Here is a 56871-nt window from a genome sequence, read left to right as displayed (position 1 = left end):
TTTTCCAGCAGGTTGTAGCAAGCGTTGGTCAGGATGTGAACGGATTCAAACATGGCCTGGCCAATGACCGGCTCCATAACGTTCAGCTGGAGCTGACCTGCTTCTGCTGCCATGGTAACAGTGATGTCGTTACCGATGACTTTGAAGCATACCTGGTTAACCACTTCCGGAACAACCGGGTTTACTTTAGCTGGCATGATGGAAGAGCCCGCCTGCAGTTCCGGCAGGTTGATCTCGTTCAGGCCGGCACGTGGGCCAGAAGAGAGCAAGCGCAGGTCGTTACAGATTTTGGACATCTTCACAGCCAGACGTTTCAGCGCGCCGTGAACCATAACGTAAGCGCCGCAGTCAGAGGTCGCTTCGATCAGGTCTTCAGCCGGAACGCATGGGAAGCCAGTGACTTCAGCCAGTTTTTTCACTGCCAGCGGAGAGTACTCTTTCGGCGTGTTCAGGCCAGTACCGATTGCCGTTGCGCCGAGGTTAACTTCCAGCAGCAGTTCAGCGGTACGTTGGATGTTTTTCACTTCTTCTTTCAGCAGGATGCTGAAAGCGCGGAATTCCTGACCAAGGGTCATTGGTACTGCGTCCTGCAGCTGGGTACGACCCATTTTCAGGATGTCCTGGAATTCGACAGCTTTACGTTCAAAGCCTTCACGCAGTTGGTTAATTGCATCTACCAGTTTAATCAGGGAAGAGTAAACCGCGATACGGAAACCGGTCGGGTAGGCGTCGTTAGTGGACTGACATTTGTTAACATGGTCGTTCGGGTTCAGGTACTGATATTCACCTTTCTGGTGACCCATCAGTTCCAGACCGATATTGGCCAGCACTTCGTTGGTGTTCATGTTTACGGAAGTACCTGCGCCGCCCTGGTAGACGTCTACCGGGAACTGATCCATGCATTTTCCGTTATTCAGGACTTCATCACATGCGGCAATGATTGCATTCGCTACACTTTTAGGAATGGTTTGCAGCTCTTTGTTTGCCATAGCTGCGGCTTTTTTAACCATTACCATACCGCGAACAAATTCAGGAATATCGCTGATTTTGCTGTTGCTGATATAGAAGTTTTCAATCGCTCTCAGAGTGTGAACACCATAGTAGGCATCAGCTGGAACTTCCCTGGTACCCAACAGATCTTCTTCGATACGAATGTTGTTTGACATGTGAACCTTCTTTTTCAAGCTGCCAATGATTTGCTTTAAACACACAGAATATATGTGGTTTCGAATGTTTTTCGACCGACGATTATCCCCTGCATCGGCCGAATACCCGGGATCATATGCTGCTTGAGGATTTCTACCGTAATCTGGATCACTTTAAGTGTCGGTTTTTACCCCTTAATTATTAATTTGTGAAATAGATCACCGCTTTGGGATTACTACCAAAAATAGTTGCGCAAACATCTTGAAATTTTGCTAATGACCACAATATAAGCTGAACGCGATTCGCAACCCATTCAGGCGTCCGGATTTAACCGGTTGCTATTACAGGAGAAACCTTTGCGCTGGTTACCTTTTATTGCCATTTTCCTTTATGTCTATATTGAGATTTCAATTTTTATTCAGGTTGCCCATGTTCTGGGGGTATTGCTGACCCTCGTACTGGTTATATTCACATCGGTTATCGGTATGTCACTGGTACGTAACCAGGGCTTTAAGAATTTCGTGCTGATGCAGCAAAAAATGGCGGCGGGTGAAAACCCAGCGGCGGAGATGATTAAAAGTGTTTCGTTGATCATTGCCGGTTTGCTGCTTTTATTGCCGGGCTTTTTCACCGATTTCCTGGGACTTCTGCTTTTATTACCGCCGGTGCAAAAGCATCTGACAGTGAAGCTGATGCCGCATTTGCGTTTCTCCCGGATGCCGGGCGGCGGTTTTAGCGCCGGGACCGGTGGTGGTAATACTTTTGATGGTGAGTATCAGCGAAAGGATAATGACCACGATCGTCTTGACCATAAAGACGATCGCCAGGATTAATGTCAAAACGCCGGATTATGTGGTTATGCCATTTTCCGGCGTTTTTCGTTTTGGCAAAAACAGCCATAACCCCGCCAGCATGATTAGCGCATAGAGACTTTTCCAGCCGACCATTGCCAGTAACAGAACGCATAACAGCCCGCCAATCACCGCCAGTACGCGATAACGTCCTTGCAATAATTTACAGCCTGCCAACATGCACAACAGGTAAATCATAATAAAGATGCCGTTGGCATAAATAATGAGTGCGTCCAGATTGATCCCTAAAGCATGAATCACCAACGTGCTTACTACGCAACAGCCGAGCACCGCATTGAGGGCATTATTCGGGATATGGCGAGAAGAGAGGCGTGCCAGGTAGTGCTCAGGATTATGTTGCGCCTGTGACCAGACCAGGCGGGCGAAGCTCTGTATATAAATGTTGAGACTGGCAAAGCAGGCCAGATAGCCAATCACGCAGGCAATCCATAACGCCCCTACACCGAATAGCTGCACCACAATTTTGGGAAGCGATGCAGCCGCCGCCATTTTTTCACCATAGGCGTCGAAGTGTAAGACGACTACCGTACAGCCCCAGTAGACTAATCCTGCCAGCAGTAGACCAATCATCAAAGCGCGCGGAAAATCACGCTCTGGATTTTTAAATTCCGAAGCGAGATGGGCAAATGCCTCCAGACCGACAAAGCACCAGAACATCACCGATAACGCAGCAAATAACCCGGAAAGTTCGATATCACCTGGCGCAGGGAAGGGGATGTTCGCAGGTTTGATATCGCCCGCCCACCAGATGGCAACAATCAGTGCGACGATAAGCCCGGCAATGACCGTTTGTAGATTAGCACTGGAACTGGCACCGCGAGTACCGATATACCACACCAGCGCCAGTGTACCGAGTTCTGCCAACAATAGTTGCCAGCTATGCCAGCCAAACATCGCCTGACCGAACCCGGCAGCAATTTGTAGCGCGGCGGGCAAACCCACGGGAATAACCGATAAAAACAGCCAGCCGGTGACTCGCTCAAGTCGCGAGCCGAACGCCATACCGACGAAGTGCGCGACGCCGCCCGCGTTGGGGTAGTGGCGACCCAGAATCGCAAACACAATTGCAATCGGGAACACTAAGATAATCAAAACTGGCCACGCCCACAGGCTATTATTGCCTGCCACCAGAGCAGCTAACGCCGGAACGGCAAACACGCCAGTGCCTAATAATGACGTCGATAGCAGGCCGATACCCTGGGCCAGCCCCAATTCTTGTTTGAGTCCACTCATGGGTTGAAGTCCGATTGCGCCCAAATTTTGGGCAACTGCGTAGATTTTCGATGGTAGCACAATCAGATTTACTTATGACGGCGATGTCGAAATTGCGATGAAACGTGAGGTGAATCAGGGTTTTCACCCGATTTTGTGCTGATCAGAATTTTTTTTCATTTTCCCCCTTGAAGGGGAGATGCCTCATCCCCATTTCTCTGGTCACCAGCCGGGAAACCACGTAAGCTCCGGCGTCACCCATAACAGATACGGACTTTCTCAAAGGAGAGTTATCAATGAATATTCGTCCATTGCATGATCGCGTGATCGTCAAGCGTAAAGAAGTTGAAACTAAATCTGCTGGCGGCATCGTTCTGACCGGCTCTGCAGCGGCTAAATCTACCCGTGGCGAAGTGCTGGCTGTCGGCAATGGCCGTATCCTTGAAAATGGCGAAGTGAAGCCGCTGGACGTGAAAGTTGGCGACATCGTTATTTTCAACGATGGCTACGGTGTGAAATCTGAGAAGATCGACAATGAAGAAGTGTTGATCATGTCCGAAAGCGACATTCTGGCAATTGTTGAAGCGTAATCCGCGCACGACACTGAACATACGAATTTAAGGAATAAAGATAATGGCAGCTAAAGACGTAAAATTCGGTAACGACGCTCGTGTGAAAATGCTGCGCGGCGTAAACGTACTGGCAGATGCAGTGAAAGTTACCCTCGGTCCGAAAGGCCGTAACGTAGTTCTGGATAAATCTTTCGGTGCACCGACCATCACCAAAGATGGTGTTTCCGTAGCTCGTGAAATCGAACTGGAAGACAAGTTCGAAAACATGGGTGCGCAGATGGTGAAAGAAGTTGCCTCTAAAGCGAACGACGCTGCAGGCGACGGTACTACCACTGCAACCGTACTGGCTCAGGCTATCATCACTGAAGGTCTGAAAGCTGTTGCTGCGGGCATGAACCCGATGGATCTGAAACGTGGTATCGACAAAGCCGTTACCGCTGCAGTTGAAGAACTGAAAACGCTGTCCGTACCGTGCTCTGACTCTAAAGCTATTGCTCAGGTTGGTACTATCTCCGCTAACTCCGACGAAACCGTAGGTAAACTGATCGCTGAAGCGATGGACAAAGTCGGTAAAGAAGGCGTTATCACCGTTGAAGACGGTACTGGTCTGCAGGACGAACTGGACGTGGTTGAAGGTATGCAGTTCGACCGTGGCTACCTGTCTCCTTACTTCATCAACAAGCCGGAAACTGGCGCAGTAGAACTGGAAAGCCCGTTCATCCTGCTGGCTGACAAGAAAATCTCCAACATCCGCGAAATGCTGCCAGTTCTGGAAGCTGTTGCAAAAGCAGGCAAACCGCTGCTGATCATCGCTGAAGATGTTGAAGGCGAAGCACTGGCAACTCTGGTTGTTAACACCATGCGCGGCATCGTGAAAGTCGCTGCGGTTAAAGCACCGGGCTTCGGCGATCGTCGTAAAGCAATGCTGCAGGATATCGCAACCCTGACTGGCGGTACTGTAATCTCTGAAGAGATCGGTATGGAGCTGGAAAAAGCGACTCTGGAAGACCTGGGTCAGGCTAAACGTGTTGTGATCAACAAAGATACCACCACCATCATCGATGGCGTGGGTGAAGAAGCTGCAATCCAGGGCCGTGTTGCTCAGATCCGTCAGCAGATTGAAGAAGCAACTTCTGACTACGACCGTGAAAAACTGCAGGAGCGCGTAGCGAAACTGGCAGGCGGCGTTGCAGTTATCAAAGTAGGTGCTGCTACCGAAGTTGAAATGAAAGAGAAAAAAGCACGCGTTGAAGACGCCCTGCACGCGACCCGTGCTGCGGTAGAAGAAGGCGTGGTTGCTGGTGGTGGTGTTGCGCTGATCCGCGTAGCGTCTAAACTGGCTGACCTGCGTGGTCAGAACGAAGACCAGAACGTGGGTATCAAAGTTGCACTGCGTGCAATGGAAGCTCCGTTGCGTCAGATCGTCCTGAACTGCGGTGAAGAACCGTCTGTTGTTGCTAACACCGTTAAAGGCGGCGACGGCAACTACGGTTACAACGCAGCAACCGAAGAATACGGCAACATGATCGACATGGGTATCCTGGATCCAACCAAAGTAACTCGTTCTGCTCTGCAGTACGCAGCTTCTGTGGCTGGTCTGATGATCACCACCGAGTGCATGGTTACCGACCTGCCGAAAAACGATGCAGCTGACTTAGGCGCTGCTGGCGGTATGGGCGGCATGGGTGGCATGGGCGGCATGATGTAATTGCCCTGCACCTCGCAGAAATAAAGAAACCCCCGGGCAGAAATGTCTGGGGGTTTTTCTTTTGGTCATCTTTCTAGTATAAGATTCAGACACGGACGACGCGAGTTGCGTCCAGCTCATTGATTATGGGGAATAACATGCACGTAAAATACTTAGCAGGGATTGTCGGTGCCGCGCTACTGATGGCGGGTTGTAGCTCCAGCAACGAATTGAGTGCTGCCGGTCAGAGTGTACGCATTGTTGACGAGCAGCCTGGTGCCGAGTGCCAACTGATTGGTACTGCGACAGGTAAGCAAAGTAACTGGCTTTCCGGGCAACACGGTGAAGAAGGCGGTTCTATGCGCGGTGCAGCAAACGATCTGCGCAACCAGGCGGCAGCAATGGGCGGTAATGTGATTTATGGTATCAGCAGCCCGTCGCAGGGGATGTTGTCCAGTTTTGTTCCGACTGATAGCCAGATTATCGGCCAGGTTTATAAGTGCCCGAACTGATATGATTCAGAGGCTGGATGACAAACGTGTAATTGCCTGATGCGCTTCGCTTATCAGGCCTACATCGAGCATTGCAACTGATTGAATATTCGAGAATTTGTAGGCCGGATAAGACGTTTTCGCCGCATCCGGCATGATCAACGATCACGTTATCAGTAATTCCAGGCTGGATGGCTCCAGCCTCGCATTCAAAAAGATGAGATTATTTCGCCTGTGGCGCGGCCTTGCTGATGGACTGAACTCGTAAGTGATGTATTGCGCGTAAGCATTGATCCTGAGTCAGCGGTTGGGCGTTATTTGCTGCTACTGTACGAACGTAAACCTGAGATGGCACACCCGCGAGTTTTTTCAGCCGTGGACTGAAATCAAGCATCCGGCGTGTGATAGCCTCAATTTCTTTACCCGCTGTCGCTTCACGCGTTTTCACCACCGCGCCGCTAAATTGTTCTTTGCCACTTTCATCTTTAAAGCGATAAAGCACCGCCAGATAATGGCTAAACAGATTATGTTTCCATTCCGGCTGAGAATAGGTGTCATATTCCAGATTGCCATTGTCCTGGCAGTCGACGTCATATAACGGCAGGAAATCTAATAGCGATGTAATACGCAATGCCAGTTCACGCATTTCAGCATTATTAATTGCATGAATGATTGCTCGCGCCAGCATTTCAATCTGCAACTCATTAACGACTAACTCACATTTGCTACCGTCATGTAGCGTTAATTCGAAGGTAAGATTTTCGCCCTGATTTTCGGTAAGTTCCAGCGTGTTAACCCGGCGATTAATATCGGCATTTTTAAGCTCATCAACCAGAATTTCTGGGATATTCTCTGCCATTTTCTTCATGACTTTATCGCGAGCCTGCTCATACTGAATACGTGTATCAGCATCCAGTTTATGCTTTTGATGCAGACGACTTTCTAGCGCAATCAGTAGGTCGCGTAGTTCCATAACAGACATAAAGAATAACGATTCTTTATTGCGAGGCTCTTTAATTTTCAGCGCCAGTGCAATGAAATTATTACTCTTGCGAATAACACCGGTATTAACACCCTTGATGCTTATGGTCATGTAGGTTCTCCCTAACCATTTTTCAATAAAATAATTAATTTTAATGTATAAGCCAGATAAATGGGCTTGGTAGTAATAGTTTTTAAAATAACATAAATAGCAGTGCTCACTCTATATATAAACAGAAAAGAAAGGTTAATTATTGGTGTTGGCTATATAAAGAGTAAAAATAGCAACGTAAATGAATAATTAAAGGTTATGCAACGGGCAAAGATTAAACTTCTCTGTTGAGTGACCGGTCTCTGTTCTCGTGTTCGTTGCTCTTGCCGGATGCGGCGTAAATGCCTTATCCCGCCTACAGCTCATTGAGTTTCAATGCGCGATGTAGGCCTGATAAGCGAAGCGCATCAGGCAATTTTCTGTTTAACTTCCCTGTTAATCAGTTACTGCTGGCGTAGCTGGAGATCCAGAGGCGTTTTGCTGGGTTCACCGCCAATCTCGCGCGCCAGTTTCGGCACCAGATATCCTGACACCAGTGTCAGCAACTCACGCATAATCTGCCGTGCTTCATCATCACTCACCATAAAATGCGCTGCGCCCTGCACTTTATCGAGCACATGCAGGTAATAGGGCATCACGCCGGCATCGAACAACGCATTACTCAGGTTTGCCAGCGTTTGTGCGTTATCATTCACGCCACGTAACAGAACGCTCTGGTTCAGCAAAGTCACGCCCACGCGGCGCAACTTAGCCATTGCCTGACGGAATGTTTCATCTACCTCATTGGCATGGTTGATGTGATTCACCAGCAAGATTTGCAGCGTAGAACGGGCAAAGCGTTCAACCAGCGCCTCTGTGATGCGCGCCGGGATCACAATCGGCAGACGGCTGTGAATCCGCAGACGTTTTATATGCGGGATGGCTTCCAGTTGTGTGAGCAACCAGTCCAGCTCGTGATCTTTCGCCATCAGCGGATCGCCGCCGGAGAAAATCATCTCGTCCAGTTCCGGATGCGCAGCAACATACTCAAGTGCAGTTTGCCAGTTACGCTTGTTGCCCTGATTTTCGGCATACGGGAAGTGGCGACGGAAGCAATAACGGCAATTAACCGCGCAGCCGCCTTTGACCAGCAAAAGCGCCCGGTTGTGGTATTTATGCAACAAACCAGGCACTACGCTGTGCTGTTCTTCCAGTGGGTCGGTGGAGAATCCGGGCGCGACGACAAACTCATCTTGCGAGGTAACTACCTGACGCAAAAGAGGATCGTCCGGATTGCCTTTCTCCATGCGATCGATAAATGAGCGGGGCACACGCAGGGCAAACAGCTTTTTGGCGCTGCGTCCGGCCAACAGTTTTTCGTCCGCGTCTATATTCAAAAGACGCAGAAGTTCATCAGGATCGGTCACAACATCGGCAAGTTGCGTTAACCAATCTTCTCTGGATGGGGTATTTAGGGTTACAATATGCGCCATTTTGTGGCTTAGCTACCAATTAACAAATTTCAGAGGGCCTTATGGCAACGTACTATAGCAACGATTTTCGTGCTGGTCTTAAAATCATGTTAGACGGCGAACCTTACGCGGTTGAAGCGAGTGAATTCGTAAAACCGGGTAAAGGCCAGGCATTTGCTCGCGTTAAACTGCGTCGTCTGCTGACCGGTACTCGCGTAGAAAAAACCTTCAAATCTACTGATTCCGCTGAAGGCGCTGATGTTGTCGATATGAACCTGACTTACCTGTACAACGACGGTGAGTTCTGGCACTTCATGAACAACGAAACTTTCGAGCAGCTGTCTGCTGATGCAAAAGCAATTGGCGACAACGCTAAATGGCTGCTGGATCAGGCAGAGTGTATCGTAACTCTGTGGAATGGTCAGCCGATCTCCGTTACTCCGCCGAACTTCGTTGAACTGGAAATCGTTGATACCGATCCGGGCCTGAAAGGTGATACCGCAGGTACTGGCGGCAAACCGGCTACCCTGTCTACTGGCGCTGTGGTTAAAGTTCCGCTGTTCGTACAAATCGGCGAAGTCATCAAAGTGGATACCCGCTCTGGTGAATACGTCTCTCGCGTGAAGTAATGCGGTTGTGGTGCGGCCTGCAGGCTGCACCATCACTTATTCAGGTCAGAGATGATGAAAAGCCTTATCGTTCTTGTTTTGCTTGCCAGCACGCTGCTCACGGGCTGTAACACCGCTCGCGGTTTCGGCGAAGACATCAAACATCTCGGCAACTCCATCTCTCGCGCTGCCAGCTAATTTTTCTTCTCTTCCGAAAAATCATCAGATTCCCATCATTTTTGGCGATGTTGTCTATTATTAATTTGCTATAGGCAAACATAAATAACATTACCTAAAAGGAAGACGTTATGGTGAAGAAGACAATTGCAGCGATCTTTTCTGTTCTGGTGCTTTCAACAGTATTAACTGCCTGCAACACCACGCGTGGCGTTGGTGAAGACATTTCTGATGGCGGTAACGCGATTTCTGGCGCAGCAACGAAAGCGCAGCAATAAGCAATAACGGTACGACAGCTGTGTCGTGCCGTTTGTTTTTTCTGCGATAGTCATAACGGTAATAGTTGAAATTCCCCTGCCACCTGGCAAAATATCCGTTCAACCATCAGCTTTGCAGGACGACCTGCAAACGCCTCTTTTCACCGGGGACGGCCCCAATTCTCCGGAGCCTGATATGTCCTGGATTATCTTAGTTATTGCTGGTCTGCTGGAAGTGGTATGGGCCGTTGGCCTGAAATATACCCACGGCTTTAGTCGTTTGACGCCGAGTGTTATTACTGTGACGGCGATGATTGTCAGTATGGCGCTACTTGCCTGGGCGATGAAATCGTTACCAGTAGGGACGGCTTATGCCGTGTGGACGGGTATTGGCGCAGTCGGCGCGGCCATCACCGGCATTGTACTGCTCGGTGAGTCCGCTAACCCGATGCGCCTGGCGAGTCTGGCGTTAATCGTATTGGGGATTATTGGTCTGAAACTCAGCACTCACTAACTACCGGGCTGCTGTACCCAAATAAATTTACTGACATCAAACCCTTCCCGGGTCGCGACTGCCAGCATCTCCTGTTTCACTTCGTCAGAAATGGTTGGCGTGCGGGAGAGTATCCACAGGTAGTCGCGGTCCGGGCCGCAAACCAGCGCATGGCGGTATTCCCGATCAAGTGCAATGACGTTATAACCGCCATAGAAAGGACCAAAGAATGACACTTTCAGCGCAGCGCGAGTTGGTGCGCCGGTAAAGTACGCTTTCCCTTCACTCTGCTGCCACATTTCTCTGTCAGGGTTATAGCCTTTATTAATGACATTCAGGCCGCCGTCATCCCGCAGGCTATACGTCGCGGTCACTTTCTCCAGTCCACGTTCAAAACGGTGATCAAAACGGGCAATCTCATACCACGTACCCAGATAGCGTTTGGTATCAAAATTATTTACCACAGTAACGCCACGCGGCGGTGTAGGTGAACTACAGGCAACGACCAGAAATGCCGCTGTCGCTGCGGCAACGAGAGGGAGCAGGCGCATAGATGTTTCCTTACTGGTTTTTTTCTAAGTGTAGATGACAGCAAGGAAAAGCGGATAAAAGGTCCGAAAATTCGGACCATCTGCGTTGTTATTGCAAAGCGTTGAGAATTTGCCAGGCGGCAGCGACTCTCGCTGGATTCGGATAGTTTTTGTTAGCCAGCATCACAATCCCCAGCTCTTTCTCTGGAATAAATGCGATGTAGCTACCAAACCCGCCGGTCGCGCCTGTTTTATGTACCCATGATGCACGTACCGCAGGGGCAGGGGGCGTAATCGCTTTTACTGGTCGTGCTGCCAGCGCAATTTTACTGTCGCTGCCATTAATGATGCTGTCTGGATCCACCGGCCAGTCCAGCATTTCCCAGCCCAGACCTTGATACATGTCGCCAGTTTGCCAGTAGCGCGACTGCGCCAGCTGGATACCTTGCTGAAGTGTTTTGTCGTTGATATCACGGGGATTCATATTGCTCTGCGCCCAGTGAGCCATATCTTCAATGGTTGATTTCACACCGTACGCTTCAGCATCTAACGCCCCTGGCGAAACATGCACGGCCTTACCTTCACGATATCCCCAGGCGTAATTCTTTTCTTCTGCGGGTGGCACATTAATCCACGTATGGGTGAGTTTGAGTGGCTGGAAGACACGAGCTTGCATCGCCTGTTCAAAGCTCAAACCAGACGGCTTCACAGCCAGCGCGCCGAACAAACCGATACTGGAGTTGGCATACAGACGCTGTGTTCCTGGTGCCCAGGTGGGCAGCCAGTTTTGATAGAAACGTAGCAAGTCGCCTGAGGACTTCACTTCATCGGGCACCTGTAACGGCAGGCCGCCAGCGGTGTAGGTTGCAAGATGTAATAGCGTGATCCCGTTCCACTGTTTAGCAGTAAGTTCAGGCCAGTATTTTGTCGCGGGATCGCTTAGGTTGATTTCCCCTCGTGCAATAGCGTCGCCACCGAGCACACCCGTAAATGTTTTGCTGACAGAACCTAACTCAAACAACGTTTGCTGTGTGACGGGCTGCTTTTTTGCTACGTCCGCATAGCCCCAGGTAAAGTAATAGGGCTTGCCCTGATAAATCACCGCAACCGCCATACCAGGGATTTTTTGTTGCTCTATAAGCGGATTAATTGCGCGATGCACAATATCGTTGAGCTGTTGGGGGGCGGAAAGTGCGGAGCAAGAGGCGGTAATTAATAAGGCGCAGAGCGTCGTTTTGAACATGGGTCTGGTTTCCATACAAAACGGCCCGCCATAGGCGGGCCGGATTTACATTGGCGATACGTTAGATTGTAACGATACCAATCAGCGTGACAACTGTCAGGATAGCAGCCAGGCCGTAGAAAACCCATTTGCCCGCAGGCACGTGGATTTTCAGATCGTGCATCGCGTGGTGCATACGGTGTAAACCACACCACAGCGGCAGGACGATCATCAGGAACAGGAATACGCGACCAATGAAGCTCTGTGCGAACGCCAGAACGCGCTCATAGCTCAGTGCATCACCCGGAAACAGCCCCAGTGGTAGCAGAATGCCAACCAGCAGGATCATCACCGGCGCAATGATTGCGCCCCACATACCACCGGCCCCGAAGAGGCCCCAGAATACCGGTTCGTCAGAACGCTTTGGATTTGGATTAATCATCTCAGGCTCCTTACCAGTACAGGGCAACAAACAGGATTACGATGGTGGCAACCACGGTTACCGCCCAGAGACTTTTGATAATTGGCTCTGGTCCCATTTTTTCGTCTTTTACAATGATATTGGCCGCTTTCGGTGCCAGCTCAAACCAGGTTTTGGTGTGCAGCAGGGCTGCCGCCAGAGTGATCAGGTTAATAATCACGATAACCGGGTTTTGTAAAAAGTCGACGAATCCCGCCCAGGATTCCGGGCCATCTTTCAGGGCAAACAGCCCGAAAATCAGTTCAATGCTGAACCACACAGCCGGAACCGCCGTGCCTTCGCGCAGCATGTAAAAGCGATAAAACGGCAATTTTTTCCACCAGGTGGACGTCATTGGCCGTACATACGGTTTACGTTTAGTCGTCATGTTGCACTCCTTAGCGTGGTTTCAGGGTCGCGATAAGAAAGTCTTTCGAACTTTCTACTTTGCCCTGCTGAATGGCCGCAGCCGGATCGACGTGTTTCGGGCAGACTTCGGAGCAGTAGCCCACGAAAGTACAGCTCCATACGCCGTTCTGACTGTTTAACTGCGCCATACGCTCCTTTTTACCGTGGTCGCGGCTATCTTCGTTATAACGATGCGCCAGCGTAATGGCAGCCGGACCGATGAACTCTGGGTTCAGGCCAAACTGCGGGCACGCGGCGTAGCACAGACCACAGTTGATGCAACCGGAGAACTGGTGATACTTCGCCATCTGCGCCGGGGTCTGAATGTTAGTACCCTGATCCGCAGTGCGGGAGTTGCCGATGATGTACGGTTTGATCGCTTCCAGACTTTCGATGAAGTGGGTCATATCGACGACCAGATCGCGTTCGATCGGGAAGTTAGCTAACGCTTCAACCTTCATACCGTCGGTGTAGTCGCGCAGGAAGGTTTTACATGCCAGTTTCGGTACGTTGTTAACCATCATGCCGCAGGAACCACAAATCGCCATACGGCAGGACCAGCGGTAGCTCAGGTCTGGTGCCAGGTTGTCTTTGATATAGCCCAGCGCATCCAGTAATGAGGTGGTTGCGTCATAAGGCACTTCATAGAATGCGCTATGCGGTGCGGTATCGACTTCCGGGTTATAGCGCACCACCTCGATTTTCAGGTTCTTCATCTCAGCCATTCGCCTTCTCCTTCTTATTGGCTGCTTCCGCCTTATCGGCTGCATCCGCTTCGCCACCGTAAACGCGTTTAGCTGGCGGCAGCGTAGTAATCTTCACGTCGCTGTACTCCAGGCGAGTAGTGCCATCAGCATCGCGGAAGGCGAGGGTGTGTTTGAGGAAGTTGACGTCGTCACGCTCGGTGCAACCTTCGTCCAGACGCTGGTGCGCGCCGCGAGATTCTTTACGTGCCATCGCGGAGTGTGCCATACATTCAGCAACGTTCAGCCCATGACCCAGCTCAATGGTGTAGAGCAGGTCGGTGTTGAACACGCTGGAAGTGTCGGTGATACGCACGCGCTTGAAGCGTTCTTGCAGTTCCGCCAGTTTGTCGATGGTTTTCTGCATCAGTTCCGGTGTACGGTAGATACCGCAACCTTCTTCCATGGACTGGCCCATTTCGTCGCGGATCTTCGCCCAGTTTTCGCCGCCATCCTGGTTAACCAGATCTTTCAGGCGCTGCTCAACGCCAGCAACCTGGGCATTGATTGCCGCATCGTTGCCATTACCAGCAGTAGATGCGCGTTCCATTGCTTGCTCACCCGCCAGACGACCGAAGACCACCAGTTCCGCCAGCGAGTTGGAACCCAGACGGTTTGCACCGTGCAGACCAACAGAGGAACATTCGCCAACGGCAAACAGACCTTTAATACGGGTTTCGCAGTTTTGATCGGTTTCGATACCGCCCATGGTGTAGTGCGCGGTCGGACGTACCGGAATCGGTTCTTTAACCGGATCGACGCCAACGTACGCTTTCGCCAGTTCGCAGATGAACGGCAGACGTTCATGCAGTTTTTTCTCGCCGAGGTGACGCAGGTCGAGATAAACCACATCACCACGCGGTGTGGAGATGGTGTTGCCTTTACGCCATTCGTGCCAGAAGGCCTGAGAAACTTTGTCGCGTGGACCCAGTTCCATATATTTGTTTTTCGGCTCGCCCAGCGGAGTTTCCGGGCCCATGCCGTAATCTTGCAGATAACGGTAGCCATTTTTGTTGACCAGAATACCGCCTTCACCACGGCAGCCTTCGGTCATCAGGATACCGGAACCTGGCAGACCGGTTGGGTGATACTGAACGAATTCCATGTCACGCAGCGGAACGCCGTGGCTTAGCGCCATACCCATACCGTCACCGGTAACGATGCCGCCATTGGTATTGTAACGATAAACGCGACCCGCACCGCCGGTAGCCATAACGACCGCGTTAGCACGGATCTGCACCAGCGTGCCTTCCATCATGTTCATTGCTACCAGGCCGCGAACATGACCATCATCAACCAGAATATCCAGCACGAAATGTTCGTCAAAACGCTGGATCTGCGGGAATTGCAGAGAGGTCTGGAACAGCGTGTGCAGCATATGGAAGCCGGTCTTATCGGCGGCGAACCAGGTACGCTCGATTTTCATGCCGCCGAAGCGACGTACGTTGACGCTACCATCCGGGCGACGGCTCCATGGGCATCCCCACAGTTCCAGTTGGGTCATTTCGGTTGGGCAGTGGTGGACGAAATAATCCACAACATCCTGCTCACATAACCAGTCGCCACCCGCTACTGTATCGTGAAAGTGATATTCGAAGCTGTCATGATCCTGCGCGACAGCGGCTGAGCCCCCTTCAGCGGCAACGGTATGGCTGCGCATCGGGTATACTTTTGAGATTAGTGCGATTTTTGCATTTGGATTTGCCTGCGCGGCAGCAATTGCAGCACGTAATCCCGCGCCACCGGCACCTACAATGGCAAGATCGGCTTGAAAGGTTTGCACGACATTCCTCCAGATTGTTTTTATCCCGCAGCACCGTACTTCAGGGTAAGTATCTGAAAGTTACGGTCTGCGAACGCTATTCCACTGCTCCTTTATAGGTACAACAGTATAGTCTGATGGATAAGTCTGAAATTTGACGAGATCGATTTTTTTAGCGTGCCAGGGGGCTAAATTATCACTGAAGATGATTAATTTAATTACTAAAGCATCATGTTGTGGTTTTTTTAGTCACTGCCCACCGTTGATTGATTCCTGCGTAAAATTTGTCTCGCCGTCGCGTTGCGAGTAGACTTCGTGCCCTTGTTAAAAACTGGAGATTTTACTATGAGCGAAACGGCATCCTGGCAGCCGAGCGCATCCATTCCTAACTTATTAAAGCGCGCGGCGATTATGGCGGAGATCCGTCGTTTCTTTGCCGATCGTGGAGTACTGGAGGTGGAGACGCCTTGTATGAGCCAGGCGACGGTAACCGATATTCATCTGGTCCCGTTTGAGACACGTTTCGTTGGCCCCGGGCATTCGCAGGGGATGAATCTCTGGTTAATGACCAGCCCGGAATACCACATGAAACGCCTGTTGGTTGCCGGTTGTGGTCCGGTATTCCAGCTGTGCCGCAGCTTTCGTAATGAAGAGATGGGTCGTTATCACAACCCTGAGTTCACGATGCTGGAGTGGTATCGACCGCACTATGATATGTACCGGTTGATGAACGAGGTGGACGATCTTCTGCAACAGGTGCTGGACTGCCCGGCAGCAGAAAGCCTTTCTTATCAGCAAGCCTTCTTGCGTTATCTGGAAATTGATCCGCTCTCTGCTGATAAAACGCAGTTGCGGGAAGTGGCGGCAAAGCTGGATCTCAGCAACGTTGCAGATACCGAAGAAGACCGCGACACGCTGCTGCAACTGTTGTTTACCTTTGGTGTGGAACCGAACATTGGTAAAGAGAAACCAACTTTTGTGTACCATTTTCCAGCCACTCAGGCATCACTGGCACAAATCAGTACCGAGGATCATCGGGTCGCAGAACGCTTCGAGGTCTACTACAAAGGTATTGAGCTGGCGAATGGTTTCCATGAATTGACGGATGCCCGTGAACAGCAACAACGTTTTGAACAGGATAACCGTAAACGTGCGGCACGTGGTTTACCGCAGCATCCTATCGACCATAACCTGATCGAAGCTCTTGAAGTTGGTATGCCCGACTGTTCCGGTGTGGCGTTAGGTGTTGACCGCCTGGTGATGTTAGCACTGGGCGCGGAGACACTGGCAGAAGTGATCGCCTTTAGTGTCGACCGGGCATAATTCTGAAAAATTGGCCATAAATCAACATAGAATGGCGTAGTCAGCGCCATTCTGTAGCATATGTTTTCATTTTTCCGCTAAAGCGCACAATTTAAGACTGGATGTTTGCTATCATCCGGGTATCAATTCTGTTTTAGTTTTATTGTTGCCCACTAATCGGTGGGTAGTGCAGTTAGTTGGCGCGTTTAATATGCGCGCTGAAATGAAGGATGATTTCATGCCTCACACGATAAAAAAGATGAGTCTAATTGGACTCATACTGATGATCTTTACTTCAGTATTCGGTTTTGCGAATAGCCCTTCGGCTTATTATTTAATGGGATATAGTGCGATTCCGTGGTATATATTTTCTGCATTATTATTCTTTATTCCATTCGCCTTAATGATGGCTGAAATGGGGGCTGCCTATCGCAAAGAAGAAGGCGGTATCTATTCCTGGATGAATAATAGCGTTGGACCACGTTTTGCTTTCATCGGCACATTTATGTGGTTTTCCTCTTATATCATTTGGATGGTGAGTACCTCCGCTAAAGTCTGGGTGCCGTTTTCTACTTTCCTCTATGGTAGCGATATGACCCAGCACTGGCGCATTGCTGGGCTTGAGCCTACGCAGGTGGTTGGGCTGCTGGCTGTAGCATGGATGATTCTGGTTACCGTCGTTGCCTCGAAAGGGATTAATAAAATTGCCCGTATTACTGCGGTGGGCGGTATTGCAGTAATGTGTCTTAATTTAGTATTGCTGTTAGTAAGCATTACTATTTTGTTATTAAATGGTGGGCATTTCGCGCAAGATATTAATTTCCTGGCATCACCGAATCCGGGATATCAGTCCGGACTGGCGATGTTATCTTTTGTCGTATTTGCCATTTTTGCTTATGGCGGAATTGAGGCTGTAGGTGGACTGGTAGATAAAACGGAAAACCCAGAAAAGAACTTTGCTAAAGGTATTGTTTTTGCCGCTATTGTTATTTCAATCGGTTATTCGTTGGCAATATTCTTATGGGGCGTCAGCACTAACTGGCAGCAGGTATTAAGTAATGGTTCTGTTAACCTCGGCAATATTACCTATGTGCTGATGAAGAGCCTGGGGATGTCGCTGGGTAACGCGCTGCATTTATCACCTGAAGCGTCATTGTCGCTGGGCGTATGGTTTGCGCGTATTACCGGACTTTCCATGTTCCTCGCTTACACCGGTGCGTTCTTTACGCTCTGCTATTCACCACTGAAAGCAATCATTCAGGGAACGCCGAAAGCCTTGTGGCCGGAGCCGATGACGCGCCTGAACGCCATGGGGATGCCGTCCATTGCCATGTGGATGCAGTGTGGGTTGGTGACTGTCTTCATCCTGCTGGTTTCCTTTGGCGGCGGCACCGCATCGGCGTTCTTTAACAAGCTGACGCTGATGGCGAACGTTTCCATGACCATTCCGTATCTGTTCCTCGCGCTGGCTTTCCCGTTCTTTAAAGCGCGTCAGGATCTCGACAGACCGTTTGTGATTTTCAAAACGCATATGTCGGCAATGATCGCGACGGTGGTTGTCGTACTGGTGGTGACTTTTGCGAACGTCTTCACCATCATCCAGCCAGTGGTTGAGGCCGGAGACTGGGACAGCACATTGTGGATGATTGGCGGCCCTATCTTCTTCTCTCTGTTAGCGATGGCGATTTACCAGAACTATTGCAGCCGCATGGCGAGTCAGCCTGAGTTAACTTTAGATTGATTGTCTGCAATAACAACTCATCGCCAGTCCGGCGATGAGTTGTCAGGAAGAAATGCGTTATGGATGATACTCTCCGGAGCCGGAGATAACTGAAGATGATGCTAAGCTGCTAAATTAGCCACGTTGGCGTCATTTGGCAGCTTCACACATTACAAACTTCCCGCCTGGCGACGTCTACCCGCAGAAGTTAATGTTCTTCCCGTTTGTTTACCGTTCAGGCTTTCCAGACGCATCTGGAAGGGCGGGAATGGCATATCAATACCGTGGGCGTGGAAGCCTGCCAGAATCAACTGGTGGATCTCATGGCGCAGCGGCATCCGGTGTCCCATTTCAGCGGCGTAAATACGCAATTCGAAAATCTGAACCCCCTGTTGCAGATCCACCAGGAAGGCTTCCGGCGCCGGATTGTCGATTACCAGCGAACAGCGGCGTGCTGCGGTTAGCAGGATCTCCGTCACTTCTTCACTGTTGGCATCGGCAGGAGCCGGAATCGTCAACACCACGCGTGTGACTGAGTCAGAGAGCGACCAGTTGATAAACTGCTCAGTAATAAACGCCTTGTTTGGCACAATAATCTCTTTACGGTCCCAGTCGCTGATGGTGGTGGCACGGGTGTTAATTTTCGTCACGCTACCGGTGAGATCGCGAATTGTCACCGTATCGCCAATGCGAATCGGTTTTTCGAACAGGATAATCAGGCCAGAGATAAAGTTGGCGAAAATCTCCTGCAAACCAAAGCCGAGACCAACACCGAGCGCAGCGACCAGCCACTGCAATTTCGACCACTCAATACCAATCATCGAGAAGCCGACCAGCCCGCCAATCAGCATCAGCAGATATTTGGTGATGGTGGTGATGGCGTAGCCCGTACCCGGCGTTAAATCGAGGTGCTGCAAAATCGCCAGCTCCAGCAGCGCGGGCAGGTTGCGCACCAGCTGCGTGGTGATAATAAACACCAGAATGGCAATCAGCACCGCACCGAGGGTAATCGGTTCCAGACTTTCCACGCCCTGCACTGTGGATGTGACATCCCATAGCGAAATATTTTCGAGGAAGCCAAAAGCGGAATGGATTTCCGACCACAGCACAATGACCGAAAGCAGGGCGATCAGCATCAGGATTGAACGCACCAGCCGTAAGGATTGCGCGCTGATAGCATCGAGATCGACTTCGCTTTCATCGACTTCAATTGCCCCTTCCGGGCTACTGTGATGATGCGCTTCTTCTTCGCCACGCGCACGTTGCGCTAACATCTCTGCCCGGCGATGCTTCGCCCGGTCAAACGCCAGCCTGCGTCGCTGGATCAGCATCCAGCGGCGGATAACATGATAAACCACCAGCAACAGGAACCAGATGGCGACCGATGTTTCCAGCCTTGCCAGCAGAGCTTGCGCCGTTGCCAGATAACCCACCGCTGCGGCGAGAATAGCGACCAGCGGTGCGCCAATCATCATGTTCCACAACATATGGTTAGCAATGTTGTCACCGCTACCTTCTTTGTTGAGATACAGCGGGATACCGGCTTTTTTCAGGCTGAGTGTGACTACCGCCAGTGCACCGCAAATGAGGATAAAGCAAAGACGTCCCAGCGAACCGGAAAACTCGCGGTCGTCGAGATTATCGAACATCATCAGCGCCATAATCAGCGGCACAATAAGCCCGATGCTCATCAGATAGTAGCGCATCCCACGGGAAACCCGTTCGCGCGGCCAGCCAAAATGAGCGATAAACAAGCCGTTCGGGCGGGCAAAGGTGGCACAAATCATCACTACCCACAGCAGCGGCACGGTGGCCGTTACGCCATCGCCAATCGCTACCGCCAGCGGATAAGGCCACGCCTCGCGCAAGCCGTAACCCAGCGTCATCCACAGCACTGGCAGCGGTGATGCGACGAGAATCGACCAGAAAAGGGTGCGCAACGTCAGCCAGAAGTGATCCTGGGTGACTTTGCCGACTTTCGCTGCCGAACGTTCAAGAAAACGGGTGAAATAGCGGCGCGAGTAAATACTGCAACCGACCAGAATCAACGCGCCAAACAGCGGCAAAATCGTCTCTTTGCTGGTCAGCATCATCATGGTGGCTTTACCTAACTGGCTGAAGGTGTCCAGCGAGATCAGACGGCGCAGATCCTGAGCGATCTCCAGCGGCCAGGCGATGGTCATCGGGCGCACGTCAGAGGTCCAGAACAGATAGCGGTGCGTCGCTTCATTGACCTCTTTCAGCGCATCTTCCAGTTGTCCGTTGGAGACTTTCAGCTTGGTCAGTTCAAGCAGTAGCGTGTCGCCACCCTGGAGTAAGGAGTTCAGTAACTCACGCTGAGTACGCAATTGTGCTTCAAGAATACGGTTTTGTTCGGCGGTAAGTGGTTGACCGTCGGCCTGATGGATTTGCCGTAGCAGCGGCTGTTTATTGAGGAGATCCTCATAACGTAACCGTTGCACGCGCAACTGCGCCATTTCAGTATCCAGTTGCTGCGGTTTGGGCATTTCTGGCAGCCGTGCCACCTGCGCCCGCAGTGCTTCGCCGAGCAGGTTTGACGAACCCAGCCATTGTGATTGTTCACGTAGCGTATTCAACGCCTGCCGAACCTGTAACGTCTGGCTGGTAGCCTGACGTTGCTGTGAAGCGACGAGATCCATCCGCTGCGCCTGCTGATTCAACGCCGCCGACAGTTCGCGGTTAATTTTGAATTGAGCGACGATATCTTTCGGCAAATCGGCACTGCTTTCTGCCAGTAATTCAGTGCTTTCGAGTGCCCGTTCAGCCTCAAGCTGGCGTTGGCTATTCAACTGGTTACGCAATGCCTGCAAATACGCATCCAGTTGTTGACTCTCTTTTTCTGCCAGTGCCGAACGCAGACGCGTCAGTTCCTGACGGTTATTGGCAGAAAGTTGTGCCAGTTCGAGCTCATCGACCAATGACTTCAAACGTGCGGAGTCGGCCTGCAACGCGAAATTTTGCGCCTGATTAAGTGGACTATTTCCCGTAAGTGTCCCGAGACGACGCTCGATTTCATTCAACTGACGGCGTGCGTCGGTTTGCTGTTGCGGCAGTTGATTCAGCGAATCCGCAATCTCGCGGGCGCGCTCCTGTTCTTGCTGAGCCTGACGGCTTTTATCCAGCAACTGGCTGCTGACCTGGAGAATTTCCTGATTCAGCGCGTCGGTAGACATCCCCGGCGACACGCTGCGCGGCTCATCACGCATGTTGTTCAACTGCGCGCGCAGAGTAGCGGAGAGTTTGGGGTAATTATCGATAACTTGCTGATATTGCTTGATGCGCTCAAGGGAGCCTTTTTGCTCCTCAAGCGCATTTAAGGCAGACTGGAGCGCCTCTACGACTTCTGGCTGCGCGGGTTTCGCCGCTTTTGCCTGCTCCAGTTCCTGGGTGATTTGTTTGCTATCGGGGGCCGTCGCGGCGTACGCCCCCCAACTGAGGCACCAGGCCATCAGAAAAGTGATAATCAGGCGCACGTCAGCGTTTCCTTTGATGGATTAGACCGGGTCTTTGTTGTCGTCAACCAATGGGCTGGCGTCGTGTTCTGCCTGGATCTCTTCAGCAGGAAGCGGGGCAGGTTCAGCTTCTGGGGTAACAAAGGGTTCGGTAGATACTGCCAGTGGCTGACCAATCTTAGTGACAGAAAGGCTTGCCAGTTGCTCAACCAGATTCACTTTACCCGGTGCAAACAGGTTGATAACGGTAGAGCCGAGTTTAAAGCGACCCATTTCCTGGCCTTTCAGCAGTGCCACGGAGCCGTCGTTTTCCCCTGCAGGCCAGGTCCAGCGTTTGATGATGCCTTCGCGCGGTGGCGTAATGGTGCCCGCCCAGACCGTCTCAATGCTGCCAACAATCGTCGCACCGACCAGAATCTGCGCCATCGGGCCAAATTCGGTATCGAACAGGCAGATTACGCGTTCGTTACGGGCAAACAGATTCGGCACGTTCTGAGCGGTGAGATGGTTCACAGAGAAGAGATCGCCCGGCACGTAGATCATCTCCCGCAGAATGCCGTTGCACGGCATATGCACGCGGTGGTAGTCACGCGGGGAGAGGTAAGTGGTCACAAACGTACCATTGCGGAAAAGATCCGCCATCAGGTAGTTACCCGCCAGCAGGGCTTCGAGGCTGTAGTTGTGGCCTTTGGCTTGCAGGATTTTATCTTCTTCGATTTTACCTAACTGGCTAATAACGCCATCGGCAGGCATGACCAGGACATTTGGATCGGTATCGATTGGGCGTACTTCGTCACGCAACGGACGGACAAAAAATTCGTTAAAGGTGCGGTAACTGGCGGTGTCCGGCTTTTGTGCCTCTTGCATGTCGACCTTGTAGTATTTAACGAACAGATCGATAACCAGTTTTGTCAGCCATCCTGCCCGCTTGCTTGCGCCCCAACCCGCCAGGCGAGTAAGCCATAGTTTTGGCAGAATGTACTGTAGCGAAAGTTTAAATGAATTTAACAAGGTAGCCTCCAGGCCATTGTTTTGTCGTTCCTGATCCGGCGTTCATGCCGGATCCTGAAAAAAAGGGGACGATTCTAACGACGGTTAGCTTAATTGTCAGTCATCCGTATCAGAAAAGTTTTTACGCGTTTTTACCTGCGCCATGCTTTCCAGAATACGGTGATAGTTTTCGAAACGAGTTTCCGCGATTTTCCCCTCATCAACCGCTTCACGGATTGCGCAGCCCGGATCGGTATCGTGTTTGCAATCGCGATATTTACACAGGCCTAAGTAATCATGAAATTCGACAAAGCCTTGAGTGATTTGTTCCGGTGCCAGATGCCAGAGACCAAATTCACGTACGCCAGGGGAATCAATGACATCGCCGCCGTGCGGAAAGTGATACAGCCGGGCAGCAGTGGTGGTGTGCTGACCGAGACCGGAGTTGTCCGAGACATCGTTGGTCAGGATCTCTTTTTGCAGCCCCAGCAGCGCGTTAAGCAGACTGGATTTGCCGACGCCGGACTGTCCGGCAAAAATGCTGATGCGCCCGGTCAACGCCTCTTCCAGCGGTTTCAGCCCATCCTGAGTATGGCTGGAAACCATCAATACGCGATAACCGATGTTGCGATAAATATCCATCTGCTCGTTGACGAATGCCATGCCTTCGTCGTCCAGCAGGTCTATCTTGTTGAGCACGATAATCGGTTCAATCTGCAAGGTTTCGCAGGCCACCAGGTAACGGTCGATAATATTGAGCGACAGCTCCGGCAAAATAGCGGAGACAATGACAATCTGGTCGATGTTGGCGGCAATAGGTTTCACGCCGTCGTAGAAATCCGGGCGCGTCAACACCGAGGTGCGCTCATGCACCGCTTCCACGATCCCTTTGACATTTACGCCTTCTGCCGCTGGTTTACCCGGACGCCAGACCACGCGATCGCCGGTTACCAGCGAACGGATGGTACGGCGAATATTGCAGCGGTGAACTTCGCCGTCTGCGGATTCCACATCAGCGTGCATACCAAAACGGCTGATGACGATACCTTCATCAGGCTCGCCAAACAGATTGTCGTCGTAGTCGGGCTTCTCCTTAGACGTTTTAAGACGACGCTGGTGATTGGCGTTCACACGGCGCTGTTGGCCTTTGGAGAGTTTATTTTTACTCAATCGTACTGACTCCTGGTCGCCCCTGATGGGCAAAACATCTATGATACACGCAATTGTGGATCAATATAGTCACTGTGAATGGGTGGAAAATAGCATGAGTGCCAATGAAAACAACCTGATTTGGATCGATCTTGAGATGACCGGTCTGGATCCCGAGTGTGATCGCATTATTGAGATTGCCACGCTGGTGACCGATGCCAACCTGAATATTCTGGCAGAAGGGCCGACCATTGCAGTACATCAGTCCGATGAACAGCTGGCGCTGATGGATGACTGGAACGTGCGCACCCATACCGCCAGCGGGCTGGTGGAGCGCGTGAAAGCGAGCACGATGGGCGATCGGGAAGCTGAGCTGGCAACGCTCGAATTTTTAAAACAGTGGGTGCCTGCGGGAAAATCGCCGATTTGCGGTAACAGCATCGGTCAGGACCGTCGCTTCCTGTTTAAATACATGCCGGAGCTGGAAGCCTACTTCCACTACCGTTATCTTGATGTCAGCACCCTGAAAGAGCTGGCGCGCCGCTGGAAGCCGGAAATTCTTGATGGTTTTACCAAGCAGGGGACGCATCAGGCGATGGATGATATCCGTGAATCGGTGGCGGAGCTGGCTTACTACCGCGAACATTTTATCAAGCTGTAAAATTTTTCCTGGTCACGTAACCGCCGGATTCCACTTGCGGCGGCGTGGGTTTGGCGCTAAATTGAACGTCTTGCTGATAATTTCAGCACTTGAGATAAAAACTCAAAAAAAAATTTTTAGGGGGGTTGCAGAGGGAAAGATTTCTCGTATAATGCGCCTCCCGTAACGACGCAGAAATGCGAAATTACGAAAGCAAAAATTAAGTAGTACGCGGGAATAGCTCAGTTGGTAGAGCACGACCTTGCCAAGGTCGGGGTCGCGAGTTCGAGTCTCGTTTCCCGCTCCAAATTCTCCTCTCAATAAACTATCCACAGCGACGCGATGCGTTATTGCTGGTTTTTGTTGTCTCTGACAAACTCTTGTAAACAGAGTTATCCACAGGTTCAGGCTGTAATCTTAATTTCAGAAAAACTTCGCACGGTGAATAGTAAATTCTTAACGTGTTGATATTTAAATTGAAAATTAAGGTTTCGATTTGTCGTATTGATCGCTTGACGATTTTTTCCGGCTTGAATTGCAATACGTTTTTATTTTTATTCACAAGCTGTGGATGAATCAGGCGTCGCGTGGTAAGCCCTTTTCAATCACCCGAACAAGACGCTGTTTTTTCGGTAGTTGAACCTCAACCACGCATGCATTTCGTCGCTCGATTTGCTGCGCAATCGCCCACGCTATGTGTTCATCAAGAAGTGGATGCTCACCTTTACGACTTTCCAGCGCCGCCAGAATCGCTTCATCCCAGGGGGCATTGCCTAATGCTACGGCGATATTACGCAGCCAGCGCAGGTGGCCTATACGGCGAATCGCTGAACCTTCTGTTATTTTTAAAAACTTCTCTTCGCTCCAGGCGAATAACTCAATGAGTTCCGGTGCGTGTAATGGTTTGCGTGGGCTGAAATCGTCTTCAGTTGTCAGTTGCGAATAGCGATTCCACGGGCAGATAAGCTGGCAATCATCGCAACCGTAAATACGGTTTCCCATTAACGGGCGTAACTCTTCCGGGATTGCCCCTTCCAGTTCTATCGTCAGATAAGAAATGCAGCGGCGAGCATCTACGGTATATGGCTCGACAATGGCTCCGGTCGGGCAAATCGTCATACAGGCCACGCATTTACCGCATCCTTCCTCGACCGTTTGATCCACAGGTAACGGAATATCAACCAGCAGTTCGCCTAAAAAGAAGAACGAACCAGCTTCGCGATTGAGGATAAGTGAGTGCTTACCTGTCCAGCCAAGTCCCGCTTTTTCAGCCAACGGGCGCTCAAGAACAGGCGCAGAATCGACAAACGGTCTAAAATTCAGCGAAACACAATGTTGCTGAATCATCTCGCCCAGCTTTTTGAGTCGGTTGCGCAGAAGTTTGTGATAATCACGGCCCAGCGCATAACGGCTAACATAGCCGAGTTTAGGATTTTTCAGCGTGCTGGCAAATGCGGCGTTGGCAGGCAGGTAATTCATCCGCACGCTGATCACACGCAGCGTACCGGGCAATAACTCGTGGGGGCGGGCGCGCAGCATACCGTGACGTGCCATCCAGTCCATTTCGCCGTGGTATTGTTTGTCCAGCCATGCTTGCAGTTTTGGCTCGGACTCGCTGAGATCGGTGTCGGTAATACCCACCTGCTGAAAGCCCAGTTCCAGTCCCCACTGTTTAATTTTTTGCGCTAACTGATTGAGATCGAGGGGCTCTGACATGACGGACCATACAATGAAGAAAAACCCCGTAAGTATACCACACACCGTCTGGCACGCCGACGATATCCGACGTGGTGAACGCGAAGCGGCAGATGCGCTGGGGCTAACGCTCTATGAGCTGATGCTTCGCGCGGGTGAAGCCGCGTTTCAGGTGTGTCGTTCGGCTTATCCTGACGCCCGCCACTGGCTGGTGCTGTGCGGTCATGGCAATAACGGCGGCGATGGCTACGTGGTCGCGCGGCTGGCAAAAGCGGTCGGTATTGAGGTTACGTTGCTGGCTCTGGAGAGCGACAAACCGTTACCGGAAGAGGCTGCGCTGGCACGCGAAGCATGGTTAAACGCGGGAGGCGAGATCCATGCCTCGAATATTGTCTGGCCCGAGTCGGTGGAGTTGATTGTTGATGCGCTGCTCGGCACAGGCTTGCAGCAAGCGCCCCGCGAATCTATTAGCCAATTAATCGACCATGCTAATTCCTGTCCTGCGCCGATTGTGGCGATTGATATCCCTTCCGGCCTGCTGGTACAAACCGGAGCCGCGCCAGGCGCGGTGATCAACGCCGATCAAACCATCACTTTTATTGCGCTGAAACCAGGTTTGTTAACCGGCAAAGCGCGGGATGTTACCGGGCAACTGCATTTTGACTCGCTGGGACTGGACTGTTGGCTGGCAAGTCAGGAGACGAAAATTCAGCGGTTTTCTGCAGAACAACTTTCTCACTGGCTGAAACCGCGTCGCCCGTCTTCGCATAAAGGCGATCATGGGCGGCTGGTGATTATCGGTGGCGATCACGGCACGGCAGGGGCTATTCGTATGGCGGGAGAAGCGGCGCTGCGTGCTGGAGCCGGTTTAGTCAGAGTGCTGACCCGCAGCGAAAACATTGCGCCGCTGCTGACCGCACGTCCGGAATTGATGGTGTTCGAGTTGACGGATAAATCTTTAACTGAAAGCCTGGAATGGGCCGATGTGGTGGTGATTGGTCCCGGTCTGGGCCAGCAAGAGTGGGGGAAAAAAGCCCTGCAAAAAGTGGAGAATTTTCGCAAACCGATGTTGTGGGATGCCGATGCATTGAACCTGCTGGCAATCAATCCCGATAAGCGTCACAATCGCGTGATCACGCCGCATCCTGGCGAGGCCGCACGGTTGTTGGGCTGTTCCGTCGCTGAAATTGAAAGTGACCGCTTACATTGCGCCCAACGTCTGGTACAACGTTATGGCGGCGTAGCGGTGCTGAAAGGTGCCGGAACCGTGGTCGCAGCAAACCCTGATGACTTAGGCATTATTGATGCCGGGAATGCAGGCATGGCCACTGGCGGCATGGGCGATGTGCTCTCTGGTATTATTGGCGCATTGCTTGGGCAAAAACTGTCGCCATATGATGCCGCCTGTGCTGGATGTATCGCACACGGCGCGGCGGCTGACGTGCTGGCGGCGCGTTTTGGTACGCGCGGGATGCTGGCAACCGATCTCTTTTCCACGCTACAGCGTATTGTTAACCCGGAAGTGACTGATAAAAACCATGATGAATCGAGTAATTCCGCTCCCTGATGAGCAGGCAACATTAGACCTGGGCGAGCGGGTAGCGAAAGCCTGCGATGGCGCAACCGTAATCTATCTGTATGGCGATTTAGGCGCAGGTAAAACCACCTTTAGCCGGGGCTTTTTACAGGCTCTGGGTCATCAGGGTAATGTCAAAAGCCCCACTTATACGCTGGTCGAACCCTATACGCTCGACAACTTAATGGTTTATCACTTTGATTTGTACCGCCTTGCCGATCCCGAGGAGCTGGAGTTTATGGGGATCCGCGATTATTTTGCCAACGATGCCATCTGCCTGGTGGAGTGGCCACAACAAGGTACAGGTGTTCTTCCTGACCCGGATGTCGAAATACACATTGATTATCAGGCACAAGGCCGTGAGGCGCGCGTGAGTGCGGTCTCCTCTGCGGGTGAATTGTTGCTGGCGCGTTTAGCCGGTTAACCTTTGAAGGTGGCGGGATGATGTATCGCATCAGAAATTGGTTGGTAGCGACGTTGGTGCTGCTGTGCGCGCAGGCTGGCGCCGCTACGCTCTCTGATATTCAGGTTTCTAATGGCAATCAACAGGCGCGGATAACGTTAAGTTTTATTGGCGATCCTGACTATGCATTTAGCCATCAAAGCAAACGCACCGTGGCGCTCGATATCAAACAAACGGGTGTGATTCAGGGGCTGCCGTTGTTGTTCAGCGGTAATAATCTGGTGAAGGCGATTCGCTCTGGAACGCCAAAAGATGCGCAAACGCTGCGTTTGGTGGTGGATCTCACCGAAAACGGTAAAACCGAAGCGGTGAAGCGGCAGAATGGTAGCAATTACACCGTTGTCTTTACGATTAACGCCGATGCGCCGCCACCGCCTCCTCCTCCGCCAGTGGTTGCTAAACGTGTTGAAACGCCAGCCGTTGTTGCACCGCGCGTCAGCGAACCGGCGCGCAATCCGTTTAAAACCGAGAGCAACCGGGCTACGGGTGTCATCAGTAGCAATACGGTGACGCGTCCGGCAGCGCGCGCGACGGCTAACACTGGCGATAAAATTGTCATCGCTATTGATGCCGGACACGGCGGCCAGGATCCTGGCGCTATCGGCCCTGGCGGTACGCGGGAGAAAAACGTCACCATCGCCATCGCACGTAAATTGCGTACTTTGCTCAATGATGATCCGATGTTTAAGGGTGTTTTAACCCGTGACGGGGATTACTTTATCTCGGTGATGGGGCGCAGCGATGTGGCACGTAAGCAAAACGCCAATTTCCTTGTGTCGATTCACGCTGATGCCGCTCCGAATCGCAGTGCTACCGGCGCTTCCGTATGGGTGCTCTCTAACCGTCGTGCAAATAGTGAAATGGCAAGCTGGCTGGAACAGCACGAGAAACAGTCGGAGCTGCTGGGCGGGGCAGGCGATGTGCTGGCGAACAGTCAGTCTGACCCGTATTTAAGCCAGGCGGTGCTGGATTTACAGTTCGGTCATTCCCAGCGGGTAGGGTATGATGTGGCGACCAGTATGATCAGCCAGTTGCAACGCATTGGCGAAATTCATAAACGTCGACCGGAACACGCCAGCCTTGGTGTTCTGCGTTCGCCGGATATCCCGTCAGTACTGGTCGAAACCGGTTTTATCAGCAACAACAGCGAAGAACGTTTGCTGGCGAGCGACGATTACCAACAACAGCTGGCAGAAGCCATTTACAAAGGCCTGCGCAATTACTTCCTTGCGCATCCGATGCAGTCTGCGCCGCAGGGTGCAACGGCACAAACTGCCAGTACGGTGACGACGCCAGATCGCACGCTGCCAAACTAAGGATTATTGATGCCAATTCAGGTCTTACCGCCACAACTGGCGAATCAGATTGCCGCAGGTGAGGTGGTCGAGCGACCTGCGTCGGTAGTTAAAGAACTGGTGGAAAACAGCCTCGATGCGGGTGCGACGCGTATCGATATTGATATCGAACGCGGTGGGGCGAAACTTATCCGCATTCGTGATAACGGCTGCGGTATCAAAAAAGATGAGCTGGCGCTGGCGCTGGCACGTCATGCCACCAGTAAAATCGCCTCTCTGGACGATCTCGAAGCCATTATCAGCCTGGGCTTTCGCGGTGAGGCGCTGGCGAGTATCAGTTCGGTTTCCCGCCTGACGCTCACTTCGCGCACTGCGGAACAGCAGGAAGCCTGGCAGGCTTATGCCGAAGGGCGTGATATGGACGTGACGGTTAAACCGGCGGCGCATCCGGTGGGAACGACGCTGGAAGTGCTGGATCTGTTCTACAACACTCCGGCGCGGCGTAAATTCCTGCGCACCGAGAAAACCGAATTTAACCATATTGATGAAATCATCCGCCGCATTGCGCTGGCACGTTTTGACGTCACTATCAACTTGTCGCATAACGGTAAAATTGTGCGCCAGTACCGCGCAGTGCCGGAAGGCGGGCAAAAAGAACGCCGTTTAGGGGCGATTTGTGGCACCGCTTTTCTCGAACATGCGCTGGCGATTGAATGGCAGCACGGCGATCTCACGCTGCGCGGCTGGGTGGCAGATCCGAATCACACCACGCCCGCACTGGCGGAAATTCAGTATTGCTACGTGAATGGGCGCATGATGCGCGATCGCCTGATCAATCATGCGATCCGCCAGGCCTGCGAAGATAAACTGGGCGCCGATCAGCAACCGGCGTTTGTGCTGTATCTGGAGATCGACCCGCATCAGGTGGATGTCAACGTGCACCCCGCCAAACACGAAGTGCGTTTCCATCAGTCGCGTCTGGTGCATGACTTTATCTATCAGGGTGTGCTGAGCGTGCTACAACAGCAACTGGAAACGCCGCTGGATGATGAACCACAACCTGCATCGCGCGCCATCCCGGAAAACCGCGTAGCCGCAGGGCGTAATCATTTTGCAGAACCGGCAGTTCGTGAGCCGGTAGCTCCACGCTACACTCCTACTCCTACTCCTACTCCTACTCCTACTCCTACTCTTGCGCCAGCATCAGGTAGTCGCCAGTCTGCTCCCTGGCCGAACGCGCAACCGGGCTACCAGAAACAGCAAGGTGAAGTGTATCGCCAGCTTTTGCAAACGCCTGCGCCGACGCTCAAACCAAAAGCGCCAGAACCTCAGGAACTTACGCTGGCATCGAATGGTCAAAGCTTTGGTCGGGTGCTGACTATTGTCCATTCCGACTGTGCGCTGCTGGAGCGCGACGGCAACATTTCACTTTTAGCCCTGGCGGTAGCGGAACGCTGGCTGCGTCAGGTGCAACTGACGCCGGGGGAATCGCCAGTTTGCGCTCAGCCGTTGCTTATTCCGTTGCGGTTAAAAGTCTCTGGTGAAGAAAAATCGGCATTAGAAAAAGCGCAGTCTGCTCTGGCGGAGTTAGGCATTGAATTTCAGTCTGATGCGCAGCATGTGACCATCAGAGCCGTGCCTTTACCCTTACGCCAACAAAATTTACAAATCTTGATTCCTGAACTGATAGGCTACCTGGCGAAGCAGTCCGTATTCGAACCTGGCAATATTGCGCAGTGGATTGCACGAAATCTGATGAGCGAACACACACAGTGGTCAATGGCTCAGGCTATTACCCTGCTGGCGGATGTAGAACGGTTATGTCCGCAGCTTGTAAAAACGCCGCCGGGTGGTCTGTTACAATCTGTTGATTTACATCCGGCGATAAAAGCCCTGAAAGATGAGTGATATCAGTAAGGCGAGCCTGCCTAAGGCAATTTTTTTGATGGGGCCGACGGCCTCCGGTAAAACGGCGCTGGCTATTGAGCTGCGTAAAATTTTACCAGTAGAGTTGATAAGCGTTGATTCTGCCCTTATTTACAAAGGGATGGATATCGGGACGGCGAAGCCGAACGCTGAAGAGTTACTCGCCGCGCCGCACCGATTGCTGGATATTCGCGATCCGTCGCAGGCTTATTCGGCTGCTGATTTTCGTCGCGATGCGTTGGCGGAAATGGCCGATATCACGACGGCGGGGCGGATCCCGCTGTTAGTGGGCGGTACTATGTTGTATTTCAAGGCGTTACTGGAGGGGTTGTCGCCGCTACCGTCGGCGGACCCGGAAGTACGAGCCAGAATTGAGCAACAAGCGGCAGAGCAAGGTTGGGAGTCATTGCATCGTCAACTGCAGGAGATAGATCCTGTTGCGGCAGCAAGGATTCATCCAAATGATCCACAAAGGCTTTCCCGGGCACTGGAAGTTTTTTTCATTTCGGGTAAAACTTTAACGGAACTGACGCAAACGTCAGGAGACGCTCTACCGTATCAGGTGCATCAGTTCGCCATCGCCCCGGCGAGCCGTGAACTGCTCCATCAACGAATTGAGCAGCGTTTTCATCAGATGTTGGCTTCAGGTTTTGAAGCAGAAGTCCGGGCGCTTTTTGCCCGAGGAGATTTGCATACGGATTTGCCTTCCATTCGTTGCGTGGGTTATCGCCAGATGTGGTCTTACCTTGAAGGCGAAATCTCATACGATGAAATGGTTTATCGAGGTGTTTGCGCCACGAGACAGTTGGCGAAGCGGCAGATAACCTGGCTGCGTGGTTGGGAAGGGGTTCACTGGCTTGACAGTGAAAAACCAGAACAGGCGCGTGACGAAGTATTACAGGTTGTTGGTGCTATCGCAGGCTGAATGTGTACAATTGAGGCGTATCGTGCGCAATTTTTTCAGAATCGAAAGGTTCAAAGTACAAATAAGCATATAAGGAAAAGAGAGAATGGCTAAGGGGCAATCTTTACAAGATCCGTTCCTGAACGCACTGCGTCGGGAACGTGTTCCAGTTTCTATTTATTTGGTGAATGGTATTAAGCTGCAAGGACAAATCGAGTCTTTTGATCAGTTCGTGATCCTGTTGAAAAACACGGTCAGCCAGATGGTTTATAAGCACGCGATTTCTACTGTTGTCCCGTCTCGTCCGGTTTCTCATCACAGTAACAACGCCGGTGGTGGTACGAGCAGTAACTACCATCATGGTAGTAGCGCGCAGAATACTTCCGCGCAACAGGACAGCGAAGAAACCGAATAAGGTTTCGGGCTGTTTTTTTACACGGGGAGCCAGCGATCCTGCGTTCCCCGCTGATCTATTTAGAGGGTTTTACGCTTGTTTGACCGTTATGATGCTGGTGAGCAGGCGGTGCTGGTACACATCTATTTTACGCAAGACAAAGATATGGAAGACCTCCAGGAGTTTGAATCTCTGGTTTCTTCCGCCGGTGTCGAAGCATTGCAGGTGATTACCGGTAGCCGTAAAGCGCCACACCCAAAGTATTTTGTAGGTGAAGGTAAAGCAGTTGAAATTGCGGAAGCTGTCAAAGCGACGGGTGCTTCGGTCGTTCTTTTTGACCATGCCCTGAGCCCAGCGCAAGAGCGTAACCTGGAGCGTTTGTGCGAGTGTCGTGTCATCGACCGCACCGGCCTTATTTTAGATATTTTCGCCCAACGTGCGCGTACCCATGAGGGTAAGTTGCAGGTTGAGCTGGCGCAGCTGCGCCATCTGGCTACGCGCCTGGTGCGTGGCTGGACCCACCTTGAAAGACAGAAAGGCGGGATCGGTTTGCGTGGTCCGGGTGAAACCCAGCTCGAAACCGACCGTCGTTTGTTGCGTAATCGCATCGTGCAGATACAGTCGCGCCTGGAAAGAGTTGAAAAGCAGCGTGAGCAGGGGCGGCAATCGCGTATCAAAGCCGACGTTCCTACTGTTTCGCTGGTGGGATATACCAACGCCGGTAAATCTACCCTTTTCAATCGCATTACCGAAGCACGGGTCTATGCGGCAGACCAGTTGTTTGCCACCCTCGATCCGACATTGCGGCGTATTGACGTCGCGGATGTCGGTGAAACCGTGCTGGCAGATACCGTAGGGTTTATTCGCCACTTACCGCACGATCTGGTGGCGGCGTTTAAAGCCACGTTACAAGAGACGCGGCAAGCCACATTGCTGCTGCACGTCATTGATGCGGCAGATGTGCGTGTACAAGAAAACATCGAAGCGGTGAATACGGTTCTTGAAGAGATCGATGCTCACGAGATCCCAACCCTGCTGGTGATGAATAAGATCGATATGCTGGAAGATTTCGAACCGCGTATTGATCGGGACGAAGAGAACAAACCGATCCGTGTCTGGCTTTCTGCGCAGACCGGAGCGGGGATACCACAGCTTTTTCAGGCTTTGACGGAGCGGCTTTCCGGTGAGGTGGCGCAGCATACATTGCGTCTGCCGCCGCAGGAAGGGCGTCTGAGAAGTCGTTTTTATCAGCTTCAGGCAATAGAAAAAGAGTGGATGGAGGAGGACGGCAGTGTAAGTCTGCAAGTTCGTATGCCGATCGTTGACTGGCGTCGCCTCTGTAAACAAGAACCGGCGTTGATCGATTACCTGATCTAACCGGCAAAGCGTCTGAAGCGTGGAGTCATATCCTCTGGCGTCGAAAGACAACAGGGATCACCGCATAACAAATATGGAGCACAAACATGGCGTGGAATCAGCCCGGTAATAACGGACAAGACCGCGACCCGTGGGGAAGCAGCAAACCTGGCGGCAACTCTGAGGGAAATGGAAACAAAGGCGGTCGCGATCAAGGGCCACCTGATTTAGATGATATCTTCCGCAAACTGAGCAAAAAGCTCGGTGGTCTGGGCGGCGGTAAAGGCACTGGATCTGGCGGTGGCAGTTCATCGCAAGGCCCGCGCCCGCAGCTTGGCGGTCGTGTCGTTACCATCGCAGCGGCAGCGATTGTCATTATTTGGGCGGCCAGTGGTTTCTACACCATTAAAGAAGCCGAACGCGGCGTGGTAACACGCTTTGGTAAATTCAGCCATCTGGTTGAGCCTGGTCTGAACTGGAAACCGACGTTTATCGACGAAGTTAAACCGGTGAACGTGGAAGCCGTGCGTGAACTGGCTGCTTCTGGTGTGATGCTGACGTCGGACGAAAACGTGGTACGCGTTGAGATGAACGTGCAGTACCGCGTCACCAATCCGGAAAAATACCTGTATAGCGTAACCAGCCCGGATGACAGCCTGCGTCAGGCTACCGACAGCGCCCTGCGTGGGGTTATCGGTAAATACACCATGGACCGCATTCTGACGGAAGGTCGTACCGTGATTCGTAGCGATACTCAGCGCGAACTGGAAGAGACGATTCGTCCGTATGACATGGGTATCACTCTGCTGGACGTCAACTTCCAGGCTGCTCGTCCGCCGGAAGAAGTAAAAGCAGCGTTTGACGATGCGATTGCTGCACGTGAAAACGAACAGCAATACATCCGTGAAGCAGAAGCGTATACCAACGAAGTTCAGCCGCGAGCGAACGGTCAGGCGCAACGTATCCTCGAAGAGGCGCGTGCGTACAAGGCTCAGACTATCCTGGAAGCCCAGGGTGAAGTGGCGCGCTTTGCTAAACTTCTGCCGGAATATAAAGCCGCGCCGGAAATTACTCGCGAGCGTCTGTATATCGAGACGATGGAAAAAGTGTTGGGCAATACCCGCAAAGTGCTGGTTAACGACAAAGGTGGCAACCTGATGGTTCTGCCGTTAGACCAGATGCTGAAAGGGGGTAACGCGCCTGCGGCGAAGAGCGACAACGGTGCCAGCAATCTGCTGCGTCTGCCGCCAGCCTCTTCCTCCACGACCAGTGGGGCAAGCAACACATCGTCCACCAGTCAGGGCGATATTATGGACCAACGCCGCGCCAACGCGCAGCGTAACGACTACCAGCGTCAGGGGGAATAACGATGCGTAAGTCAGTTATCGCGATTATCATCATCGTGCTGGTAGTGCTTTACATGTCTGTCTTTGTCGTCAAAGAAGGTGAGCGCGGTATTACGCTGCGTTTTGGTAAGGTACTGCGTGATGATGACAACAAACCTCTGGTTTATGAGCCTGGTCTGCATTTCAAGATACCGTTCATTGAAACGGTGAAAATGCTCGACGCGCGTATTCAAACCATGGACAACCAGGCCGACCGCTTTGTGACCAAAGAGAAGAAAGACCTGATCGTCGATTCTTACATCAAATGGCGCATCAGCGATTTCAGCCGTTACTACCTGGCAACGGGCGGTGGCGACATTTCGCAAGCGGAAGTGCTGTTGAAACGTAAGTTCTCTGACCGTCTGCGTTCTGAAATTGGTCGCCTGGACGTGAAAGACATCGTCACCGATTCCCGTGGTCGTCTGACCCTGGAAGTGCGTGACGCGCTGAACTCTGGTTCTGCGGGTACAGAAGATGAAGTTACTACCCCAGCAGCAGATAACGCCATTGCCGAAGCGGCAGAGCGCGTAACGGCTGAGACGAAGGGCAAAGTTCCGGTCATCAACCCGAACAGTATGGCGGCGCTGGGTATTGAAGTTGTCGATGTGCGTATTAAGCAGATCAACCTGCCGACCGAAGTGTCTGAAGCGATCTACAACCGTATGCGCGCCGAGCGTGAAGCGGTAGCGCGTCGTCACCGTTCACAAGGTCAGGAAGAAGCGGAGAAACTGCGCGCGACTGCCGACTATGAAGTGACCAGAACGCTGGCAGAAGCAGAGCGTCAGGGTCGTATCATGCGCGGTGAAGGCGACGCTGAAGCTGCCAAACTGTTTGCTGATGCATTCAGCAAAGATCCGGACTTCTACGCATTCATCCGTAGCCTGCGTGCCTACGAGAATAGCTTCTCCGGTAATCAGGACGTGATGGTCATGAGCCCGGACAGCGATTTCTTCCGCTACATGAAGACGCCGAGCTCCGCGACGCGTTAAGATAACGACTGCGGTACAGGTCAATAAAGCCACCGCATCCTCAGGGATGTCGGTGGTTTTCTTTTTCTATAAGGATAATGAATGAATTCGACAATCTGGCTGGCGCTTGCCCTGGTTTTGGTGCTGGAAGGTTTAGGGCCGATGCTTTACCCGCAGGCATGGAAGAAGATGATCTCTGCGATGACCAATTTGCCCGATAATATTTTACGTCGTTTTGGTGGGGGACTTGTGGTTGCGGGCGTTGTGGTCTACTACATGTTGAGGAAAACGATTGGCTGAACAAAAAACAGACTGATTAAGGTCATTTTTGGATGCAAAAAGTGCTGTAACTCTGAAAAAGCGATGGTAGAATCCATTTTTAAGCAAACGGTGATTTTGAAAAATGGGTAACAACGTCGTCGTACTGGGCACCCAATGGGGTGACGAAGGTAAAGGTAAGATCGTCGATCTTCTGACTGAACGGGCTAAATATGTTGTACGCTACCAGGGCGGTCACAACGCAGGCCATACTCTCGTAATCAACGGTGAAAAAACCGTTCTCCATCTTATTCCATCAGGTATTCTCCGCGAGAATGTAACCAGCATCATCGGTAACGGTGTTGTGCTGTCTCCGGCTGCGCTGATGAAAGAGATGAAAGAACTGGAAGACCGTGGCATCCCCGTTCGTGAGCGTCTGCTGCTGTCTGAGGCATGTCCGCTGATCCTTGATTATCACGTTGCGCTGGATAACGCACGTGAGAAAGCGCGTGGCGCGAAAGCGATCGGCACCACGGGTCGTGGTATCGGGCCTGCTTATGAAGATAAAGTTGCACGTCGCGGTCTGCGTGTTGGCGACCTTTTCGACAAAGAAACCTTCGCTGAAAAACTGAAAGAAGTGATGGAATATCACAACTTCCAGTTGGTTAACTACTACAAAGCTGAAGCGGTTGATTACCAGAAAGTTCTGGATGATACGATGGCTGTTGCCGACATCCTGACTTCTATGGTTGTTGACGTTTCTGATCTGCTCGACCAGGCGCGTCAGCGTGGCGATTTCGTCATGTTTGAAGGTGCGCAGGGTACGCTGCTGGATATCGACCACGGTACTTATCCGTACGTAACTTCTTCCAACACCACTGCTGGTGGCGTGGCGACCGGTTCCGGCTTGGGCCCGCGTTATGTTGATTACGTTCTGGGTATCCTCAAAGCTTACTCCACTCGTGTGGGTGCAGGTCCGTTCCCGACTGAACTGTTTGATGAAACTGGCGAGTTCCTCTGCAAGCAGGGTAACGAATTCGGCGCAACTACAGGTCGTCGTCGTCGTACCGGCTGGCTGGACACTGTTGCCGTTCGTCGTGCGGTACAGCTGAACTCCCTGTCTGGCTTCTGCCTGACCAAACTGGACGTACTGGATGGTCTGAAAGAGGTGAAACTCTGCGTGGCTTACCGTATGCCGGATGGTCGCGAAGTGACCACCACTCCGCTGGCAGCTGACGACTGGAAAGGTGTAGAGCCGATTTACGAAACCATGCCGGGCTGGTCTGAATCCACCTTCGGCGTGAAAGATCGTAGCGGCCTGCCGCAGGCGGCGCTGAACTACATCAAGCGTATCGAAGAGCTGACTGGTGTGCCGATCGATATCATCTCTACCGGTCCGGATCGTACTGAAACCATGATTCTGCGCGACCCGTTCGACGCGTAATTCTGGTGTGCCCGGCAGATATTTTGCCTGCTGGGCTAGCAGTGTGATACATTACTGCGTCGAGTAAGCCATTACGCTTTCCGACGCAGTGTTAAATCCTCGCTTTTTTCCTTCCCCAAACTGAAATAAATTAGCGACACAGCTTGTGGCTGGTTTATCATCAATGTAAATGTATTTTTTCCCGATTTCCCTTTTGAGGTTGATGTGCAGTTAACGAGTTTCACTGATTACGGATTACGTGCGCTGATCTACATGGCGTCATTGCCAGAAGGGCGGATGACCAGTATTTCTGAAGTGACTGACGTCTACGGCGTCTCCCGTAATCATATGGTCAAAATAATCAATCAACTTAGTCGTGCCGGCTACGTGACTGCTGTTCGTGGAAAAAATGGCGGCATTCGCCTGGGTAAACCGGCGAGTGCGATACGTATTGGTGATGTGGTGCGCGAGCTGGAGCCCTTATCGCTGGTGAATTGCAGCAGTGAGTTTTGCCACATTACACCTGCCTGTCGGTTGAAACAGGCGCTTTCTAAGGCCGTGCAAAGTTTTCTTACGGAACTGGATAACTACACGCTTGCCGATTTGGTTGAAGAGAATCAACCGCTTTATAAATTATTGCTGGTGGAGTGACGAAAATCTTCATCAGAGATGACAACGGAGGAACCGAGATGTCACAAGATCCTTTCCAGGAACGCGAAGCTGAAAAATACGCGAATCCCATCCCTAGTCGGGAATTTATCCTCGAACATTTAACCAAACGTGAAAAACCGGCCAGCCGTGATGAGCTGGCGGTTGAACTGCACATTGAAGGCGAAGAGCAGCTTGAAGGCCTGCGCCGCCGCCTACGCGCGATGGAGCGCGACGGTCAACTGGTCTTCACTCGCCGTCAGTGCTATGCGCTGCCGGAACGCCTCGACCTGGTGAAAGGTACAGTTATTGGTCACCGTGATGGCTACGGCTTTCTGCGGGTTGAAGGACGTAAAGATGATTTGTATCTCTCCAGCGAGCAGATGAAAACCTGCATTCATGGCGATCAGGTGCTGGCGCAGCCGCTGGGCGCTGACCGTAAAGGTCGCCGTGAAGCGCGTATTGTCCGCGTACTGGTGCCAAAAACCAGCCAGATTGTTGGTCGCTACTTTACCGAAGCGGGCGTCGGCTTTGTGGTTCCTGACGACAGCCGTCTGAGCTTCGATATCTTAATCCCGCCAGATCAGATCATGGGCGCGCGGATGGGCTTTGTGGTGGTGGTCGAACTGACCCAACGCCCGACTCGCCGTACCAAAGCGGTGGGTAAAATCGTCGAAGTGCTTGGCGATAATATGGGCACCGGCATGGCGGTTGATATCGCTCTGCGCACCCATGAAATCCCGTACATCTGGCCACAGGCTGTTGAGCAACAGGTTGCCGGACTGAAAGAAGAAGTGCCGGAAGAAGCAAAAGCGGGTCGTGTCGATCTGCGCGATTTACCGCTGGTCACCATTGATGGCGAAGACGCCCGTGACTTTGACGATGCGGTTTACTGCGAGAAAAAACGCGGCGGCGGCTGGCGTTTATGGGTCGCAATTGCCGACGTCAGTTACTATGTGCGTCCGCCAACGCCGCTGGACAGAGAAGCGCGTAACCGTGGTACGTCGGTCTACTTTCCGTCGCAGGTTATCCCGATGCTGCCGGAAGTGCTCTCTAACGGCCTGTGTTCGCTCAACCCACAAGTAGACCGCCTGTGTATGGTGTGCGAGATGACCATTTCGTCGAAAGGTCGCCTGACTGGCTACAAATTCTACGAAGCGGTGATGAGCTCTCACGCGCGTCTGACCTACACCAAAGTCTGGCATATTCTGCAGGGCGATCAGGATCTGCGCGAGCAGTACGCCCCGCTGGTTAAGCATCTCGAAGAGTTGCATAACCTCTATAAAGTGCTGGATAAAGCCCGTGAAGAGCGCGGCGGGATCTCGTTTGAGAGCGAAGAAGCGAAGTTCATTTTCAACGCCGAACGTCGTATTGAACGTATCGAACAGACTCAGCGTAACGACGCGCACAAATTAATTGAAGAGTGTATGATTCTGGCGAATATCTCAGCGGCACGTTTCGTTGAGAAAGCCAAAGAACCGGCACTGTTCCGTATTCACGACAAGCCGAGCACCGAAGCGATTACCTCTTTCCGTTCAGTGCTGGCGGAGCTGGGGCTGGAATTGCCGGGTGGTAACAAGCCGGAACCACGTGACTACGCGGAGCTGCTGGAGTCGGTTGCCGATCGTCCTGATGCAGAAATGCTGCAAACCATGCTGCTGCGTTCAATGAAACAGGCGATTTATGACCCGGAAAACCGTGGTCACTTCGGTCTGGCATTGCAGTCCTATGCGCACTTTACTTCGCCGATTCGTCGTTATCCTGACCTGACGCTGCACCGCGCCATTAAGTATCTGCTGGCGAAAGAGCAGGGGCATCAGGGGAATACCACTGAAACCGGTGGCTACCATTATTCGATGGAAGAGATGCTGCAACTGGGTCAGCACTGTTCGATGGCGGAACGCCGTGCCGACGAAGCAACGCGCGATGTGGCTGACTGGCTGAAGTGTGACTTCATGCTCGACCAGGTAGGTAACGTCTTTAAAGGCGTGATTTCCAGTGTCACTGGCTTTGGCTTCTTCGTCCGTCTGGACGACTTGTTCATCGATGGTCTGGTTCACGTCTCTTCGCTGGACAATGACTACTATCGCTTTGATCAAGTCGGACAACGCCTGATGGGGGAATCCAGCGGTCAGACTTATCGTCTGGGCGATCGCGTGGAAGTTCGCGTCGAAGCGGTTAATATGGACGAGCGCAAAATCGACTTTAGCCTGATTTCCAGCGAACGCGCACCGCGCAACGTCGGTAAAACGGCGCGCGAGAAAGCGAAAAAAGGCGATGCAGGCAAAAAAGGCGGCAAGCGTCGTCAGGTCGGTAAAAAGGTAAACTTTGAGCCAGACAGCGCCTTCCGTGGAGAGAAAAAAACGAAGCCGAAAGCGGCGAAGAAAGACGCGAAAAAAGCGAAAAAGCCATCGGCGAAAACGCAGAAAATAGCCGCTGCAACCAAAGCGAAGCGTGCGGCGAAGAAAAAAGTGGCAGAGTGATCATTACCCTCTTCAAACAGAAGAGGGGCAGATTGCTGACAAAATGCGCTTTGTTCATGCCGGATGCGGCGTGAACGCCTTATCCGGCCTACATAATCACGCAAATTCAATATATTGCAGGAATCATGTAGGCCAAGCGCATCAGGCAAAACGTAAACAACGAGTACATTAATGAGCGAAATGATTTACGGCATCCACGCAGTGCAGGCCCTGCTGGAGCGCGCCCCTGAACGTTTTCAGGAAGTCTTTATTTTAAAAGGCCGTGAAGATAAACGTCTGTTGCCGCTGATTCACGCCCTTGAGTCCCAGGGCGTGGTTATCCAGCTGGCAAACCGCCAATATCTCGACGAGAAAAGCGACGGTGCCGTGCATCAGGGTATTATCGCCCGCGTGAAGCCTGGACGTCAGTATCAGGAAAACGATCTGCCGGATCTGATCGCTTCGCTCGATCAACCGTTCCTGCTGATCCTCGACGGCGTAACCGATCCGCATAACCTCGGTGCGTGCCTGCGTAGCGCGGACGCCGCTGGCGTTCATGCAGTGATTGTGCCGAAAGATCGCTCCGCCCAGCTCAACGCCACGGCGAAAAAAGTGGCCTGTGGTGCGGCAGAAAGCGTTCCGCTGATTCGGGTGACTAACCTGGCGCGCACCATGCGTATGTTGCAGGAAGAGAACATCTGGATCGTCGGTACGGCAGGTGAAGCGGATCATACGCTTTATCAGAGCAAAATGACCGGTCGTCTGGCGCTGGTGATGGGCGCGGAAGGTGAAGGTATGCGTCGCCTGACCCGTGAACATTGCGATGAACTGATTAGTATTCCGATGGCAGGTAGCGTTTCTTCCCTGAACGTTTCGGTTGCGACCGGAATTTGCTTATTTGAAGCAGTTCGCCAGCGTAGCTAATTCTTCTGAATTATGAAAAACCATCCATATTTGGATGGTTTTTTTTTATCTATAGCTGGTAAGATAATTACGCTCTATAAATATTCATTTTATTAATAATTAAATTTAATCTATATGGAATAATATATGACATGGAATCCGTTGGCGCTGGCGGCGGCGCTGCAAGCTGTACCTGAACAAAATATTGATATAACAAATAGCGAAAACGCATTAATTATTAAAATGAATGATTATGGCGATTTGCAGATCAATATTCTTTTTACTTCTCGCCAGATGATTATCGAAACCTTCATTTGTCCGGTTTGTTATATCAGCAATCCAGATGAATTTAATACCTTTCTATTAAGAAATCAGAAGATTATGCCGCTGTCATCGGTAGGGATCTCCAGTGTGCAACAGGAAGAGTATTACATCGTTTTCGGGGCGTTATCGCTTAAATCTTCCCTTGACGACATTCTGCTGGAGATAACCACACTGGTGGATAACGCCTTGGATCTGGCTGAAATTACTGAAGAATATTCACACTAATTACAAGGATTCGTATTTATGGGGATTTTAAAAAGTTTATTTACGCTGGGTAAATCATTTATCGCACAGGCGGAAGAGTCCATTGAAGAAACCCAGGGTGTGCGGATGCTGGAACAACATATTCGCGACGCTAAAGCTGAACTGGATAAAGCCGGAAAATCTCGCGTCGATCTGCTGGCGCGAGTGAAATTAAGCAACGACAAACTGAAAGATTTACGCGAACGTAAAGCGGGTCTGGAAGCCCGTGCGCTGGAAGCGTTGAGTAAGAACGTTAATCCGTCGTTGATTAACGAAGTTGCTGAAGAAATCGCGCGTCTTGAGAATCTCATTACCGCTGAAGAACAAGTATTGTCGAATCTGGAAGTCTCCCGCGATGGCGTAGAAAAAGCGGTTGCGGTGACGGCACAGCGTATTGCCCAATTTGAACAACAAATGGAAGTCGTTAAGGCCACTGAAGCGATGCAACGTGCGCAGCAGGCTGTGACGACATCTACAGTCGGCGCGTCTTCCAGCGTTTCGACAGCGGCAGAGTCATTAAAACGCCTGCAAACGCGTCAGGCTGAACGTCAGGCTCGACTGGATGCCGCCGCACAGCTGGAGAAAGTCGCAGACGGTCGCGATCTTGACGAAAAGCTGGCGGAAGCCGGAATTGGCGGCACCAATAAAAGCAGTGCCCAGGATGTGCTGGCGAGACTGCAACGCCAACAGGGTGAGTAATTTTTTTGCCAGCCTCACTGCAAGGCTGGCAACTATTTTAAGGATAAAATATGTCTGGTTTTTTCCAGCGCCTGTTTGGCAAGGATGATAAGCCTGCTATTAATCGTGGTCCGCTGGGACTCCATCTCAATAGTGGCTTTACGCTCGACACGTTAGCGTTTCGTTTGCTGGAAGAGGCATTGCTGATCGAGTTACCGGGTGAAGAATATACCGTGGCCGCCGTCAGCCGCATCGATCTGGGCGGCGGTAGCCAGATTTTCCGCTATTACACTTCTGGCGATGAATTTCTGCAAATTAACACCACCGGCGGCGAAGATATTGATGACATTGATGATATCAAGCTCTTTGTCTATGAAGAGAGCTACGGTATCAGCAAAGAAAGCCACTGGCGCGAGGCGATCAACGCCAAAGCGATGGGGGCTATAACCTTAAACTGGCAGGAAAAACGCTGGCAGCGATTTTTTAACAGCGAAGAACCGGGATATATCGAACCCGTCTACATGCTGGAAAAAGTAGAAAATCAAAACCATGCCAAATGGGAAGTGCATAATTTTACCATGGGCTACCAACGGCAGGTGACCGAAGATACTTACGAATATTTGCTGTTAAATGGTGAGGAATCATTTAACGACCTCGGCGAGCCGGAGTGGCTATTTTCTCGCGCGCTGGGTGTCGATATCCCACTGACATCACTTCATATTATTGGTTAATTACAGGGACGTTTATAATGCATATACTGGATTCACTCCTTGCTTTTAGCGCCTATTTTTTTATCGGCGTAGCTATGGTGATTATCTTTCTTTTTATCTATTCCAAAATTACTCCGCATAATGAATGGCAGTTGATCAAGAATAATAACACTGCGGCGTCGCTGGCGTTCAGTGGCACGTTGTTGGGTTACGTTATTCCATTATCCAGTGCGGCAATCAATGCGGTGAGTATTCCAGATTATTTTGCCTGGGGCGGAATCGCACTGGTGATTCAGTTACTCGTTTTTGCTGGCGTCAGACTTTATATGCCGGCATTAAGCGATAAAATTATTAATCACAACACTGCGGCAGGAATGTTTATGGGAACCGCCGCGCTGGCTGGCGGTATTTTTAACGCAGCTTGTATGACATGGTAATGGACGATCATGGCCAGAAAACGCAAATCAAGAAATAACAGTAAAATTGGTCACGGAGCGATCAGTCGCATTGGTAGACCCAATAATCCTTTTGAACCGCGTCGCAATCGTTACGCACAAAAATACTTAACGTTGGCGCTAATGGGCGGTGCCGCTTTTTTCGTATTGAAAGGATGTGCCGATAGTAGCGACGTCGATAACGACGGCGACGGAACGTTTTATTCGACAGTGCAGGATTGTATTGATGATGGTAATAATTCAGACATCTGTGCGCGTGGCTGGAACAATGCCAAAGCGGCATTTTATGCCGATGTTCCGAAGAATATGACTCAGCAGAATTGTCAGTCTAAGTACGAAAATTGCTACTACGACAATGTTGAACAGAGCTGGATTCCAGTCATTTCAGGATTTTTGTTAAGCCGGGTTATTCGTAAAGATCGCGATGAGCCGTTCGTCTATAACAGCGGAGGATCCTCATTTGCTTCGCGCCCCGTCTGGCGCAGCACTTCCGGTGATTACTCCTGGCGCTCCGGTTCTGGCAAAAAAGAGTCTTACTCCTCGGGCGGCTTTACCACCAGAAAAGCCTCAACGGTTTCTCGCGGCGGCTATGGTCGTTCTTCCAGCGCCCGTGGGCATTGGGGAGGGTAATTATGCTGAGACATAACGTCCCTGTACGGCAGGATCTTGACCAGATTGCCGCCGACAACGGTTTCGACTTTCATATCATCGATAATGAGATCTATTGGGATGAGAGTCGAGCCTATCGCTTTACTCTGCGCCAGATAGAAGAGCAGATCGAAAAACCAACCGCAGAGTTACATCAGATGTGTCTTGAGGTGGTGGAGCGTGCCGTTAAAGATGAACAGATCCTGACGCAACTGGCGATCCCGCCGTTGTACTGGGATGTGATCGCTGAAAGCTGGCGTGCGCGCGATCCTTCGCTGTATGGTCGGATGGATTTTGCCTGGTGTGGTAATGCGCCGGTGAAGCTGCTGGAGTACAACGCCGATACGCCGACTTCGTTGTATGAGTCGGCATATTTCCAGTGGCTATGGCTGGAGGATGCGCGGCGCAGCGGCGTTATTCCACGTGACGCCGATCAGTACAATGCCATTCAGGAACGCCTGATCTCGCGCTTTAGCGAGCTTTATAGCAGGGAGCCGTTTTATTTTTGCTGCTGTCAGGATACCGACGAAGACCGGACTACCGTGCTGTACTTGCAGGACTGTGCTCAGCAGGCAGGGCAGGAGTCACGGTTTATCTACATTGAAGATCTCGGTCTGGGCGTCGGCGGTGTGCTGACCGATCTTGATGATAATGTCATCCAGCGTGCATTTAAGCTGTATCCGCTGGAGTGGATGATGCGTGACGATAACGGTCCTCTGCTGCGCAAGCGCCGTGAGCAATGGGTGGAGCCGTTATGGAAAAGCATATTGAGTAATAAAGGGTTAATGCCGTTGCTGTGGCGCTTTTTCCCTGGGCATCCTAACCTTCTGGCATCCTGGTTTGAGGGCGAAAAACCGCAGATTGCCGCTGGCGAAAGCTACGTACGTAAACCGATCTACTCGCGCGAAGGTGGTAACGTCACCATTTTCAACGGTCAGAATAATGTCGTTGACCATGCTGATGGTGATTACGCCGATGAACCGATGATCTACCAGGCGTTTCAACCGCTGCCGCGATTTGGCGACAGCTACACACTCATCGGTAGTTGGATTGTCGATGATGAAGCGTGCGGAATGGGGATCCGTGAAGATAACACGCTGATCACCAAAGACACCTCACGTTTCGTTCCGCATTACATTGCTGGATAAGAATGTTTTAGCAATCTCTTTCTGTCATGAATCCATGGCAGTGACCATACTAATGGTGACTGCCATTGATGGAGGGAGACACAGTGCACTGGCAAACTCACACCGTTTTTAATCAACCTATACCATTAAATAACAGCAACTTATACCTGTCTGATGGCGCGCTCTGCGAAGCGGTAACGCGTGAAGGTGCTGGCTGGGATAGCGATTTTCTTGCCAGTATTGGTCAGCAACTAGGAACGGCTGAATCCCTTGAACTGGGGCGGCTGGCAAATGTGAATCCGCCTGAATTGTTGCGCTACGATGCGCAGGGACGCCGTCTGGACGATGTGCGTTTTCACCCTGCCTGGCACCTGCTGATGCAGGCGTTATGTACCAATCGGGTGCACAATCTGGCCTGGGAAGAAGACGCTCGCTCTGGCGCATTTGTGGCGCGGGCAGCGCGTTTTATGTTACACGCGCAGGTTGAGGCCGGATCGTTATGCCCGATAACCATGACCTTTGCCGCCATGCCATTGTTGTTACAGATGCTACCTGCGCCGTTTAAGGACTGGAGCACGCCGTTGTTGAGCGATCGCTACGATTCCCACCTATTACCCGGCGGGAAAAAACGCGGCCTGTTGATTGGCATGGGAATGACGGAAAAGCAGGGCGGCTCTGATGTTATGAGCAATACAACTCGGGCAGAACGTCTGGAAGATGGTTCTTATCGGCTGGTGGGGCATAAATGGTTTTTCTCGGTGCCGCAAAGCGATGCGCATCTGGTGCTGGCGCAGACCACGGGTGGTTTGTCCTGCTTTTTTGTGCCGCGCTTTCTGCCTGATGGGCAACGGAATGCGATTCGCCTGGAGCGGCTGAAAGACAAGCTGGGTAATCGCTCCAACGCCAGTTGCGAAGTGGAGTTTCAGGATGCCATCGGTTGGTTATTGGGTCAGGAAGGAGAAGGTATTCGCCTGATCCTGAAAATGGGCGGGATGACGCGTTTTGATTGCGCCCTGGGTAGCCATGCCATGATGCGCCGTGCATTCTCGCTGGCGATTTATCATGCACATCAACGTCATGTTTTTGGTAATCCATTGATCCAACAGCCCCTTATGCGTCATGTCTTAAGTCGTATGGCACTTCAGCTTGAAGGGCAAACGGCGTTGCTGTTTCGTCTTGCGCGAGCGTGGGATCGGCGTGCCGATGCTAAAGAAGCCCTGTGGGCGCGCCTATTCACTCCAACGGCGAAGTTTGTGATTTGCAAAAGTGGTATGCCGTTTGTGGCCGAAGCGATGGAGGTGCTGGGCGGCATTGGTTATTGCGAGGAGAGCGAGCTGCCGCGTCTTTACCGGGAGATGCCGGTAAATAGCATCTGGGAAGGCTCTGGCAACATCATGTGTCTGGATGTTCTGCGTGTGCTCAATAAGCAGGCTGGTGTATACGATTTACTGGCGGAAGCGTTTATGGAAGTGAAAGGGCAGGATCGCTATTTTGATCGCGCGGTTCGTCGATTACAGCAGCAACTGCGCAAACCGACTGAAGAGCTTGGGCGAGAGATCACTCATCAGCTATTCCTGCTGGGTTGCGGCGCACAAATGTTGAAATATGCTTCACCGCCAATGGCGCAGGCGTGGTGTCAGGTGATGTTAGATACGCGCGGCGGCGTACGGTTGTCAGAGCAGATCCAGAATGATTTATTACTGCGGGCGACGGGAGGTGTGTGTTTGTAAGCGAGTACGCCTGATGCGACGCTGGCGTGTCTTATCATGCCTACAGCAGCATTTCGTGTTTTCGACTAACGCCATGAAATTTCAGGATCTGTAGGCCGGATAGGGCGCAGGCGCCGCATCCGGCATTGTTCATTCGATGTTGATGACATTCATGCATACAGTATCGCCTGTACACGCCAGTTATCGGGTTGCTGGTCTTCGTACATGGTAATAATGCGATACCATGACGCCCCCTGTTCATCGGCCTTTAACGCCACGATACGTTCCACGTCCTGCGGATCCCCTGAAATATTGCTAACCGAGATCTGACCTATTTCATTCAGGCCCGTCACGCAGTCAGCACTGGCGAATTCTGCAGACTGTGCCGTGGCGCTCGCAGGATAAGTCACTAATTGTAGCGAGGGTGAGGCAAGTAATTGTTTCATCGTCAGCTCCATTTTTCGTTTCCCCACATGTTGCAGGGCATTCCATCGCGGTAATAAACGCCCGAGCTTCCAGTCGGTAATTTATTGTGCACAGGTAAACGCATAGGGACGCAAAGCAATGTAAAGCTTACTATGTAAGTTGTCTGATTTATTTACGGTATAAAATGGCTTGTGAATACCACTGTCCTGTCACGATGGTTTCATCCACCATGACGACAACGTAATAATCAGCTTTTGCAGCGACAGCTTTCGCCCTGATTTCTGCTAATGCGTCATCCGGAGAACCCCGAACCATCGTGCTTACGCTACCTATTCGCTGCAACCCCTGGGTTTGGTCGCGGCGAATTTCTTGCGGATGGTCTGTTACTGGTGGTGCTGGCTGTGGCGTACCTTGCAGTGCGCTACAGGCGCTTAACATCAACACCAATAATAAACTGGCAAACCGGGAAATAACGCTATTACGTTTCCTGCTAACCATAGTGTAGTGCCTTATTAATTTAACTTTGGGGGAATGTTCCCGAATTGTTACCTGGTACGCGATTTTCGAATGAAAACGTGGCGAAAGCGTAATCCACATCTCAACATTATGAACTAATACTGCCAGCAGAAACTTGTGCTAAGGATTTGTTCATGTCATACCAGACCCAAAGGAGAAACAGATGATTGAATTAGAATCGCGCGTGCTGGCAGATATTCCCGTTCTTCACGCTTATCCCACAGGGCAAAAAGAAACCCCGTTACCATGCGTGATTTTTTATCACGGCTTTACTTCATCCAGCCTGGTGTATAGCTATTTTGCCGTCGCGCTGGCGCAGACTGGTTTGCGGGTGATTATGCCGGATGCGCCCGATCACGGTAGCCGTTTTAGTGGCGACGCACCGCGACGGTTAAATCAATTCTGGCAAATCTTGCTACAAAGTATGCAGGAGTTCACTACCTTACGTGCGGCAATAGCCGAAGAAAAATGGCTGCTTGATGAACGTCTGGCGGTTGGTGGCGCATCGATGGGCGCGATGACGGCGCTGGGGATTACCGCTCGCCACCCAACGGTGAAATGTACTGCCAGTATGATGGGCTCGGGCTATTTCACATCGCTTGCCCGTTCACTGTTTCCACCGCTAATACCTGAAACGGCAGCACAACAGAATGAATTTAATAATGTTATTGCGCCACTGGTGGAGTGGGAAGCGACAAACCACCTGGAACAACTCGGGGACAGGCCGCTCCTGCTGTGGCATGGCCTTGACGATGATGTAGTGCCTGCCGACGAATCACTACGTTTGCAGCAGGCATTAAGAGAAACGGGACGGGATAAACAGTTAACCTGTTCATGGCAGCCAGGCGTGCGCCACCGTATTACACCCGAGGCGTTAGATGCCGCTGTGACATTTTTCCGCCAACATCTTTAAACACGCAGAATGCTGACCCCTTGCGCTTCCAGTTGTTGCAGGATTTCTGGGTTAGCATTTTTGCCGGTGATCAGCATATCGATTTGATCGGCACGGCTAAAGAGCATCCCCGCGCGTTCGCCAATCTTGCTGCTATCAACCAGTACCACCAGTTTTCCTACTACACTCAGCATTTTCTGTTCTGCCATCGCCGTCAGCATATCAGTTTTATACAACCCTTCCGCTGTTAGTCCTTTGCCACTGGTAAACATCCAGTGCCCGGCATAGAGACTGTTTTCGCTGCCCTGTGGGCTTAAGGTGATGGACTGACTTTTGTTGTATTGCCCGCCCATGATTATCACGCTGTCATGTTCCTGATCGATCAGGTAATTCGCCAGCGGCAGATAATTAGTGATAATTTGCACTGGCTTGCCACACATTTCCCGCCCAAGCAGGAATGCGGTGGAACCGCAGTTGATGACCACGCTTTCGCCCGGATTGACCAGCTGCGAGGCCGCTTTGGCGATACGTACCTTTTCATCGTGATTTTGCGCCTGATGCAGATTCATCGGCGTCCAGCGCGGGCGCTGTTGGGTAATGGCTTCTGCGCCATTGCGCACTTTTTTCAGTTTGCCGCTTTCGTCGAGTTTATTGATATCACGCCGCGCGGTAGCAGGCGAAATTCCCAGACGCTCAACGACTTTCTCAACAGTCACAAAGCCCAGTTGTGCGAGCATTTCCAGGAGAATTTGATGTCTTTGTGCTTCAGTCATGAGCTATTCCGATAAAATTTGATTTTTTTAGATGATATTTGAAATAGCCAGGAAATACTACGCCGGATAGCGCGAACATCTCTACGCTATCCGGTATAAACGACACGATTACAGGAACGATTTGAACGGCAGATCCGGTTCAATAGTGAAGCAATCGTCAAAACCACGCGGATAGTGGTACTCGAAGTTGTCTTTATCCAGCGGCCAGGTGAACTTGCCACCAACCTGCCAGATAAACGGCTTGAAGCCATACTTCAGGCGGTCTTTTTTCATTTCCCACAGCACGCGGATCTCTTGCGGATCGGCCTGGAAGTTTGACCAGATATCGTGGTGGAACGGGATAACCACTTTCGCATTCAGGGCTTCACCCATACGCAGCATATCGGCGCTGGTCATTTTGTCGGTAATACCGCGCGGGTTCTCACCGTACGATCCTAACGCCACGTCGATCTGATGCTCGTTACCGTGCTTCGCATAGTAGTTAGAGTAGTGGGAATCGCCGCTGTGATAAAGGGAACCGCCAGGCGTTTTGAACAGGTAGTTCACCGCGCGATCGTCCATACCATCTGGCAGTACGCCCGCCGCTTTTTGATCCGCAGGCAGGGTAATCAGTGCAGTACGATCAAACGCGTCAAGCGCATGAATTTCAATGTCTTTCACTTTTACTACATCGCCTGGTTTGACCACGATGCAACGTTCTTTCGGCACGCCCCAGCCAATCCATAAATCCACGCAGGTTTTCGGCCCGATAAACGGTACGTCATCAGCGCAGTTTTGTATCACGGCGGCTGCCACGTTCACGTCGATATGATCGTTGTGATCGTGCGTCGCCAGCACGGCGTCGATCTGGCGAATAGCAAACGGATCAAGAACAAACGGCGTGGTACGCAGGTTTGGTTGCAGTTTTTTCACGCCCGCCATGCGCTGCATCTGGTGACCCTGTTTCATCAGCGGGTTGCCGTGGCTTTGTTTGCCAGTACCGCACCAGAAATCGACGCAAACGTTGGTGCCACCTTCTGATTTCAACCAGATCCCGGTACAGCCGAGCCACCACATCGCGAATGTGCCTGGTGCGACCTGCTCCTGTTCAATTTCTTCATTCAGCCAGCTACCCCACTCCGGGAAAGTACTCAGGATCCAGGATTCACGGGTGATACTTTTCACTTTACTCATCGCCATTTACCTTCATGATGGTTCAATTCGAATCAATAATTGATTGGTTTTGATTAATTCTGACACTATTTTTTCAGGAAGGCAATGACCATTTTTTGACTTTTGGCCTGGGAAGTTGTTGTGAATTTTGGCTGTGGAAAGATTTAATGGAATGTGTAATAAAGTTAACTTAATGAATTTAAATGATTAATTGTTTCTTTATGTGAATCACATACTTTCGTTGTGGAATTATTTGCGTGTCGCGTCACATTTAATCATAAATAATCTTGTTGTGATTACTTTTGAAAATTAGAGTGAGTACACAACATTCCGGGTGTGTGGAATACCCGGTTACCTCTTCTTCAGGAGATCGTTATGGAGATCCTCTACAACATCTTTACCGTGTTTTTTAACCAGGTCATGACCAATGCCCCATTGTTGCTGGGTATTGTGACCTGTCTGGGCTATATCCTGCTGCGCAAAAGTGTCAGCGTGATTATCAAAGGTACGATTAAAACCATTATTGGTTTCATGTTGTTGCAGGCAGGATCCGGCATCCTTACCAGCACCTTCAAACCGGTAGTGGCGAAAATGTCGGAAGTTTATGGCATTAACGGTGCGATTTCAGATACCTATGCCTCAATGATGGCGACCATCGAACGTATGGGTGATGCCTATAGCTGGGTGGGTTATGCGGTGCTGTTGGCTCTGGCGTTGAACATCTGTTACGTGCTGCTGCGTCGAATTACTGGCATTCGTACCATCATGCTGACTGGTCACATTATGTTCCAGCAGGCAGGGCTGATTGCGGTAACGCTGTTTATCTTCGGCTACTCCATGTGGACGACCATTATCTGCACTGCGATTCTGGTTTCGCTCTATTGGGGCATCACCTCCAACATGATGTACAAGCCGACTCAGGAAGTGACAGACGGCTGCGGTTTCTCCATCGGTCACCAGCAGCAGTTTGCATCATGGATTGCCTACAAAGTCGCGCCGTTCCTGGGCAAGAAAGAGGAGAGTGTTGAAGACCTCAAACTGCCAGGTTGGCTGAATATTTTCCACGACAACATCGTCTCCACGGCGATTGTGATGACCATCTTCTTTGGCGCCATTCTGCTCTCCTTCGGTATCGACACCGTGCAGGCGATGGCAGGCAAAGTGCACTGGACGGTGTACATCCTGCAAACTGGTTTCTCCTTCGCGGTGGCGATCTTCATCATCACTCAGGGCGTGCGCATGTTTGTGGCGGAACTCTCTGAAGCATTTAACGGTATCTCCCAGCGCCTGATCCCAGGTGCGGTTCTGGCGATTGACTGTGCGGCTATCTATAGCTTCGCGCCGAACGCCGTGGTTTGGGGCTTTATGTGGGGCACTATCGGTCAGCTGATTGCGGTTGGCATCCTGGTCGCCTGCGGTTCCTCGATCCTGATTATTCCTGGCTTTATCCCGATGTTCTTCTCTAACGCCACCATCGGCGTGTTCGCTAACCACTTCGGCGGCTGGCGCGCGGCGCTGAAGATTTGTCTGGTGATGGGGATGATCGAAATCTTTGGTTGCGTCTGGGCGGTGAAACTCACCGGTATGAGTGCCTGGATGGGTATGGCGGACTGGTCGATTCTGGCACCGCCGATGATGCAGGGCTTCTTCTCCATCGGTATCGCCTTTATGGCCGTCATCATTGTAATTGCACTGGCTTATATGTTCTTCGCTGGCCGCGCACTGCGCGCAGAAGAAGATGCAGAAAAACAACTGGCAGAACAGTCTGCTTAATAAGGAGTTTTGATTATGACCGTACGTATTCTGGCTGTGTGTGGCAACGGACAAGGCAGTTCCATGATCATGAAGATGAAAGTGGACCAGTTTTTAACCCAATCAAACATTGACCACACGGTAAACAGCTGCGCGGTTGGCGAATACAAAAGCGAGTTGAGCGGCGCGGATATCATCATCGCTTCTACCCATATCGCGGGCGAAATTACTGTGACCGGCAACAAATACGTGGTTGGCGTGCGCAACATGCTCTCTCCTGCCGACTTTGGCCCGAAACTGCTGGAAGTGATCAAAGAGCATTTCCCGCAGGACGTGAAGTAAGGACACGCCATGAAATTACGTGATTCGCTGGCGGAGAATAAATCCATCCGCCTGCAGGCTGAAGCAGAGACATGGCAGGACGCAGTGAAAATCGGCGTTGACCTGCTGGTGGCGGCGGATGTTGTCGAGCCGCGTTACTACCAGGCGATTCTGGATGCGGTTGAACAGCACGGTCCGTACTTTGTGCTCGCACCAGGCCTGGCAATGCCGCACGGTCGCCCAGAAGAGGGCGTTAAGAAAACCGGTTTTGCGCTAGTGACGCTGAAAAAGCCGCTGGAGTTCAACCACGAAGATAACGATCCGGTGGATATCCTCATCACCATGGCGGCGGTCGATGCCAACACTCACCAGGAAGTGGGCATCATGCAGATCGTCAACCTGTTTGAAGATGAAGAGAATTTCGACCGTTTACGCGCCTGCCGTACCGAGCAGGAAGTACTGGATCTCATTGACCGCACCAACGCGGCAGCTTAAGAAGGAATTAAAGATGTCATTACCGATGTTGCAAGTCGCGCTGGACAACCAGACTATGGATAGCGCCTACGAAACCACTCGCCTGATTGCCGAAGAAGTCGACATTATCGAAGTGGGCACCATTCTGTGCGTGGGCGAAGGCGTGCGTGCGGTTCGCGATCTTAAAGCACTCTACCCGCATAAAATTGTGCTGGCAGACGCCAAAATTGCCGATGCGGGCAAAATCCTTTCGCGTATGTGCTTCGAAGCCAACGCTGACTGGGTGACCGTGATTTGCTGCGCGGATATCAACACCGCCAAAGGCGCGCTGGACGTGGCGAAAGAGTTTAACGGTGATGTGCAGATTGAACTGACCGGTTACTGGACCTGGGAACAGGCGCAGCAGTGGCGTGACGCAGGCATTGGGCAGGTGGTTTATCATCGCAGCCGTGACGCGCAGGCCGCCGGCGTGGCTTGGGGCGAAGCGGACATTACCGCGATCAAACGCCTTTCCGATATGGGCTTCAAAGTGACCGTCACCGGTGGCCTGGCGCTGGAAGATCTGCCGCTGTTCAAAGGCATTCCGATTCATGTGTTTATCGCAGGTCGCAGCATCCGTGATGCCGCTTCTCCGGTGGAAGCCGCACGTCAGTTCAAACGTTCCATCGCCGAACTGTGGGGCTAAGGAGCGGATATGTTGTCCAAACAAATCCCGCTTGGCATCTATGAAAAAGCACTCCCCGCCGGGGAGTGCTGGCTGGAACGGCTGCAACTGGCAAAAACGTTAGGCTTCGATTTTGTCGAGATGTCGGTGGATGAAACTGACGATCGCCTGTCGCGCCTCGACTGGAGCCGCGAGCAGCGTCTGGCGCTGGTGAATGCAATTGTGGAAACCGGCGTGCGCGTGCCGTCTATGTGCCTTTCTGCTCATCGTCGTTTTCCGCTGGGCAGCGAAGATGACGCAGTGCGGGGGCAGGGGCTGGAGATTATGCGTAAGGCCATCCAGTTTGCGCAGGACGTCGGCATTCGCGTGATCCAACTGGCGGGCTATGACGTTTACTACCAGGAAGCCAATAATGAAACGCGTCGTCGTTTCCGTGACGGCCTGAAAGAGAGCGTCGAGATGGCGAGCCGCGCGCAGGTGACGCTGGCGATGGAGATTATGGATTACCCCCTGATGAACTCCATCAGCAAGGCTTTGGGCTACGCGCACTATCTCAACAACCCGTGGTTCCAGCTCTACCCGGATATCGGCAACCTGTCGGCGTGGGATAACGATGTGCAGATGGAATTGCAGGCCGGAATCGGGCATATCGTCGCAGTGCATGTGAAAGACACCAAACCGGGCGTCTTCAAAAACGTGCCGTTTGGTGAAGGCGTGGTGGATTTCGAACGTTGCTTTGAAACGCTCAAACAGAGTGGTTATTGCGGGCCTTACCTGATTGAGATGTGGAGTGAAACGGCGGAAGACCCGGCGGCGGAAGTGGCGAAAGCGCGTGATTGGGTGAAAGCGCGCATGGCCAAAGCAGGTATGGTGGAGGCGGCATAATGCAAAAGCTGAAACAGCAGGTGTTTGAAGCCAATATGGATCTGCCGCGTTACGGGCTGGTGACCTTTACCTGGGGCAACGTTAGCGCCATTGATCGCGAGCACGGGCTGGTGGTGATCAAGCCCAGCGGTATCGCCTACGAAACCATGAAAGCGGACGATATGGTGGTGGTCGATATGAGTGGCAAGGTGGTGGACGGTCAGTATCGCCCCTCATCAGACACCGCGACGCATCTCGAACTCTACCGCCGTTACCCGTCGCTTGGCGGCATTGTCCATACCCACTCCACTCATGCCACCGCATGGGCGCAGGCGGGGCTGGCAATTCCGGCGTTAGGCACCACGCACGCTGACTACTTCTTTGGCGACATCCCGTGTACGCGTGGATTAAGCGAAGAAGAGGTGCAGGGCGAGTATGAACTGAACACCGGCAAAGTGATTATCGAAACGCTGGGCGATGCCGAGCCGCTGCATACACCGGGAATTGTGGTGTATCAGCACGGACCATTTACCTGGGGGAAAGATGCTCACGATGCGGTGCATAACGCGGTCGTGATGGAAGAAGTGGCGAAGATGGCGTGGATTGCGCGCGGCATTAACCCGCAGCTTAATCCCATCGACAGCTACCTGATGAATAAACACTTCATGCGTAAGCATGGTCCCAATGCCTATTACGGGCAGAAGTAAAACACGCGCTGCGGAAATTTCCTTCTTCGGGAGATAACTGGTCTGATTCCGCAGCCGTTTTCAAAAAAAGCCCCCTGAGAAGGGGGCAAAGCAAACTATGGCAATGTTTCGTTGGTTATACCTGGTGCTAGCGATAAATATCCGCGCTGGCGTGCATGTTGCCGTTACTCCCCGGTTCCCGCATCAGAATCACGTGGTAGTACGTTGCGCCTTGCGCATCTGTCTCTTCATTCAGTGCCTGGCGAGCTTCACTTTCAGTGGCGAAGTTATGGTTGATATAAATCACGCCTAAGCTCTGTACGTCGTCCATATTTCTGGCCTGGTGGTTATTAATTTCAATGGCTGCCCATGTATTTGCACTTAGCAAAAGCACAGCCAGAAG

Annotated in this window: 59 protein-coding genes and 1 tRNA gene (2 of these 60 only partly in view); 41 read left to right on the top strand and 19 right to left on the bottom strand. The window is 51.7% G+C overall.

From position 1 onward, the window contains the following. Window positions 1-1166, bottom strand: the 5' portion of a protein-coding gene (aspA, locus tag WES_RS02065) for an aspartate ammonia-lyase (RefSeq protein ID WP_010349613.1). It extends 271 nt beyond the left edge of the window; only the first 1166 of its 1437 coding nucleotides appear in the window; its start codon is at window positions 1164-1166; the stop codon falls past the left edge of the window. A 336-nt stretch (window positions 1167-1502) separates the two neighbouring features. On the opposite strand from aspA, the gene WES_RS02070 reads away from it, so the two are divergent. Further along, entirely contained in the window at window positions 1503-1979 is a 477-nt protein-coding gene (locus WES_RS02070; RefSeq protein ID WP_001267449.1) for an FxsA family protein, read from the top strand. Window positions 1980-1994: 15 nt separating this feature from the next. Here WES_RS02070 and yjeH read toward each other — a convergent pair whose 3' ends face one another. Beyond that, window positions 1995-3251, bottom strand: coding sequence for an L-methionine/branched-chain amino acid transporter (gene yjeH, locus WES_RS02075; RefSeq protein ID WP_016158911.1), 1257 nt, complete (start codon window positions 3249-3251; stop codon window positions 1995-1997). Between the two features lie 275 nt (window positions 3252-3526). Between yjeH and WES_RS02080 the strand changes: the two genes are divergently transcribed. The 3 genes from WES_RS02080 to WES_RS02090 all read left to right on the top strand — a co-directional run bounded on the left by WES_RS02080 (window position 3527) and on the right by WES_RS02090 (window position 6001). Continuing rightward, complete coding sequence (locus WES_RS02080) at window positions 3527-3820, top strand: co-chaperone GroES (RefSeq protein ID WP_001026276.1); 294 nt, start codon at window positions 3527-3529, stop codon at window positions 3818-3820. A gap of 43 nt (window positions 3821-3863) precedes the next feature. Beyond that, window positions 3864-5510, top strand: a complete 1647-nt coding sequence (groL, locus tag WES_RS02085; RefSeq protein ID WP_000729121.1) for a chaperonin GroEL — start codon at window positions 3864-3866, stop codon at window positions 5508-5510. A 137-nt stretch (window positions 5511-5647) separates the two neighbouring features. Then, entirely contained in the window at window positions 5648-6001 is a 354-nt protein-coding gene (locus WES_RS02090; RefSeq protein WP_000558209.1) for a DUF4156 domain-containing protein, read from the top strand. Window positions 6002-6203: 202 nt separating this feature from the next. Here the strand turns inward: WES_RS02090 and WES_RS02095 are convergent, their stop codons facing one another. Together WES_RS02095 and epmB are read right to left on the bottom strand one after the other, a co-directional pair. Continuing rightward, window positions 6204-7073, bottom strand: coding sequence for a YjeJ family protein (locus tag WES_RS02095; protein ID WP_000155819.1), 870 nt, complete (start codon window positions 7071-7073; stop codon window positions 6204-6206). A gap of 383 nt (window positions 7074-7456) precedes the next feature. Further along, a complete protein-coding gene (gene epmB, locus WES_RS02100) occupies window positions 7457-8485 on the bottom strand; it encodes an EF-P beta-lysylation protein EpmB (protein ID WP_016158912.1) in 1029 nt (342 codons plus the stop codon). 41 nt (window positions 8486-8526) lie between these two features. On the opposite strand from epmB, the gene efp reads away from it, so the two are divergent. From efp to sugE, 4 genes are all read left to right on the top strand, one after another. Then, window positions 8527-9093, top strand: coding sequence for an elongation factor P (gene efp, locus WES_RS02105; RefSeq protein ID WP_000257278.1), 567 nt, complete (start codon window positions 8527-8529; stop codon window positions 9091-9093). A 51-nt stretch (window positions 9094-9144) separates the two neighbouring features. Beyond that, window positions 9145-9270: a lipoprotein antitoxin entericidin A gene (ecnA, locus tag WES_RS02110; protein WP_016158913.1), complete on the top strand. Its 126-nt coding sequence runs from the start codon at window positions 9145-9147 to the stop codon at window positions 9268-9270. Window positions 9271-9380: 110 nt separating this feature from the next. Continuing rightward, window positions 9381-9527, top strand: coding sequence for a lipoprotein toxin entericidin B (ecnB, locus tag WES_RS02115; RefSeq protein ID WP_000239596.1), 147 nt, complete (start codon window positions 9381-9383; stop codon window positions 9525-9527). Window positions 9528-9702: 175 nt separating this feature from the next. Further along, the gene (sugE, locus tag WES_RS02120; protein ID WP_000118482.1) at window positions 9703-10020 is read left to right on the top strand and encodes a quaternary ammonium compound efflux SMR transporter SugE; all 318 of its coding nucleotides are present in this window, start codon (window positions 9703-9705) and stop codon (window positions 10018-10020) included. Here the strand turns inward: sugE and blc are convergent. The 6 genes from blc to frdA all read right to left on the bottom strand — a co-directional run bounded on the left by blc (window position 10017) and on the right by frdA (window position 15145). Next, window positions 10017-10550 (bottom strand): lipocalin Blc, encoded by a 534-nt coding sequence (gene blc, locus WES_RS02125; RefSeq protein WP_001238382.1) that lies wholly within the window; start codon window positions 10548-10550, stop codon window positions 10017-10019. The genes sugE and blc overlap by 4 nt on opposite strands. 88 nt (window positions 10551-10638) lie before the next feature. Then, complete coding sequence (locus tag WES_RS02130) at window positions 10639-11772, bottom strand: BlaEC family class C beta-lactamase (RefSeq protein WP_016158914.1); 1134 nt, start codon at window positions 11770-11772, stop codon at window positions 10639-10641. A gap of 61 nt (window positions 11773-11833) precedes the next feature. After that, on the bottom strand, window positions 11834-12193 hold the full coding sequence (gene frdD / locus WES_RS02135; protein ID WP_016159962.1) for a fumarate reductase subunit FrdD: 360 nt from the start codon (window positions 12191-12193) through the stop codon (window positions 11834-11836). 10 nt (window positions 12194-12203) lie between these two features. Beyond that, complete coding sequence (frdC, locus tag WES_RS02140; RefSeq protein WP_016159963.1) at window positions 12204-12599, bottom strand: fumarate reductase subunit FrdC; 396 nt, start codon at window positions 12597-12599, stop codon at window positions 12204-12206. 10 nt (window positions 12600-12609) lie between these two features. Beyond that, window positions 12610-13344: a fumarate reductase iron-sulfur protein gene (frdB, locus tag WES_RS02145; RefSeq protein WP_000829498.1), complete on the bottom strand. Its 735-nt coding sequence runs from the start codon at window positions 13342-13344 to the stop codon at window positions 12610-12612. Next, entirely contained in the window at window positions 13337-15145 is a 1809-nt protein-coding gene (gene frdA, locus WES_RS02150) for a fumarate reductase (quinol) flavoprotein subunit (protein WP_001192969.1), read from the bottom strand. Before frdA ends, frdB begins: the two co-directional genes overlap by 8 nt. A gap of 324 nt (window positions 15146-15469) precedes the next feature. On the opposite strand from frdA, the gene epmA reads away from it, so the two are divergent. Further along, window positions 15470-16447: an elongation factor P--(R)-beta-lysine ligase gene (gene epmA / locus WES_RS02155; RefSeq protein ID WP_000004775.1), complete on the top strand. Its 978-nt coding sequence runs from the start codon at window positions 15470-15472 to the stop codon at window positions 16445-16447. A gap of 217 nt (window positions 16448-16664) precedes the next feature. Continuing rightward, window positions 16665-18167 carry a glutamate/gamma-aminobutyrate family transporter YjeM gene (yjeM, locus tag WES_RS02160; protein WP_016159964.1) on the top strand — a complete coding sequence of 501 codons (1503 nt, stop codon included), beginning with the start codon at window positions 16665-16667 and terminating at the stop codon, window positions 18165-18167. 149 nt (window positions 18168-18316) lie between these two features. On the opposite strand, the gene mscM is transcribed toward yjeM, so the two are convergent. The 3 genes from mscM to rsgA all read right to left on the bottom strand — a co-directional run bounded on the left by mscM (window position 18317) and on the right by rsgA (window position 23779). Further along, on the bottom strand, window positions 18317-21640 hold the full coding sequence (gene mscM / locus WES_RS02165) for a miniconductance mechanosensitive channel MscM (RefSeq protein WP_016159965.1): 3324 nt from the start codon (window positions 21638-21640) through the stop codon (window positions 18317-18319). Window positions 21641-21661: 21 nt separating this feature from the next. Next, complete coding sequence (gene asd, locus WES_RS02170) at window positions 21662-22630, bottom strand: archaetidylserine decarboxylase (protein WP_016159966.1); 969 nt, start codon at window positions 22628-22630, stop codon at window positions 21662-21664. A gap of 96 nt (window positions 22631-22726) precedes the next feature. Beyond that, window positions 22727-23779 carry a small ribosomal subunit biogenesis GTPase RsgA gene (gene rsgA, locus WES_RS02175; protein WP_000041984.1) on the bottom strand — a complete coding sequence of 351 codons (1053 nt, stop codon included), beginning with the start codon at window positions 23777-23779 and terminating at the stop codon, window positions 22727-22729. 94 nt (window positions 23780-23873) lie between these two features. On the opposite strand from rsgA, the gene orn reads away from it, so the two are divergent. The 3 genes from orn (at window position 23874) to WES_RS24205 (ending at window position 24992) form a co-directional block, all read left to right on the top strand. Further along, window positions 23874-24419: an oligoribonuclease gene (gene orn, locus WES_RS02180; protein ID WP_016159967.1), complete on the top strand. Its 546-nt coding sequence runs from the start codon at window positions 23874-23876 to the stop codon at window positions 24417-24419. A 210-nt stretch (window positions 24420-24629) separates the two neighbouring features. Then, window positions 24630-24705, top strand: a tRNA-Gly gene (locus WES_RS02185). A gap of 233 nt (window positions 24706-24938) precedes the next feature. Further along, complete coding sequence (locus WES_RS24205; protein WP_105285681.1) at window positions 24939-24992, top strand: hypothetical protein; 54 nt, start codon at window positions 24939-24941, stop codon at window positions 24990-24992. On the opposite strand, the gene queG is transcribed toward WES_RS24205, so the two are convergent. Beyond that, a complete protein-coding gene (gene queG / locus WES_RS02190) occupies window positions 24975-26114 on the bottom strand; it encodes a tRNA epoxyqueuosine(34) reductase QueG (RefSeq protein ID WP_016159968.1) in 1140 nt (379 codons plus the stop codon). The two genes, WES_RS24205 and queG, sit on opposite strands and share 18 nt — an antisense overlap. Between queG and nnr the strand changes: the two genes are divergently transcribed. The 21 genes from nnr (at window position 26113) to WES_RS02295 (ending at window position 47969) form a co-directional block, all read left to right on the top strand. Continuing rightward, complete coding sequence (gene nnr / locus WES_RS02195) at window positions 26113-27660, top strand: bifunctional ADP-dependent NAD(P)H-hydrate dehydratase/NAD(P)H-hydrate epimerase (protein ID WP_077637382.1); 1548 nt, start codon at window positions 26113-26115, stop codon at window positions 27658-27660. The two genes, queG and nnr, sit on opposite strands and share 2 nt — an antisense overlap. Then, a complete protein-coding gene (tsaE, locus tag WES_RS02200) occupies window positions 27632-28093 on the top strand; it encodes a tRNA (adenosine(37)-N6)-threonylcarbamoyltransferase complex ATPase subunit type 1 TsaE (protein ID WP_000981977.1) in 462 nt (153 codons plus the stop codon). The genes nnr and tsaE overlap by 29 nt, the downstream gene beginning before the upstream one ends. Before the next feature lie 17 nt (window positions 28094-28110). Beyond that, the gene (amiB, locus tag WES_RS02205; protein WP_016159970.1) at window positions 28111-29448 is read left to right on the top strand and encodes an N-acetylmuramoyl-L-alanine amidase AmiB; all 1338 of its coding nucleotides are present in this window, start codon (window positions 28111-28113) and stop codon (window positions 29446-29448) included. Between the two features lie 9 nt (window positions 29449-29457). After that, window positions 29458-31335: a DNA mismatch repair endonuclease MutL gene (gene mutL, locus WES_RS02210; RefSeq protein ID WP_016159971.1), complete on the top strand. Its 1878-nt coding sequence runs from the start codon at window positions 29458-29460 to the stop codon at window positions 31333-31335. Further along, window positions 31328-32278 (top strand): tRNA (adenosine(37)-N6)-dimethylallyltransferase MiaA, encoded by a 951-nt coding sequence (gene miaA, locus WES_RS02215; RefSeq protein ID WP_001280353.1) that lies wholly within the window; start codon window positions 31328-31330, stop codon window positions 32276-32278. Before mutL ends, miaA begins: the two co-directional genes overlap by 8 nt. 85 nt (window positions 32279-32363) lie before the next feature. Continuing rightward, window positions 32364-32672: an RNA chaperone Hfq gene (hfq, locus tag WES_RS02220; RefSeq protein WP_001051883.1), complete on the top strand. Its 309-nt coding sequence runs from the start codon at window positions 32364-32366 to the stop codon at window positions 32670-32672. A 75-nt stretch (window positions 32673-32747) separates the two neighbouring features. Next, a complete protein-coding gene (gene hflX, locus WES_RS02225; RefSeq protein ID WP_000460360.1) occupies window positions 32748-34028 on the top strand; it encodes a ribosome rescue GTPase HflX in 1281 nt (426 codons plus the stop codon). A gap of 86 nt (window positions 34029-34114) precedes the next feature. Next, window positions 34115-35374: an FtsH protease activity modulator HflK gene (gene hflK, locus WES_RS02230; protein WP_000312488.1), complete on the top strand. Its 1260-nt coding sequence runs from the start codon at window positions 34115-34117 to the stop codon at window positions 35372-35374. A 2-nt stretch (window positions 35375-35376) separates the two neighbouring features. After that, the gene (gene hflC / locus WES_RS02235) at window positions 35377-36381 is read left to right on the top strand and encodes a protease modulator HflC (protein WP_001232411.1); all 1005 of its coding nucleotides are present in this window, start codon (window positions 35377-35379) and stop codon (window positions 36379-36381) included. An 81-nt stretch (window positions 36382-36462) separates the two neighbouring features. After that, on the top strand, window positions 36463-36660 hold the full coding sequence (locus tag WES_RS02240) for a DUF2065 domain-containing protein (RefSeq protein WP_001089300.1): 198 nt from the start codon (window positions 36463-36465) through the stop codon (window positions 36658-36660). Window positions 36661-36763: 103 nt separating this feature from the next. After that, window positions 36764-38062 carry an adenylosuccinate synthase gene (gene purA, locus WES_RS02245; protein WP_000527955.1) on the top strand — a complete coding sequence of 433 codons (1299 nt, stop codon included), beginning with the start codon at window positions 36764-36766 and terminating at the stop codon, window positions 38060-38062. 204 nt (window positions 38063-38266) lie between these two features. Continuing rightward, a complete protein-coding gene (gene nsrR, locus WES_RS02250) occupies window positions 38267-38692 on the top strand; it encodes a nitric oxide-sensing transcriptional repressor NsrR (RefSeq protein WP_001177639.1) in 426 nt (141 codons plus the stop codon). A gap of 38 nt (window positions 38693-38730) precedes the next feature. Continuing rightward, complete coding sequence (gene rnr, locus WES_RS02255) at window positions 38731-41172, top strand: ribonuclease R (protein WP_000076290.1); 2442 nt, start codon at window positions 38731-38733, stop codon at window positions 41170-41172. Between the two features lie 171 nt (window positions 41173-41343). Then, window positions 41344-42075: a 23S rRNA (guanosine(2251)-2'-O)-methyltransferase RlmB gene (gene rlmB, locus WES_RS02260; protein WP_001293282.1), complete on the top strand. Its 732-nt coding sequence runs from the start codon at window positions 41344-41346 to the stop codon at window positions 42073-42075. Window positions 42076-42201: 126 nt separating this feature from the next. Beyond that, on the top strand, window positions 42202-42603 hold the full coding sequence (locus WES_RS02265) for a YjfI family protein (protein ID WP_000220110.1): 402 nt from the start codon (window positions 42202-42204) through the stop codon (window positions 42601-42603). Window positions 42604-42621: 18 nt separating this feature from the next. Next, window positions 42622-43320, top strand: a complete 699-nt coding sequence (locus WES_RS02270; RefSeq protein WP_016159972.1) for a PspA/IM30 family protein — start codon at window positions 42622-42624, stop codon at window positions 43318-43320. A 50-nt stretch (window positions 43321-43370) separates the two neighbouring features. After that, window positions 43371-44030 carry a YjfK family protein gene (locus WES_RS02275; RefSeq protein ID WP_016159973.1) on the top strand — a complete coding sequence of 220 codons (660 nt, stop codon included), beginning with the start codon at window positions 43371-43373 and terminating at the stop codon, window positions 44028-44030. 17 nt (window positions 44031-44047) lie between these two features. Continuing rightward, complete coding sequence (locus tag WES_RS02280; RefSeq protein ID WP_000547757.1) at window positions 44048-44446, top strand: DUF350 domain-containing protein; 399 nt, start codon at window positions 44048-44050, stop codon at window positions 44444-44446. Window positions 44447-44455: 9 nt separating this feature from the next. Continuing rightward, the gene (locus tag WES_RS02285; protein ID WP_000101663.1) at window positions 44456-45094 is read left to right on the top strand and encodes a DUF1190 domain-containing protein; all 639 of its coding nucleotides are present in this window, start codon (window positions 44456-44458) and stop codon (window positions 45092-45094) included. Between the two features lie 2 nt (window positions 45095-45096). Next, complete coding sequence (locus tag WES_RS02290) at window positions 45097-46260, top strand: glutathionylspermidine synthase family protein (RefSeq protein ID WP_016159974.1); 1164 nt, start codon at window positions 45097-45099, stop codon at window positions 46258-46260. A gap of 83 nt (window positions 46261-46343) precedes the next feature. Continuing rightward, window positions 46344-47969, top strand: coding sequence for an isovaleryl-CoA dehydrogenase (locus WES_RS02295; RefSeq protein ID WP_016159975.1), 1626 nt, complete (start codon window positions 46344-46346; stop codon window positions 47967-47969). A gap of 149 nt (window positions 47970-48118) precedes the next feature. Here WES_RS02295 and yjfN read toward each other — a convergent pair whose 3' ends face one another. Then, window positions 48119-48394, bottom strand: a complete 276-nt coding sequence (yjfN, locus tag WES_RS02300; RefSeq protein WP_000811566.1) for a DUF1471 family protease activator YjfN — start codon at window positions 48392-48394, stop codon at window positions 48119-48121. A gap of 148 nt (window positions 48395-48542) precedes the next feature. Next, window positions 48543-48872, bottom strand: a complete 330-nt coding sequence (gene bsmA, locus WES_RS02305) for a biofilm peroxide resistance protein BsmA (protein WP_000254627.1) — start codon at window positions 48870-48872, stop codon at window positions 48543-48545. 181 nt (window positions 48873-49053) lie between these two features. On the opposite strand from bsmA, the gene yjfP reads away from it, so the two are divergent. Then, the gene (gene yjfP, locus WES_RS02310; protein ID WP_000571046.1) at window positions 49054-49803 is read left to right on the top strand and encodes an esterase; all 750 of its coding nucleotides are present in this window, start codon (window positions 49054-49056) and stop codon (window positions 49801-49803) included. Here the strand turns inward: yjfP and ulaR are convergent. Together ulaR and ulaG are read right to left on the bottom strand one after the other, a co-directional pair. Next, window positions 49800-50555, bottom strand: a complete 756-nt coding sequence (gene ulaR / locus WES_RS02315; RefSeq protein WP_000133631.1) for an HTH-type transcriptional regulator UlaR — start codon at window positions 50553-50555, stop codon at window positions 49800-49802. The two genes, yjfP and ulaR, sit on opposite strands and share 4 nt — an antisense overlap. 108 nt (window positions 50556-50663) lie before the next feature. Continuing rightward, window positions 50664-51728 (bottom strand): L-ascorbate 6-phosphate lactonase, encoded by a 1065-nt coding sequence (ulaG, locus tag WES_RS02320; protein ID WP_010351293.1) that lies wholly within the window; start codon window positions 51726-51728, stop codon window positions 50664-50666. A gap of 354 nt (window positions 51729-52082) precedes the next feature. On the opposite strand from ulaG, the gene ulaA reads away from it, so the two are divergent. From ulaA to ulaF, 6 genes are read left to right on the top strand one after another with little or no spacing between them, the layout of a single operon-like run. Beyond that, entirely contained in the window at window positions 52083-53480 is a 1398-nt protein-coding gene (gene ulaA, locus WES_RS02325; protein ID WP_001355100.1) for a PTS ascorbate transporter subunit IIC, read from the top strand. Window positions 53481-53495: 15 nt separating this feature from the next. Further along, window positions 53496-53801 (top strand): PTS ascorbate transporter subunit IIB, encoded by a 306-nt coding sequence (gene ulaB / locus WES_RS02330; protein ID WP_000218362.1) that lies wholly within the window; start codon window positions 53496-53498, stop codon window positions 53799-53801. Window positions 53802-53810: 9 nt separating this feature from the next. Then, window positions 53811-54275: a PTS ascorbate transporter subunit IIA gene (gene ulaC / locus WES_RS02335; protein ID WP_000776505.1), complete on the top strand. Its 465-nt coding sequence runs from the start codon at window positions 53811-53813 to the stop codon at window positions 54273-54275. A gap of 13 nt (window positions 54276-54288) precedes the next feature. Then, complete coding sequence (ulaD, locus tag WES_RS02340) at window positions 54289-54939, top strand: 3-keto-L-gulonate-6-phosphate decarboxylase UlaD (RefSeq protein ID WP_000056749.1); 651 nt, start codon at window positions 54289-54291, stop codon at window positions 54937-54939. 9 nt (window positions 54940-54948) lie between these two features. Continuing rightward, window positions 54949-55803, top strand: coding sequence for an L-ribulose-5-phosphate 3-epimerase UlaE (ulaE, locus tag WES_RS02345; RefSeq protein WP_016159976.1), 855 nt, complete (start codon window positions 54949-54951; stop codon window positions 55801-55803). Continuing rightward, complete coding sequence (gene ulaF, locus WES_RS02350) at window positions 55803-56489, top strand: L-ribulose-5-phosphate 4-epimerase UlaF (RefSeq protein ID WP_016159977.1); 687 nt, start codon at window positions 55803-55805, stop codon at window positions 56487-56489. Before ulaE ends, ulaF begins: the two co-directional genes overlap by 1 nt. A 127-nt stretch (window positions 56490-56616) precedes the next feature. On the opposite strand, the gene yjfY is transcribed toward ulaF, so the two are convergent. Further along, on the bottom strand, window positions 56617-56871 hold the 3' portion of the coding sequence (gene yjfY / locus WES_RS02355) for a DUF1471 family protein YjfY (RefSeq protein ID WP_000492914.1). 21 nt of this gene lie beyond the right edge of the window; only the last 255 of its 276 coding nucleotides appear in the window; its start codon lies beyond the right edge, outside the window; the stop codon is at window positions 56617-56619.

Source organism: Escherichia sp. KTE31 (assembly GCF_000407925.1).
GTDB classification, from domain to species: Bacteria; Pseudomonadota; Gammaproteobacteria; order Enterobacterales; family Enterobacteriaceae; genus Escherichia; species Escherichia ruysiae.
This window is presented reverse-complemented; position numbering and strand designations above follow the sequence as displayed.

What these genes read in the sequence shown, in the direction of transcription:
- bsmA (WP_000254627.1), bottom strand. Translation starts at nt 48,872, where the DNA reads ATGGTTAGCAGGAAACGTAATAGCGTTATTTCCCGGTTTGCCAGTTTA.
- hflC (WP_001232411.1), top strand. Translation starts at nt 35,377, where the DNA reads ATGCGTAAGTCAGTTATCGCGATTATCATCATCGTGCTGGTAGTGCTT.
- miaA (WP_001280353.1), top strand. Translation starts at nt 31,328, where the DNA reads ATGAGTGATATCAGTAAGGCGAGCCTGCCTAAGGCAATTTTTTTGATG.
- efp (WP_000257278.1), top strand. Translation starts at nt 8,527, where the DNA reads ATGGCAACGTACTATAGCAACGATTTTCGTGCTGGTCTTAAAATCATG.
- WES_RS02130 (WP_016158914.1), bottom strand. Translation starts at nt 11,772, where the DNA reads ATGTTCAAAACGACGCTCTGCGCCTTATTAATTACCGCCTCTTGCTCC.
- frdB (WP_000829498.1), bottom strand. Translation starts at nt 13,344, where the DNA reads ATGGCTGAGATGAAGAACCTGAAAATCGAGGTGGTGCGCTATAACCCG.
- ulaD (WP_000056749.1), top strand. Translation starts at nt 54,289, where the DNA reads ATGTCATTACCGATGTTGCAAGTCGCGCTGGACAACCAGACTATGGAT.
- epmB (WP_016158912.1), bottom strand. Translation starts at nt 8,485, where the DNA reads ATGGCGCATATTGTAACCCTAAATACCCCATCCAGAGAAGATTGGTTA.
- ulaE (WP_016159976.1), top strand. Translation starts at nt 54,949, where the DNA reads ATGTTGTCCAAACAAATCCCGCTTGGCATCTATGAAAAAGCACTCCCC.
- yjfP (WP_000571046.1), top strand. Translation starts at nt 49,054, where the DNA reads ATGATTGAATTAGAATCGCGCGTGCTGGCAGATATTCCCGTTCTTCAC.
- frdC (WP_016159963.1), bottom strand. Translation starts at nt 12,599, where the DNA reads ATGACGACTAAACGTAAACCGTATGTACGGCCAATGACGTCCACCTGG.
- yjeH (WP_016158911.1), bottom strand. Translation starts at nt 3,251, where the DNA reads ATGAGTGGACTCAAACAAGAATTGGGGCTGGCCCAGGGTATCGGCCTG.
- ulaB (WP_000218362.1), top strand. Translation starts at nt 53,496, where the DNA reads ATGACCGTACGTATTCTGGCTGTGTGTGGCAACGGACAAGGCAGTTCC.
- WES_RS02275 (WP_016159973.1), top strand. Translation starts at nt 43,371, where the DNA reads ATGTCTGGTTTTTTCCAGCGCCTGTTTGGCAAGGATGATAAGCCTGCT.
- WES_RS02095 (WP_000155819.1), bottom strand. Translation starts at nt 7,073, where the DNA reads ATGACCATAAGCATCAAGGGTGTTAATACCGGTGTTATTCGCAAGAGT.
- mutL (WP_016159971.1), top strand. Translation starts at nt 29,458, where the DNA reads ATGCCAATTCAGGTCTTACCGCCACAACTGGCGAATCAGATTGCCGCA.
- rnr (WP_000076290.1), top strand. Translation starts at nt 38,731, where the DNA reads ATGTCACAAGATCCTTTCCAGGAACGCGAAGCTGAAAAATACGCGAAT.
- tsaE (WP_000981977.1), top strand. Translation starts at nt 27,632, where the DNA reads ATGATGAATCGAGTAATTCCGCTCCCTGATGAGCAGGCAACATTAGAC.
- sugE (WP_000118482.1), top strand. Translation starts at nt 9,703, where the DNA reads ATGTCCTGGATTATCTTAGTTATTGCTGGTCTGCTGGAAGTGGTATGG.
- queG (WP_016159968.1), bottom strand. Translation starts at nt 26,114, where the DNA reads ATGTCAGAGCCCCTCGATCTCAATCAGTTAGCGCAAAAAATTAAACAG.
- yjfN (WP_000811566.1), bottom strand. Translation starts at nt 48,394, where the DNA reads ATGAAACAATTACTTGCCTCACCCTCGCTACAATTAGTGACTTATCCT.
- nnr (WP_077637382.1), top strand. Translation starts at nt 26,113, where the DNA reads ATGACGGACCATACAATGAAGAAAAACCCCGTAAGTATACCACACACC.
- WES_RS02240 (WP_001089300.1), top strand. Translation starts at nt 36,463, where the DNA reads ATGAATTCGACAATCTGGCTGGCGCTTGCCCTGGTTTTGGTGCTGGAA.
- yjeM (WP_016159964.1), top strand. Translation starts at nt 16,665, where the DNA reads ATGCCTCACACGATAAAAAAGATGAGTCTAATTGGACTCATACTGATG.
- ulaF (WP_016159977.1), top strand. Translation starts at nt 55,803, where the DNA reads ATGCAAAAGCTGAAACAGCAGGTGTTTGAAGCCAATATGGATCTGCCG.
- WES_RS02270 (WP_016159972.1), top strand. Translation starts at nt 42,622, where the DNA reads ATGGGGATTTTAAAAAGTTTATTTACGCTGGGTAAATCATTTATCGCA.
- WES_RS02285 (WP_000101663.1), top strand. Translation starts at nt 44,456, where the DNA reads ATGGCCAGAAAACGCAAATCAAGAAATAACAGTAAAATTGGTCACGGA.
- blc (WP_001238382.1), bottom strand. Translation starts at nt 10,550, where the DNA reads ATGCGCCTGCTCCCTCTCGTTGCCGCAGCGACAGCGGCATTTCTGGTC.
- ecnA (WP_016158913.1), top strand. Translation starts at nt 9,145, where the DNA reads ATGATGAAAAGCCTTATCGTTCTTGTTTTGCTTGCCAGCACGCTGCTC.
- WES_RS02280 (WP_000547757.1), top strand. Translation starts at nt 44,048, where the DNA reads ATGCATATACTGGATTCACTCCTTGCTTTTAGCGCCTATTTTTTTATC.
- rlmB (WP_001293282.1), top strand. Translation starts at nt 41,344, where the DNA reads ATGAGCGAAATGATTTACGGCATCCACGCAGTGCAGGCCCTGCTGGAG.
- WES_RS02265 (WP_000220110.1), top strand. Translation starts at nt 42,202, where the DNA reads ATGACATGGAATCCGTTGGCGCTGGCGGCGGCGCTGCAAGCTGTACCT.
- ulaC (WP_000776505.1), top strand. Translation starts at nt 53,811, where the DNA reads ATGAAATTACGTGATTCGCTGGCGGAGAATAAATCCATCCGCCTGCAG.
- ulaG (WP_010351293.1), bottom strand. Translation starts at nt 51,728, where the DNA reads ATGAGTAAAGTGAAAAGTATCACCCGTGAATCCTGGATCCTGAGTACT.
- orn (WP_016159967.1), top strand. Translation starts at nt 23,874, where the DNA reads ATGAGTGCCAATGAAAACAACCTGATTTGGATCGATCTTGAGATGACC.
- purA (WP_000527955.1), top strand. Translation starts at nt 36,764, where the DNA reads ATGGGTAACAACGTCGTCGTACTGGGCACCCAATGGGGTGACGAAGGT.
- groL (WP_000729121.1), top strand. Translation starts at nt 3,864, where the DNA reads ATGGCAGCTAAAGACGTAAAATTCGGTAACGACGCTCGTGTGAAAATG.
- amiB (WP_016159970.1), top strand. Translation starts at nt 28,111, where the DNA reads ATGATGTATCGCATCAGAAATTGGTTGGTAGCGACGTTGGTGCTGCTG.
- epmA (WP_000004775.1), top strand. Translation starts at nt 15,470, where the DNA reads ATGAGCGAAACGGCATCCTGGCAGCCGAGCGCATCCATTCCTAACTTA.
- ulaA (WP_001355100.1), top strand. Translation starts at nt 52,083, where the DNA reads ATGGAGATCCTCTACAACATCTTTACCGTGTTTTTTAACCAGGTCATG.
- frdD (WP_016159962.1), bottom strand. Translation starts at nt 12,193, where the DNA reads ATGATTAATCCAAATCCAAAGCGTTCTGACGAACCGGTATTCTGGGGC.
- WES_RS02290 (WP_016159974.1), top strand. Translation starts at nt 45,097, where the DNA reads ATGCTGAGACATAACGTCCCTGTACGGCAGGATCTTGACCAGATTGCC.
- hfq (WP_001051883.1), top strand. Translation starts at nt 32,364, where the DNA reads ATGGCTAAGGGGCAATCTTTACAAGATCCGTTCCTGAACGCACTGCGT.
- hflK (WP_000312488.1), top strand. Translation starts at nt 34,115, where the DNA reads ATGGCGTGGAATCAGCCCGGTAATAACGGACAAGACCGCGACCCGTGG.
- WES_RS02090 (WP_000558209.1), top strand. Translation starts at nt 5,648, where the DNA reads ATGCACGTAAAATACTTAGCAGGGATTGTCGGTGCCGCGCTACTGATG.
- ulaR (WP_000133631.1), bottom strand. Translation starts at nt 50,555, where the DNA reads ATGACTGAAGCACAAAGACATCAAATTCTCCTGGAAATGCTCGCACAA.
- WES_RS02080 (WP_001026276.1), top strand. Translation starts at nt 3,527, where the DNA reads ATGAATATTCGTCCATTGCATGATCGCGTGATCGTCAAGCGTAAAGAA.
- ecnB (WP_000239596.1), top strand. Translation starts at nt 9,381, where the DNA reads ATGGTGAAGAAGACAATTGCAGCGATCTTTTCTGTTCTGGTGCTTTCA.